The 55,799-nt window shown below is 48.6% G+C and carries 41 protein-coding genes and 1 pseudogene; 17 read left to right on the forward strand and 25 right to left on the reverse strand.

Annotated elements, in window-relative coordinates; all coding sequences use genetic code 11:
* A pseudogene (locus NDA01_RS23155) lies at positions 1 to 106 on the forward strand (IS1 family transposase); the annotation flags it as partial.
* 4 nt (positions 107 to 110) lie between these two features.
* Here the strand turns inward: NDA01_RS23155 and NDA01_RS23160 are convergent.
* Together NDA01_RS23160 and NDA01_RS23165 are read right to left on the reverse strand one after the other, a co-directional pair.
* Positions 111 to 626, reverse strand: coding sequence for an ATP-binding protein (locus NDA01_RS23160; protein ID WP_348229860.1), 516 nt, complete (start codon positions 624 to 626; stop codon positions 111 to 113).
* A 30-nt stretch (positions 627 to 656) separates the two neighbouring features.
* Entirely contained in the window at positions 657 to 1,520 is an 864-nt protein-coding gene (locus NDA01_RS23165) for an AlbA family DNA-binding domain-containing protein (protein WP_348229829.1), read from the reverse strand.
* Positions 1,521 to 2,076: 556 nt separating this feature from the next.
* Between NDA01_RS23165 and clpB the strand changes: the two genes are divergently transcribed.
* Complete coding sequence (clpB, locus tag NDA01_RS23170; RefSeq protein ID WP_348229830.1) at positions 2,077 to 4,704, forward strand: ATP-dependent chaperone ClpB; 2,628 nt, start codon at positions 2,077 to 2,079, stop codon at positions 4,702 to 4,704.
* A gap of 80 nt (positions 4,705 to 4,784) precedes the next feature.
* Here the strand turns inward: clpB and NDA01_RS23175 are convergent, their stop codons facing one another.
* The 3 genes from NDA01_RS23175 to NDA01_RS23185 all read right to left on the reverse strand — a co-directional run bounded on the left by NDA01_RS23175 (position 4,785) and on the right by NDA01_RS23185 (position 6,769).
* Positions 4,785 to 5,465 (reverse strand): Rcat domain-containing protein, encoded by a 681-nt coding sequence (locus tag NDA01_RS23175; RefSeq protein WP_348229831.1) that lies wholly within the window; start codon positions 5,463 to 5,465, stop codon positions 4,785 to 4,787.
* A gap of 30 nt (positions 5,466 to 5,495) precedes the next feature.
* A complete protein-coding gene (locus tag NDA01_RS23180) occupies positions 5,496 to 6,002 on the reverse strand; it encodes a hypothetical protein (RefSeq protein ID WP_348229832.1) in 507 nt (168 codons plus the stop codon).
* A gap of 179 nt (positions 6,003 to 6,181) precedes the next feature.
* Entirely contained in the window at positions 6,182 to 6,769 is a 588-nt protein-coding gene (locus NDA01_RS23185; protein ID WP_348229833.1) for a hypothetical protein, read from the reverse strand.
* Positions 6,770 to 7,500: 731 nt separating this feature from the next.
* Between NDA01_RS23185 and NDA01_RS23190 the strand changes: the two genes are divergently transcribed.
* From NDA01_RS23190 to NDA01_RS23200, 3 genes are all read left to right on the forward strand, one after another.
* On the forward strand, positions 7,501 to 8,046 hold the full coding sequence (locus NDA01_RS23190; RefSeq protein WP_190441062.1) for a pentapeptide repeat-containing protein: 546 nt from the start codon (positions 7,501 to 7,503) through the stop codon (positions 8,044 to 8,046).
* 81 nt (positions 8,047 to 8,127) lie between these two features.
* On the forward strand, positions 8,128 to 9,090 hold the full coding sequence (pip, locus tag NDA01_RS23195; protein WP_431193501.1) for a prolyl aminopeptidase: 963 nt from the start codon (positions 8,128 to 8,130) through the stop codon (positions 9,088 to 9,090).
* Between the two features lie 230 nt (positions 9,091 to 9,320).
* Positions 9,321 to 10,070, forward strand: coding sequence for a DUF928 domain-containing protein (locus tag NDA01_RS23200; RefSeq protein ID WP_348229834.1), 750 nt, complete (start codon positions 9,321 to 9,323; stop codon positions 10,068 to 10,070).
* A gap of 240 nt (positions 10,071 to 10,310) precedes the next feature.
* On the opposite strand, the gene NDA01_RS23205 is transcribed toward NDA01_RS23200, so the two are convergent.
* The 12 genes from NDA01_RS23205 to ndhL form a co-directional block, all read right to left on the reverse strand.
* Positions 10,311 to 11,078, reverse strand: a complete 768-nt coding sequence (locus NDA01_RS23205; protein ID WP_431193502.1) for a glutathione S-transferase family protein — start codon at positions 11,076 to 11,078, stop codon at positions 10,311 to 10,313.
* Entirely contained in the window at positions 11,066 to 11,275 is a 210-nt protein-coding gene (locus NDA01_RS31955) for a hypothetical protein (protein WP_431193503.1), read from the reverse strand. The genes NDA01_RS23205 and NDA01_RS31955 overlap by 13 nt, the downstream gene beginning before the upstream one ends.
* A gap of 94 nt (positions 11,276 to 11,369) precedes the next feature.
* Positions 11,370 to 15,647: a PAS domain S-box protein gene (locus NDA01_RS23210; protein WP_348229835.1), complete on the reverse strand. Its 4,278-nt coding sequence runs from the start codon at positions 15,645 to 15,647 to the stop codon at positions 11,370 to 11,372.
* A 234-nt stretch (positions 15,648 to 15,881) separates the two neighbouring features.
* On the reverse strand, positions 15,882 to 16,487 hold the full coding sequence (locus NDA01_RS23215; protein ID WP_348229836.1) for a pseudouridine synthase: 606 nt from the start codon (positions 16,485 to 16,487) through the stop codon (positions 15,882 to 15,884).
* A 76-nt stretch (positions 16,488 to 16,563) separates the two neighbouring features.
* Positions 16,564 to 19,602 (reverse strand): CHASE2 domain-containing protein, encoded by a 3,039-nt coding sequence (locus NDA01_RS23220; protein ID WP_348229837.1) that lies wholly within the window; start codon positions 19,600 to 19,602, stop codon positions 16,564 to 16,566.
* Entirely contained in the window at positions 19,583 to 20,422 is an 840-nt protein-coding gene (locus NDA01_RS23225; RefSeq protein WP_348229838.1) for a FecR family protein, read from the reverse strand. The genes NDA01_RS23220 and NDA01_RS23225 overlap by 20 nt, the downstream gene beginning before the upstream one ends.
* A 268-nt stretch (positions 20,423 to 20,690) precedes the next feature.
* The gene (locus tag NDA01_RS23230; RefSeq protein ID WP_348229839.1) at positions 20,691 to 23,507 is read right to left on the reverse strand and encodes a hypothetical protein; all 2,817 of its coding nucleotides are present in this window, start codon (positions 23,505 to 23,507) and stop codon (positions 20,691 to 20,693) included.
* A 40-nt stretch (positions 23,508 to 23,547) separates the two neighbouring features.
* Entirely contained in the window at positions 23,548 to 27,162 is a 3,615-nt protein-coding gene (locus tag NDA01_RS23235; protein WP_348229840.1) for a hypothetical protein, read from the reverse strand.
* A gap of 257 nt (positions 27,163 to 27,419) precedes the next feature.
* Positions 27,420 to 28,391 (reverse strand): hypothetical protein, encoded by a 972-nt coding sequence (locus NDA01_RS23240; protein WP_348229841.1) that lies wholly within the window; start codon positions 28,389 to 28,391, stop codon positions 27,420 to 27,422.
* 186 nt (positions 28,392 to 28,577) lie between these two features.
* Positions 28,578 to 29,378, reverse strand: a complete 801-nt coding sequence (gene trpA, locus NDA01_RS23245; RefSeq protein WP_348229842.1) for a tryptophan synthase subunit alpha — start codon at positions 29,376 to 29,378, stop codon at positions 28,578 to 28,580.
* 103 nt (positions 29,379 to 29,481) lie between these two features.
* A complete protein-coding gene (locus NDA01_RS23250; RefSeq protein ID WP_190441030.1) occupies positions 29,482 to 29,817 on the reverse strand; it encodes a DUF3007 family protein in 336 nt (111 codons plus the stop codon).
* 24 nt (positions 29,818 to 29,841) lie between these two features.
* On the reverse strand, positions 29,842 to 30,081 hold the full coding sequence (gene ndhL / locus NDA01_RS23255) for an NAD(P)H-quinone oxidoreductase subunit L (RefSeq protein ID WP_348229843.1): 240 nt from the start codon (positions 30,079 to 30,081) through the stop codon (positions 29,842 to 29,844).
* Positions 30,082 to 30,842: 761 nt separating this feature from the next.
* Here ndhL and NDA01_RS23260 point away from each other — a divergent pair.
* Positions 30,843 to 31,079 carry a hypothetical protein gene (locus NDA01_RS23260; protein WP_348229844.1) on the forward strand — a complete coding sequence of 79 codons (237 nt, stop codon included), beginning with the start codon at positions 30,843 to 30,845 and terminating at the stop codon, positions 31,077 to 31,079.
* Positions 31,080 to 31,441: 362 nt separating this feature from the next.
* A complete protein-coding gene (locus NDA01_RS23265; protein WP_348229845.1) occupies positions 31,442 to 32,842 on the forward strand; it encodes a hypothetical protein in 1,401 nt (466 codons plus the stop codon).
* A 43-nt stretch (positions 32,843 to 32,885) separates the two neighbouring features.
* Here NDA01_RS23265 and NDA01_RS23270 read toward each other — a convergent pair whose 3' ends face one another.
* The gene (locus NDA01_RS23270) at positions 32,886 to 33,845 is read right to left on the reverse strand and encodes a lysylphosphatidylglycerol synthase domain-containing protein (protein WP_431193504.1); all 960 of its coding nucleotides are present in this window, start codon (positions 33,843 to 33,845) and stop codon (positions 32,886 to 32,888) included.
* Between the two features lie 88 nt (positions 33,846 to 33,933).
* Positions 33,934 to 35,274, reverse strand: coding sequence for a glutathione-disulfide reductase (gene gorA, locus NDA01_RS23275; protein WP_348229846.1), 1,341 nt, complete (start codon positions 35,272 to 35,274; stop codon positions 33,934 to 33,936).
* A gap of 417 nt (positions 35,275 to 35,691) precedes the next feature.
* Here gorA and NDA01_RS23280 point away from each other — a divergent pair, with 417 nt between their 5' ends.
* Both NDA01_RS23280 and NDA01_RS23285 read left to right on the forward strand, forming a co-directional pair.
* Complete coding sequence (locus NDA01_RS23280) at positions 35,692 to 36,261, forward strand: DUF6658 family protein (RefSeq protein ID WP_348229847.1); 570 nt, start codon at positions 35,692 to 35,694, stop codon at positions 36,259 to 36,261.
* Between the two features lie 233 nt (positions 36,262 to 36,494).
* Positions 36,495 to 37,121: a DUF6658 family protein gene (locus NDA01_RS23285; protein ID WP_190441014.1), complete on the forward strand. Its 627-nt coding sequence runs from the start codon at positions 36,495 to 36,497 to the stop codon at positions 37,119 to 37,121.
* Positions 37,122 to 37,181: 60 nt separating this feature from the next.
* On the opposite strand, the gene larC is transcribed toward NDA01_RS23285, so the two are convergent.
* On the reverse strand, positions 37,182 to 38,798 hold the full coding sequence (larC, locus tag NDA01_RS23290; protein ID WP_348229848.1) for a nickel pincer cofactor biosynthesis protein LarC: 1,617 nt from the start codon (positions 38,796 to 38,798) through the stop codon (positions 37,182 to 37,184).
* 115 nt (positions 38,799 to 38,913) lie between these two features.
* Here larC and NDA01_RS23295 point away from each other — a divergent pair, with 115 nt between their 5' ends.
* The 3 genes from NDA01_RS23295 to NDA01_RS23305 all read left to right on the forward strand — a co-directional run bounded on the left by NDA01_RS23295 (position 38,914) and on the right by NDA01_RS23305 (position 43,947).
* A complete protein-coding gene (locus tag NDA01_RS23295) occupies positions 38,914 to 39,582 on the forward strand; it encodes an L-threonylcarbamoyladenylate synthase (protein WP_190440998.1) in 669 nt (222 codons plus the stop codon).
* A gap of 349 nt (positions 39,583 to 39,931) precedes the next feature.
* Positions 39,932 to 41,209, forward strand: a complete 1,278-nt coding sequence (locus NDA01_RS23300) for a HetZ-related protein (RefSeq protein ID WP_348229849.1) — start codon at positions 39,932 to 39,934, stop codon at positions 41,207 to 41,209.
* A gap of 419 nt (positions 41,210 to 41,628) precedes the next feature.
* Entirely contained in the window at positions 41,629 to 43,947 is a 2,319-nt protein-coding gene (locus tag NDA01_RS23305; protein WP_348229850.1) for a GAF domain-containing protein, read from the forward strand.
* A gap of 117 nt (positions 43,948 to 44,064) precedes the next feature.
* Here NDA01_RS23305 and NDA01_RS23310 read toward each other — a convergent pair whose 3' ends face one another.
* Positions 44,065 to 44,790: a response regulator transcription factor gene (locus NDA01_RS23310; RefSeq protein WP_242017072.1), complete on the reverse strand. Its 726-nt coding sequence runs from the start codon at positions 44,788 to 44,790 to the stop codon at positions 44,065 to 44,067.
* A gap of 500 nt (positions 44,791 to 45,290) precedes the next feature.
* Here NDA01_RS23310 and NDA01_RS23315 point away from each other — a divergent pair, with 500 nt between their 5' ends.
* Positions 45,291 to 45,902 (forward strand): CPP1-like family protein, encoded by a 612-nt coding sequence (locus NDA01_RS23315; RefSeq protein ID WP_348229851.1) that lies wholly within the window; start codon positions 45,291 to 45,293, stop codon positions 45,900 to 45,902.
* Here NDA01_RS23315 and NDA01_RS23320 read toward each other — a convergent pair.
* On the reverse strand, positions 45,899 to 46,612 hold the full coding sequence (locus tag NDA01_RS23320) for an HAD family hydrolase (RefSeq protein ID WP_348229852.1): 714 nt from the start codon (positions 46,610 to 46,612) through the stop codon (positions 45,899 to 45,901). The genes NDA01_RS23315 and NDA01_RS23320 overlap by 4 nt on opposite strands.
* 103 nt (positions 46,613 to 46,715) lie before the next feature.
* Positions 46,716 to 47,792, reverse strand: a complete 1,077-nt coding sequence (gene hppD, locus NDA01_RS23325; RefSeq protein WP_348229853.1) for a 4-hydroxyphenylpyruvate dioxygenase — start codon at positions 47,790 to 47,792, stop codon at positions 46,716 to 46,718.
* 260 nt (positions 47,793 to 48,052) lie between these two features.
* Between hppD and NDA01_RS23330 the strand changes: the two genes are divergently transcribed.
* The gene (locus NDA01_RS23330) at positions 48,053 to 48,907 is read left to right on the forward strand and encodes a helix-turn-helix domain-containing protein (RefSeq protein ID WP_348229854.1); all 855 of its coding nucleotides are present in this window, start codon (positions 48,053 to 48,055) and stop codon (positions 48,905 to 48,907) included.
* A gap of 7 nt (positions 48,908 to 48,914) precedes the next feature.
* Here NDA01_RS23330 and NDA01_RS23335 read toward each other — a convergent pair whose 3' ends face one another.
* Both NDA01_RS23335 and NDA01_RS23340 read right to left on the reverse strand, forming a co-directional pair.
* Positions 48,915 to 49,706, reverse strand: a complete 792-nt coding sequence (locus tag NDA01_RS23335; protein WP_348229855.1) for a hypothetical protein — start codon at positions 49,704 to 49,706, stop codon at positions 48,915 to 48,917.
* Between the two features lie 140 nt (positions 49,707 to 49,846).
* Positions 49,847 to 51,286 (reverse strand): NYN domain-containing protein, encoded by a 1,440-nt coding sequence (locus NDA01_RS23340; protein ID WP_348229856.1) that lies wholly within the window; start codon positions 51,284 to 51,286, stop codon positions 49,847 to 49,849.
* Positions 51,287 to 51,512: 226 nt separating this feature from the next.
* On the opposite strand from NDA01_RS23340, the gene NDA01_RS23345 reads away from it, so the two are divergent.
* Genes NDA01_RS23345 through NDA01_RS23355 form a run of 3 tightly spaced genes read left to right on the forward strand, consistent with a single transcriptional unit; the run spans position 51,513 to position 55,345 of the window.
* Positions 51,513 to 53,021, forward strand: coding sequence for a UbiD family decarboxylase (locus tag NDA01_RS23345; protein WP_348229857.1), 1,509 nt, complete (start codon positions 51,513 to 51,515; stop codon positions 53,019 to 53,021).
* 49 nt (positions 53,022 to 53,070) lie between these two features.
* Positions 53,071 to 54,219, forward strand: coding sequence for a hypothetical protein (locus NDA01_RS23350; RefSeq protein WP_348229858.1), 1,149 nt, complete (start codon positions 53,071 to 53,073; stop codon positions 54,217 to 54,219).
* A 40-nt stretch (positions 54,220 to 54,259) separates the two neighbouring features.
* Positions 54,260 to 55,345, forward strand: a complete 1,086-nt coding sequence (locus tag NDA01_RS23355) for a hypothetical protein (protein ID WP_348229859.1) — start codon at positions 54,260 to 54,262, stop codon at positions 55,343 to 55,345.
* Positions 55,346 to 55,799: the final 454 nt, after the last annotated feature.

The following is a 55,799-nucleotide window of genomic DNA, read 5'->3' on the forward strand; positions in this document are numbered from 1 at the left end:
GCACCGGAAAACCTTGTGCTACTCCAAATCAGTTGAGATGTTGAAGTGTTCACTTCGGTTGCTGCTGCATTATTTGAAGTATCGAACAATTCCTCTCTCAGCTTAAATCATTACCTATTCAGCAACGCCCATTTCTTTAGGCGATATGAATACTTGTAAACACTTACACTAGAGTCAACTACTTCTATCACACCGTCACGCCGCAACTTTTGCAAAGCCTTTTTAACCTTATTTTCAGAATCTTCACCAGTAAGCTGTCGAACTATTTTGTTTGTGACAGTATCATTATCCTCTAAATATTCTATGATGGCATCTTCAAGAGATGCTATTCGTCTATGCTCAACTATTACTAAAACAGCATTCTCTAGTTCCCTGATTTCAGGTTCTACAAGCCCTGCCTTACGCATTGCGTTGTAAGCTGTATTTAGCCCTTCACCAATATCATGATTTGGGGGGTTAGGTAGTTTGTGGAGCATCCGAACAATATTAGGATTGCGAGAGTATCTTTCATCAATGATGTTTTTTAAGGTCACATAGCCAGGTAACCGCCCAGGGCTTTGAATTTCAACCCTGTTGTCATAGATACGAACGTGTATATCGTCATTGACACTATAGTCTCTATGAATTACTGCATTGACTAAAGTTTCTTCTAAAGCCTAAGCAGGATAGTTGAGTTTTGTGCGTTTACCGCCAAGATTAATTGTGACATCCTCTAAGAGTTCACTTACTCGACTTTTAACTTTATTTATCTGTTCTTCTAAAGAACCCTCAATAGTAGAAGGCATTTCAACTAAATGCTCACGTTTATACTCTCGTTCAGTTGTTTGCAATCTATAAACCTTTATTGAGCAGCGTGTGTCAAGACTAGCTTGTGGTTCGTCATCAAAAAGGAGCACACAAGCTACAGTAGGTAAAAGTTTTCCTTCATGTTGGATAAGTAAGCGTTGTTTCTTCAAAAACTTTTCTGACTCTTGAAATGCCTCTATCTTTTCAAGATATTTACTTAGATATGAGCTTTCCAGAATTTCTTCTGCTGACACATGTGGAACAGGAACTCTTTCATAACTATAGCTACCCTTAGCATAGGACAAACGAGTGATTTGCTCTCCTCTAATACGCCGTGTACTGGCATTTAAGCGAACATAGCATTCGTCTGCTGCTGTATAATGAACGTGCTGACTCTTCGGTACAATCACACGCAGAACGAAACCGTTTTTATTAAAATTAAGAAATTCTACTTCTACTCCCTCAACAGCAGGTTTGGTTTGTGAAAGTAGCGTATTAATATGTTCATTAGCATCTTCCGGTGAAATAAAGCCTTTTATACGTTCTTCAAGGGAAGAAACATCTTCTATACCTACAATAAGCTCTCCTCCGTCAGTATTTGCAAATGCAACAAAGTGAGTTTGTAATTTTGACGGTGCTATCAGAGTGCTCTTTAAGTCTAAAAAATGATCTTCCTTAGCTTTAAGTAATGATTTCTTTAATTCAATGTTAGTAGTTTTTATTTCAAAAGCCATAGTGCCTTTTAATATTCTGGCTGTGTACAAAAGTCATAATGAGTATAGAACATCTAATAATTGAGCTGTGCAACCTTCTCCAACGCCCTGCAGTTAACCTTGATTTGCCAAGGCCACAGATAGCGCTGGGGTAATGTCTCAACAAGGGGCTTAAGACACCTAACTATTACTAGACGAAACTACTTCAGGCTGATTTCTTTGTAGGGCAGATAGGCCGAAACAATGGGCTAACTCCTTAATTAGATGATTAAGGCGCTGCTTGTTCTATATAACACTCTACTGGAGTCGATTATACGAAATCGTTCAGCACTGCTTCAGGCTAATTCCTCTTACTCTGCCGCCTAAAACGTTAAGAACAGGATTAGACCCTATCTGATCGGAGGTGTGATCGCCAACGTCATGTTGTGATTCAGGTTAACTTGTCGCCACCAATTTGGAACGGTAATACCCCTATATAAAGACGTAAACACCGATCCTGCTGGATACGCTGAGTTGCTTACAATGACTGTAACTAACTGAGTGTATATATTTACTGATTAGAGGGGGATCGTGCAGTATGCAACCAACCAATCCCAATCAATTTACCGAAAAAGCGTGGGAAGCGATCGCTCAGACCCCTGAAGTGGTCAAGCAAGCCCAGCAGCAGCAGATTGAGACGGAACACTTGTTCAAGTCCTTGGTAGAACAAGAAGGGCTTGCCAGTAGCGTCTTCAGTAAACTGGGCATCAGCGTGCAGAAGTTGCGCGATCGCACTGAAGAATTCATTAAGCGCCAACCCAAAGTTTCCAACAGCGGCTCTGTGTACTGGGGCCGTAGTGCCGATACCTTGCTCGATCGCTCTGAAGGCTATCGCAAAGAATTTGAAGACGACTTCATTTCGATCGAACACTTGCTCTTGGCCTACACCCAAGACGATCGCTTTGGTAAAGCATTATTTCAGGAATTTAAACTAGACACAGCCAAGCTACGCAGCACGATTGAGCAAATTCGAGGAAGCCAGAAAGTGACCGACCAAAACCCAGAAGGGAAATACGACTCGTTAACTAAATATGGCCGTGACCTGACAGAATTTGCTCGTCAAGGCAAACTCGACCCCGTGATCGGTCGGGACGACGAGATTCGCCGGACGATTCAGATTTTGTCTCGCCGTACCAAAAATAATCCCGTCCTAATTGGGGAGCCTGGTGTAGGTAAAACCGCGATCGCTGAAGGTTTAGCGCAGCGGATTGTGAAAGGTGATGTACCTGAGTCGTTGCGCGATCGCAAGCTGATTGCTCTGGATATGGGTGCTCTGATTGCGGGTGCCAAATACCGAGGTGAATTTGAAGAACGTCTCAAAGCGGTTCTCAAGGAAGTCACCGACTCCAACGGCACTATCATTCTCTTCATTGACGAAATCCACACTGTAGTGGGTGCAGGGGCGACCCAAGGCGCAATGGATGCGGGTAACTTGCTGAAGCCGATGTTGGCTCGTGGGGAACTGCGTTGTATCGGTGCCACCACCTTGGATGAGTACCGCAAGTACATCGAAAAGGATGCGGCACTAGAGCGACGGTTCCAACAGGTCTACATTGACCAACCTACTGTCGAAGATACCATCTCAATTCTGCGGGGCTTGAAAGACCGCTACGAAACACACCACAACGTCAAAATCTCTGACAGTTCTCTTGTAGCTGCGGCGACACTTTCCACGCGCTACATCAGCGATCGCTTCTTGCCCGACAAGGCGATTGACCTGGTAGACGAAGCCGCTGCCAAGCTGAAGATGGAGAGCACCTCCAAGCCAGAAGAACTGGACGAAATCGATCGCAAGATTCTGCAATTAGAGATGGAGCGGTTATCTCTGCAAAAGGAGAGCGATATTGCTTCTCGCGATCGCCTAGAGCGTCTAGAGAGAGAACTGGGCGACCTCAAAGAAAACCAAAGCCGCCTCAATGCGCAATGGCAAGGAGAAAAAGAGATCCTTGATCGGCGTAAAGCGCTGAAAGAAGAGATCGATCAAGTGAATGTGGAAGTTCAGCAAGCCGAGCGTGAGTACGACCTCAACCGAGCTGCGGAGCTGAAGTACGGCAAGTTGACCGAGCTGCAACGACAACTGGATGAGATTGAGGCAAAACTGGCGGACACTCAAACCAGTGGGCGATCGCTGCTGCGTGAGGAAGTGACTGAAGCCGACATTGCGGAGATCATTTCTAAGTGGACAGGTATCCCCCTGAATAAGCTGGTTGAGTCCGAGATGCAAAAGCTTCTCCAATTGGAAGAAGAACTGCATAAGCGAGTGGTAGGTCAACAGGAAGCAGTGACAGCCGTAGCTGATGCGATTCAGCGTTCTCGCGCGGGCTTAGCAGACCCGAATCGCCCCACGGCCAGCTTTATCTTCCTTGGCCCCACAGGTGTCGGTAAGACTGAACTCGGCAAAGCACTAGCTTCTTACCTCTTCGACACCGAAGACGCGATGGTGCGGATCGATATGTCGGAGTATATGGAGAAGCACTCTGTGTCTCGCTTGATCGGTGCGCCTCCGGGATATGTGGGATATGAAGAAGGTGGTCAACTCACAGAAGCGATTCGTCGTCGGCCTTATTCGGTGATTCTGTTTGATGAGATCGAGAAAGCGCATCCTGATGTGTTCAACGTGATGTTGCAAATCCTAGATGATGGGCGTGTCACCGACTCTCAAGGTCGCAAGGTAGACTTCAAAAACACCATCATCATCATGACCAGCAACATTGGCTCACAGTTCATCCTCGATGTGGCAGGTGATAACTCCCAGTACGAAGAGATGCGGAGCCGAGTTTTGGATGCGATGCGAAGCAACTTCCGTCCAGAGTTCCTCAATCGGATTGATGAGATCATCATCTTCCATCCACTCGATCGCAGCGAACTCCGCGAGATCGTCAAGCTGCAAGTTCAGCGGTTAGAGCAACGCCTGAGCGATCGCAAGATGTCTCTCAAGTTATCCGACAGCGCCCTCGACTTCTTAGCGGAAGTAGGATACGACCCTGTCTATGGTGCTCGTCCCCTCAAGCGGGCCATCCAACGGGAACTGGAAACCCAAATTGCTAAAGCAATTCTCCGCAGCGAGTTCACAACTGGCGACACCATCTTTGTCGATGTCGAAAACGAACGGTTAGCCTTCAAGCGCTTACCCGCCGAGTTACTAGCTGCTCAGCCTTCTAGCTAATGCTCTAGATAAGGCGATCGTTATTTAACTCTTACAGTCTTCTCCCTCGTTGTTCTCGAAGCGAGGGAGAGAATTTTTTATTACTTTGCAGACCACAACCAACCATGCTTACACTTTGGGCATGTCAAATTAAGCTGTCCTAGATTCTTAGGGGCACGCAACTTCTGAGAGCATTTTGGGCACGAAGTTATTACCTTTTCGGGTTCTGTCTCCTGACCACCTGATAGAATATCCTCTACAAGCTTATAAGCCTCACTAAGAGGAATTTGCCCATTCTCTACAGCTTGCATTAGTTCATACGCATCCTCAGAGCTAATCAAATTATGTTTGAGTAGCTCTTTTAGAAGTGAATAGAATTTTGTCTTGTCATCATCATTAAGGTTAGATTTTCTCTCTTTCGCTTCAACGTCTTTTAGCTTGTCCTTATATTCATTCAATAACTGCTTGCGTTTACCTTCATGAAAGCCTTCATCTTTAATTAATCGTGATACACCGTAAAGAGCGGCTCCACCTGCTACAGCAGCTCCTGCTACAAGTGCAGCGGGGGCTGCTACAACCATGCCAATACCCGTTACTGCTGTAATAATCGGTATGGAAGCAGTTGTAGTGCCGAAAAGGGCTGCGGCTGCTCCAGCTCCAGCAGCACCTAATGCAGTGGCCCCAAGGCCAGTAAAAACGCTGGTTCTATCACTTGGATTCCTCTCTATCTTTTCAATTGCTTTGATCAGTTGTTCTTTCGTTAGATTTTTCGGGTTAGACATTCTTAAGCCCTAGATATTGCAAGATAGAAACTAAGCAGTAACAACATTGCGAAACACAGTATTGAATACGTCAGCAAGAAGAGCGAAGAATTGCTGAGCAATCTCAACAATGTCTTCCCCCACATTCTGAAACTGCTTATCTAACCTATGTCCTACTACGGCACCAATTGCAGTAATAGTTATTCCTAATACTGCTGCCACTGGAGCTAAGAGCTGTCCTAAAAATGGTATTGAGGTTATTAAACCTGCAATGGCAGACCCAATAACAGCACCAACACCAGCACCCACAACCAGAAAGGGATGAGCTTTGACAAACTCAAGAATTTTGAATAGTACAATTTTTCCGACTGCAAATACTTTGCCTGCAACCTTTTTTGTAAAAGTGATTAGTTCGTGTAAACGACTAACAACTTCTTCTGGTAGTCCAAGCTCTTGAAGTTTTACATATACCTCGCTGCTTGTTACTGACTCGGCTTCTGCATTCCAAAGTGCTAACTTTAAGTTAGCCTGTGCTGAAGAGACCTTGCTATTGCTCATTCCGTACTCGTTGCTAATAGTTATAGAACTTGCACTATAGTCTGACAGAGGTATTTGGATTTAGCCTAGACAGGATTACGTAAACTTACATAATCTTTAAAGTTTAGTTTGCAAAAATTTTTACGCTACGATTGCTGCCCAACCTCACTCACCATCTACTCCGGGCGATCGCTCTACATTTATGCTCTTAAATACTTCTGAATAAACCAACCCTTCATTGCAGTTCCAGCAGAAACGAGCAGAAACAACGCAGGCATAAGACGAGTACCAGAGAAGGTGAATAAAATGCCTGCAAAACCAATTACCCACGATAAAAAACTAATGGCAAACCATTTAAGGTTCAAGTGCTTGGGGTTGAAACTGGCTCTATAGCGATTTCGAATTAAAAAGAATTGAGCTAATCCCAATGGTAGCCCACCTAAAAACGCCAACAACGGTAGGCTAAATATTAGAATAAGTGCTCCTTGGCCGCGCGTGTCAACACCAAGCAGGAGCAGGAATAGATCGTGCAATAGCATTATAAAGCAGCCAACTGCACTAGTTATAAAGAACCATCGATACGCAAATCGTCGCCCTTGGAACTTCCAGAATAAGATTGCTCCTTGTAGAGCTCCCAGTAAAAGCCAATAAGCCAGATAAACTGCAAGCGATCGCCAAATATCAAAATAGGCTGGATACCAGTCCAATTGATAAAATCGGAGTACACTTGCTACTAGGCCCAAGCATGCAGGGCTGGCTAAGCCCCAAAAAACTAAAAATCTATTCATTATTAATTTACATTCTGAATTTCAGGCTGGGAATTTGCACTTAGCATGGTCGCACAATAATCGGCATTAAATGAATAGGCAGAGTTTTTTTATATAAATTTAGGCTCAGTATACAAATCAAAAAATGATTCACGATCGCAACCTCTGTGCCAAAGTTTTTATAATGCGATCGCTGCTATCCAATCTCACTCAACACACACTCTAGGCGATCGCTCTTTAAAGTTCTCATCTCTTTCGTTGAGTATTCTTTAGTCTAGGGATAAGGATCTTTAAAGACCTACTAAATCAACTGAGTCCTTGAACTTTCAGGAGACCAGATCAGAATGGAGAGTCCTGCAAGTCTGCTGAAAACAGAAGTGACGATCGCCTCTAAATTCAATCGCGATCGCATACTTTTGGCCTCAGTGCGTTAGCTCAATGAAGCTGCCTTTTCAGTGTAGTTGCCTTGTAGATAAAGAGTTAATTTTCTAGCATCCGTCTAGAGAAGTACCTAACTGCTTCACATAATGACCCATTTAAGTGTTGGGCGCTACGCTCGCCTAGACCTAAAAACGATCAAGGTCATACAGACAAGGCTGTGTCTTGGGTCTGATTTTTCTGTTGCTCGCTTGTCATAGCGTGGAAGCAATGGCTCAAGCAGTGTGACATCCTGTGGATTAACCACTTGCGGTAGTGCGGATATCTTTTCTAGGATGCTGTTGCCTTTGCTAATGTAGCGAAAGGAGGGAGACATGAGTGCTGAAGAACTGATGCAGAGATATGCAGCGGGAGAAAGAGACTTTAGTGCGATCGCGCTCAGTGAGGCAATACTAGAAGGTGCAGACCTGAGCGGTGTGTTGTTATCTGGAGCATCTTTGGATGGAGCGAATTTACGCCGAGTTAACCTCAGCCATGCCGATCTCAGTGGCGCAGACCTCAACGGCGCAGATTTGACCCAAGCAGACCTGAGCGGTGCAGATTTGAGAGATGCCATTCTTGACGGAGCTACCTTAGAAGGAGCCATTCTAGATGGCGCGAATTTAAGTCAGGCTGATCTAAAAGTTGCCAATATTGTCCAAGCCGACCTCAGCCATGCGCGGCTTAGTCAGGCCAATTTAAGTGGCGCGAATTTAGAGGGAGCCGATTTGAGTGGTGCAGACTTAGCGATCGCCGATCTTCATCAAGCCAACTTGCATCAAGCTGCCTTAGAAGAGGCCAATCTCAGTGGTGCGAATCTGGCAGACACGAACCTAGAAGGCACGATTTTGGAAGGGGGCGACAGCAATTTAGCCACTTAATCAGATGCTCCAGTTGAGGTGGCTTGTTGTCAGAGGGCGATCGCTCGTACGCTAAGGAACGTCCCGCAAGAGCATAGTTTCATGGCCGCTCAAATTCGTGAACTCTATCCCGCGATCGCCCCCTATCGCACCGGAACTCTACAAGTTTCTGATCTCCATACCCTTTATTTCGAGGAATCTGGCAACCCAGAAGGCAAGCCTGTTGTGTTTCTGCATGGCGGGCCAGGAGGCGGCAGTATTGCCCGCTATCGGCAATATTTTGATGCCACCCAGTGGCGAATTGTCGTTTTTGATCAACGCGGATGTGGTCGCAGCACACCTCATGCAGACCTGAGAGAGAATACTACCTGGGAGCTGGTGGAGGATATCGAAAAACTGCGATCGCATTTAGGCATTGAGCAATGGGTTGTCTTTGGTGGCAGTTGGGGCAGTACGCTCTCCTTAGCTTATAGTCAAACCTATCCAGAACGCTGTCTGGGTCTGATTTTGCGTGGTATCTTTATGCTGCGCCAAAAAGAGTTGCAATGGTTTTACCAAGAGGGAGCCAGTTATATCTTTCCAGATGCTTGGGAAGCTTATCTGCAACTCATTCCCCCCGAAGAACGCCATGACTTGATTGCGGCTTATCATCGGCGCTTAACTAGCCCAAATCTACAGGTGCGTTTAGAGGCAGCTCGCGCCTGGTCGGTGTGGGAGGCAAGCACGAGTAAGCTATATCCCGATCCGGATTTGCAAGCGAGATTTGCGGAGTCTGACTTTGCGGATGCCTTTGCCCGGATTGAATGTCATTACTTTGTGAATCGTGGTTTTTTTGAGCCGGAAGACCAACTCCTACAAAATGTTGATCAGATTCGTCATATCCCGGCGGTGATTGTGCAAGGTCGTTATGATGTGGTTTGCCCGATGATCTCAGCTTGGGAATTGCATCAAGCTTGGCCAGAAGCGGAATTTATTGTCGTGTCGGACGCGGGACACTCGATGATGGAGCCCGGAATTCGTACAGCATTATTAGAAGCCACTGACAAATTTGCTGCTCAACCTTAATAAAGGGTGTCAATTCAAGCAGCAAAAAAGTGAATGATAGCTCCAAGCGAACTCAACAGCGATCGCTTAAATTTCTTCATCCGGAAAACTTTGTCTTTTTTTGGTAAAAAATCCGGATTCTTCAATTCTCTCTTGTAAAGATTTTGTGAAGCTTCGGAGAAGTGGAAGAGATTTTTTAGGTTGTCCGTCATTTAGATCGCTGCTGTCATGTAGTCATCCGGGAGAGCACTATGTATCGGACAAAATCGTACGCAGCCTATACAGCCCTCTGTGTAGCTCTAATCTCATCCTTCGCACCGTTGGCTCTGCCAATGTCAGCGATCGCCAATTCAGTTAGACCTCCGGTCAAAGATGGGCCAGGAGGTCGCACTTCCGGCGGTTCTCGGCCTGGAGATTGCTTGGGACGCAACTCTATTACGGCTTTGATTCCAGCTGCCCAGACTAAAAGTCTCACCACCGATCGATATCCCACGCTCTTCTTCCACGTTCCGCCGACGACTGCTAAAACGGCTGAATTTGTTTTGCAGAACGAGAACAAGCAACAGGTGTACAGAACTAAATTACGATTGGCTGCACAACCAGGCATTGCCAGCTTTAAGCTGCCAGCGGTTGTCACATCTGGACTCACAGCAGGTAAAAACTATCGTTGGTTTTTCTCAGTAGTTTGTAATGAAGCGGCACCTGATAAATCGGGCAATCCCTTTGTGATGGGATGGATTAAACATGTAAATCCTAGTCCTGCTTTTGTGCAGCAGTTGCGGCAAGCTAGCCCACGCGATCGCGTCGCTCTCTATAAACAATCGGGGTTCTGGTACGAAGCGTTGAGCACCTTGGCTCAGTTGCGTCGCTCCTATCCTCGGGATGCGGCTTTAGCTGCCGACTGGGCTAATTTATTGGGATCTGCGGGTCTCAATCGCGTGGCTCGCGAACCCTTAGTGCAGTTCTCTGCCCTCGAACCTATTGACATCGCTCAGAAGTAGCCGCAAGTTTAGGGGCTAGGTTCCTCGCTTCTAACAACACGTATGGGCATAGTATTCAGCCATCAAAGTACAACGTTAGTCCTAAATTTTGATCTGAATGCTATGCCTAGTGCAACGTTCATGCCACCAGCTAGCCACGCTCTACCTTGAAGGGTTTAGCATTTGGAGCAAACTTTTATGTTTTTGATATCTCCATTTATGTCTAAAAGCTAAACCCCTACGGATTTCTTAAACTTCTCCCTAGGAAAAACGGGTGCGATCGTGGGGGGCATCAAAATCAATAATGGGGCCTTTCGGAACGATGCCTGTAGGATTCACTTTGGGATGGCTTTTGTAGTAGTGCAGCTTGATGTGATCTAAGTAGCAAGTGGGTTTGACTTCTGGATGCTGATAAATATCTTTGAGGTAGTTCCACAGATTGGGATAGTCTACGATCCGACGCAGATTGCATTTGAAGTGGCTATAGTAAACAGCATCAAACCGCAGCAGTGTGGTGACCATACAAATATCCGCTTCCGTCAGGCGATCGCCACACAGATATCGTTGCTGGCTCAATACTTGCTCCCAATGATCGAGCGCGTCAAACAATTCGGTAACAGCTTCTTCGTAGGCTGACTGTTGAGTGGCAAACCCGGCTCGATACACTCCGTTGTTAATCGGTTGGTAAATAGCATCAATGGTTTGGTCAATTTGCGATCGCAGATCTTCTGGATAGAAGCTTGTCTCCTTTTGGGCGATCGCGCCAAACTCTGTATCCAACATGCGAATGATTTCGCGAGACTCGTTATTGACAATGGCGTTGGTCTGCTTATCCCACAACACAGGCACTGTAACTCGTCCGGTGTAATCGGGTTCTACCTTGAGATAAATCTCGCGCAAATATTTTGCCTGATTCACCGTGTCAGGGATAGAGCCAGGATAATCCGAAAAAAACCAACCTTCTTCTCCCATCACTGGATCAACAGCGGAGAGAGTGATTACAGACTCCAAGCCCTTCAGTTGGCGCATGATAGCGTGCGGTGCGCCCAAGGACAAGCCCAACAAATATAGAGATGATAGCGATCGGGTTCGGCCTTAAATCCACTCGAGCCATCGGCGGTAATTTGGTGGCGGAACGTTGTGGAGGGCCGTAAGAAGCGGCCTTGCGTATCTTCTTGCTCCCGCTCTGTCATCCATTGGCCTTTCACCAACATGCCCAAACCCATGCTGACCTCCTGCTACGTCAATTGCAGTGACTCTAGTTCAAGCCACCTCTGCTTCTCCTTCGATTATGAACCACGGCAAAATTTTTGTTGGGTCTTATCTTGAATTGATGTCGTTAGGAGTGAGAGGCAGTTCTACAGTGAAGCAGGTTTGCCTTGCCGCACTCTCTACCTCAATGCTGCCTCCCAAATATTCGGTAAGTTTTTGCACTAAAGCCAGCCCTAAGCCTGTTCCACCTTGTTTCCAGGGATCTGTGCTGGGCACTCGGTAGAACTTCTCAAAAATGTGAGGTAACTCCGCCGCAGGAATTTCGACCCCAAAGTTAGTCACCTTGAGCTGTATCCGCCCCGACGCTGGATGAGCAGAAACGACAATTTCTTCACCGGGTGGGGTGTACTTACAGGCATTGTTCAACAGTTCTGCCAGAATCCGGGTGAGGCTGGAGGAGTGAGAAAGAATGGGAGGTAGACGAGTGGGTAATTCTAGCCGTAAGCGTTGCTCTCGCCCTCTAGCTCGGTCATAAAAGGGTTGGGCGGCTCCCTGAATCCACTCTTGGAGCTGCACAATTTCTAAAGTTAAAGGTTGACTGCCCACCTCCAAGCGCTGCAAATCCAGCAGGTCATTAATTAAGCTAATCTCTCGATTGCACTCATCCTGCAAAACCTGCAAGTAACGAGCAGTTTTACTAGAGGCTGAGTTCAGACAGTTTTCACGATTCAGGCTCAGTTCCAACATCTGAATTGCCATTTTGATGTTGCAAACGGGAGTTCTCAACTCATGAGAAACAGTGCTGAGAAAGTCATCTTTGAGCCGATTTAGCTTTTCTAGCTCTCGCACTTGCGCCTGAGCTTCTTGATAGAGACGGGCTTGGCGGATGGCGATCGCGCATTGATTCGTCACTTGCTGCACCAAGCGAATCTCTAACTCGCTAAAGGCTTCCTCTCTATCTCGGAACAGCCACAGATCCCCGATCGCGCCTTGGTCATCAAAAATGGGGCAGGCCAACATCGATACCCGATCCCGGCAAGGATTCGGGACGATTTCGCAAAATTGAAAATGCTGTCCTTGCAGGAGTTGGCTGTATAGTTCGGGAAAATCTGCCATTTTTAACACTCGTCCCCAAGATGCAGGGAGCGAGGTGGTGTACTCATAGCAGATCGTGGAGGTTGTATAGTTAGCGTCGTAGAGGGCGGTATCGCAGCAGGCGACTTGCAACACTAGGGCTAGTTCTTGCACCGCAGTTTGCAAGATCTGGCTTTCGTCCAAGCTATCGCGCACCTTATCTGTAATCCGCTTCAGCATGGCCTCAAAGTTGAGCGCTTGCTGCAATTGGGCGGTACGCTCCATCACTTGAGACTCTAGAGCCGAGTTGAGCCGTTGCACTTGCTGGTAGAGTTCCGATTGCTGGATGGCGATCGCCACCTGAGTTGCTAACTCCTCTAGGAAATTTACTTCTTGAGGCAACCACTGCCGAGGCGCAATACAGTGATGAGCAACTAACAAGCCCCACAACTGGTCTCCCTGCATGATGGGCACGACCAAGCTGGCTTTTACTTGCAGAGCCGCCAACATCTGCACATAGCAAGGGTCAACCTCGGCAGCATCTAGATCGGCAATGGCTCTGATTCGAGGGTAGGGGGCAGGGCCGCTAGGCGGGGTAAAACAGCGATCGTGAATCACCCGACCGAGGATAGGTTGGCAACCCTCTGTTACGGATTCCACACTTACGCATCCACTACCATCCGGGTTAAACCGAAAAATAATGGCTCTGTCGGTCTGGAGAAATTGCCGCACTTCTGCCACGGTTGTATCGAGAATTTCTGCTAGATCCAGTGACTGGTGGATGCGTTGAGCAATGAAGCGCATGAGCCGTTCTCGCTCTGTTTGCTTCTGCAAAGCCCGCTCAGCTCGTTTCCGCTCAGTGATGTCCCGTGAGTTGGTAACAATTCCTAGCACTGAGGGGTCAGCGAGCAAATTGGTTCCTGTGGATTGGATAAAGCGCCAAGTTTCATCTTTGTGCTGAAAACGAAACTCAATCGAAAGCGAAGGCAATATGCCTGCAACTAAATCTTGAAAGGCTTGCGCTACGTGTTCCACATCTTCGGGATGAATCAGTTCTAGAGCATTCCTGCCCACTAATTCCTGAGGCGAGTGGCCCATAATTCGCTCCACCGCTGGGCTTTGATAGCGCACCGTGCCATCAGCTTCCAGGATGGCAATAATGTCAGAACTGTTTTGAATCAGCGATCGCCACTTAGCCTCACTCTGAGCTAAGGCTGCTTCTGCTTTTTGGCGCTGAGTAATGTCCCGGAAGCTCCAAACTCGACCGACAATCTGGTTGCCTAAGCGCTGTGGTTTAGAGTAGCGCTCAACCACTCTGCCATCCTGAAATTCAATCAGGTCGTTCACTTCCGCTTCAGGTTGCGTTTGTAAGGCTTGGATCTTTTTTAAGAAGACATTGGGGTCTTTCATTTGAGCGGCCAAGAATTGCAAGCGCTCCTCACCCCGCGAAGCAGCCATCAATTCATCTGAAATTCCCCACATTTCCACCAGTTTGCGGTTGGCACACAGCACTTGACAATCTGCGCCAATGGCCATGATCCCGTCGGCAGTAGACTCCAAGGTGGCACGGAGCAACGCCAAGGATTGCTCTAAGGCTGCCCCTGCTTGCTTATAAGCTGTAACATCATGAACCACCACACACAAAAATGACCAGTAGTGGTTGCTGACGACATGGGCGCTCACTTCCACTTCGATCAACGAGCCATCCTTGCGACGATATTGACGCTCCCCGATGAAATACCGCTTCTGAGTCAGAATGTGTTGGATATTTCGCTCAATGTCCGCGCGATCGTGAGCCACCACATCGTAGAGCGTCAAGGTTGACAGCTCCTCAGCGCTATAACCCAATAAGCTTTGGCAGGCAGCGTTGGTTTCTAACAACCGTTTGGTTTCTACATCGACTAAGAAAATTCCTTCTGCTGCTTGCTCAACTACGGCTCGATAGCGGGCTTCGCTCATTTGCAGCGCAATTTCTGCTTGACGCCGCTCAGTAATATCGAGCATGACGCCCCGCAATTGCACAGGCTGAGCATCTGGTACGACCGTGATCATGTCTCGAAACCAGATGACTCGGCCATCCTGAGCAATCATGCGGTATTCCATCGTGTGGTTGCGTCGAGCTTGAGTTTCTCGTTGGCAAGTTGCCATTACCCAAGCGCGATCGTCTGGATGGATGTGATGGAGCCAAAATTGCGAATCGCTCAGCCACTCAGCCAGCGGATAGCCCAAAATTCGCTCAGCTTTAGGGCTGACAAAGGAGAACTGAAGGCTCTCGGCCTCGCCTTCCCAGACAATCCCTTCGACTGAGTCTACGAGGTGTTGGTATTGCTGCTGCTGCGATCGCTGCAATGCCAATTCTGTCTGTCGCCGCTCTGTAATATCCAGGCCAGTGCCAACGACGTATTCGACTTTGCCTTCTTTACCCACAATGGCTGTGTTAGACCAAGCAATTAAGCGAGCGGAGCCTGCTTTTGTGATCCAATAGTTTTCATACTCGTTGGGAAATAATCCTGACCGTAATTGGCTAAATGCAGCTTTGACACCTGTAATCTCCTCTGGCAAAAGCAGAACATCCCAGAAAGGAATGCCTTTGACTTCTGCAAACGTGTATCCAGTCATTTGCTCACAGGCACGATTGAAGCGAACGATGCGTCCCTGAGGATCTAAAACCACAATTAAGTTAACGACAGTATCAAGCACAGCCGCCACGAAGTTGCGCTCTTGCTGGAGTCCTGCCTCTGCTTGTTTCCACTCAGTAATGTCTTCACACAATAGCCGCACTGTCGTTACGGGTGAATTGCTAGGGCAGCTATCGTTGAGGTTAGTGGTTGGTTCAAGGTTTGGTTGCATAAAAGCGTCTGGTTGCACAAAAGCTTTCACCCATATCACCCTTCCATCCTTACAAACCTGGCGCAATTCCCAGTATTGACACTGAGTCATTTCTGTCTTTGCCCCTGCTTGCAGAGGTATGACATTTTGTAAGTACTCATTTAACTTTATTCGGAGGAAATCTCGGTCATCCGGATGGAACAAAGTAAAAACTGAGTTGCCGATTAGCTCCTGCACGCTGTAACCCAGACATGCTGCTCCCAGCAGGTTCACTGTTGCAATTGTGCCTGTGGCATCTAAATCAAGCTGAATCGAGCTGCTTTGTTGGTAGAACGAGCGATATGGCTGCACTTCCCCGCGAGTCAGGTGTGAACTGGTTGAAAATACTTGATACTTATCACCTAAGTTTGGTGATGGCAACTCATCTGAAGCGGCGGATTTAGCCAAAAACTGGTACCAACGCGGTTGTTGATTAGAAGTCATTAGGTCAACTGACAGATGAGGTGCAGACTGAATGAGGATGCAAGATTAGGGCGACAAGAGCTCACACCAGCCACTCAGTCGGCTAATCAGGTTCACAAGTTGTGGTTGTCAGTCATATCAGTATGCCGAAATCCCGGAATAGCAAGTCCAAGACCTGAGTTTTTATAAAACAGTTTAACGATATTTTCACGGATACCCTATTGTATCTATTCAACTGCCGACCTTGGTTTGCAGTTAATTAAGTTTTGATCGGGGAAAGCAAAGCTGCTGTAAGCTTGCTTGCTCTGGTGGAGTCAGATCCCGCCATTGACCTGGCTCTAGACCGACTAATTGGAGATGGGCGATCGCGACTCGTACCAAGCGTAAAGTTGGGAATCCGACAGCAGCGGTCATGCGCCGCACTTGGCGATTTTTTCCCTCGGTTAAAGTGATCTCCAACCAAGCGGTTGGCACATTTTTACGAAACCGAATGGGTGGCTCGCGAGGCGGCAAGGTAGGTTCTGTGGGCAGCAATTGTACCTGAGCCGGGCGGGTACGATAGCCTTGAATCACGACACCCTGGCGCAACTGGGCCAAAGCCGCTGCATCGGGAACTCGCTCTACCTGTACCCAGTAAGTCCGGGGGTGCTGAAACTGTGGATCGCTTAAACGGTGCTGGAGTTGACCGTGGTTGGTGAGTAACAACAAGCCCTCGCTGTCTCGATCCAATCGGCCTACCGGATAAATCTCTGGCACCGGAATGTAATCTTTTAGCGTTGGCCGAGGTGCTACAGAGCTATTGTCCGTAAATTGCGTTAATACGTCGTACGGCTTGTAGAACAGAAGGTAGCGATAAGGCACGAAAATTAAGCCCAAAACCCAGACCAACTATTGTGCCTGATCATGTACCCGATTATGTGCCCAATCATTTGCCTGCTCAGGCTCGCACTTGTTGCCGTTCTGCTTGCAAAGCTACTTCTACTTTCTGGTATTCTGCCTCCAACTGCGCCAACCATTCATTCTGAATCGCGATCGCCACCTCTGGATTTAGAGATTCTATGGTTTGGCAAATCTGGCAGAGCGTGATGGCACCTAAAGTAGTGCTGGTGATTTTGAGGGTGTGGAGGGCATGCTTCAAGGCTGTGGTGTCTTGGATGGTCCAAGCGGCGGCGATCGCTTGCAAGAGTTTAGGAGTGTCTTCCAAGTAGGTGTCGATCACCTCTTGCAACAAGGCTTCTGCTTCTTCTCCGCCTAATTCGCGGAGTTCCTCTAGGGCTTTTGGATCGATCACGACTGTAGATTCTACGGTTGAGTGATGCGTTTTTAAGCCTGCTTGAGGTGGACAATGGAGTAACGCCTGAACTAATTCTTCGGTCCGAATCGGTTTAGTGATATAGTCGTCCATTCCTGCCCGGAGACAGGCTTCGCGATCGCCTTGCATAGCATTAGCGGTCATGGCGACTAGTCGCGGTCGCTGGCTCGGTGACCATAAGCGACAGATATGCCGAGTCGCCATCAAACCATCCATTTCGGGCATTTGCACATCCATCAGCACGACATCATAGGTTTGACGATGCAGCGCGTCTAGCACTTCCAAGCCATTGCCAGCGACATCGGCGCGATAACCCATTTTTTCGAGCAGACGTAAGGCTACTTTCTGATTCACTACATTGTCCTCAGCCAGTAGGAGGCGGAGGGGATGGCGATCGCCTAATCCGCGATCAAAAGTAGGAGCCGCCTGAGTACCGCTAAGCGGAATTGGTTGCGCTCCCATCACTTGCAAAAGCGCATTGTAAAGCTGCGTTTGTTTTACTGGCTTTGTTAAAAAGGCAGCAAACTTGGCGGCGATCGTCTGAGCGTTACCTTCTGGGCGACCCAAAGATGTAAGCATCACCAACGGTAGGTATTGGCATCCGGGTAGCTTGCGGATTTCTCCTGCCAACGTGACACCATCCATCTCTGGCATCTGCATATCTAAAATGACCAGATCAAATACTTCTTGCCGTAGGCGATCGAGCGTGGCCGCTCCAGACTCAACTGTTTCAGGCAACATCTCCCAAGACTGCGCTTGCAAGGACAAAATCTGGCGATTGGTCGCGTTGTCATCCACAATCAGCAATCGCTTGCCAGCCAACTGATCTGGAGCGGATGCCACTTGGCTGGGAACTAGCTCTGGTACTGCTTGGGCTAAAAAGGTGAAATAGAATGTTGAACCTTGGTTTAACTGAGTTTCTACCCACATGCGCCCCCCCATCATCTGGGTGAGCCGTTGACTGATCACGAGACCTAGCCCAGTGCCACCATATTGGCGCGTGGTAGAAGAGTCTGCTTGGCTGAAGGACTTGAATAAGCGATCGAGGCGATCAGGTGGAATACCAATGCCTGTATCTTTGACCGCAAAGCAGATCTCATATTTTTTGCTGCTGTCTTTTGGTGTCTGTCGCCGATCAATCCGCTGCAATCGTGAATGGGTGGCTACCCCCGCCTTAACCGAAACTACGACTTCTCCAGCGTGAGTAAACTTGACTGCGTTACTCAGCAAATTAACCAAGATCTGCCGAATACGGGTGATGTCGCCGACCAAGTACTGAGGCACTTCTGGATCAATCCAGTACGCTAGCTCTAAATTTTTCTCCGAAGCTCTGGCAGCAAGCAGATCCAGGCACTCTTCAATGCAGGTGCGTAGTTGGAATGGTTGCTCCTCTAGCTCTAACTTGCCTGACTCAATCTTAGAGAAGTCCAGAATGTCGTTAATAATGGTCAGGAGGGCGTCGCCACTGCTACGGATCGTTTCCACAAAGTCCCGCTGCTGCTCGGTCAATGGTGTATCCAGCAACAACCCTGTCATCCCAATCACGGCATTCATTGGTGTCCGAATTTCGTGGCTCATCGTTGCCAGAAACTCACTTCTTGCTTTTAGCAAGGAGTTAACCCTGAGGCGATCGTGCAGGACGACCGCTCCTGTGGTTACCGTAGCTAGGACCAAAGGAGCCGCTACTGGCACCCAGTAACCTGCTTCAAACAGTAGCAGGCTGACCATACCCCAGCTCAAACAAGCACCGATCCAGATGCCAATTTGCTGACTGGTATTCCCACGACTCAGGATCCAACTGAGGCCAGGTCCAGCAACTAGTAACAACCAACTCCAGTCTTGAGTTGGACGGTGTAGCCAATTTTGCTGCAAAAGATTACTGATCACAGCAGCGTGGAGATGGACACCACTAGCAGAGGGATTGCGATTGAAGGGCGTAGGCAGGGGATCAAAGCCGATCGCAGTCATGCCGACTAAGACAATTTTGCCCTGGAAAGCCGTGTCAGGCACTTGTCCCGCTAAGACGGCTGCATAGGAGTAGTGTTTGAGGCCACGCACTGAACCAGGCCAATTGACCCAAAGTGGTTGGTCTAAAGGTGGGAGGCGGACAGGTTCCTGAACTAAGGAATATACTTGCACCGTCGCTAAACTCAGAGCTAGCACTCCTCTGACTTGGGGTTTAATACTGCGAGTGACACCGTCGGCATCTTCTTGTTTGAGTACATGGCCGACATCAAGTGCAGCAGTCTTTAAAGGGGGACTAATGTGCAAGAGAGCGCCAAGATAGTCCCATCCTTGGGCTAACAAAACTTGGCCTTGTTCCTGCATTGCGGCTGCTAATTGGACATCTTGTGGGCTGGGTTCTGACAAAACTACGTCAAAGGCGATCGCGCTGGGTTCGGCTTTCGTTAATCGCTGCAATAACTGCGTGTGGTACTGGCGAGGCCAAGGAAAGAGACCAAATTTTTTGATGCTAGGTTCATCGATCGCGACGATGACCACGCGCTCATCCCAGGCTTGGTCCCCCCGCAAGCGAAATAACAACCGATAGGATAATTGCTCTAAAGGCTGCCAAGCTCCTACTTCTAGTAGACCAACCACAATGAGAGCAGTGATGCCACCAGGTAACAGTCGCAACCCCCATTCACGGAACTGCCAATTCATAAATTTGCTGTTTCCCCAAGGGAGTTCTGACTACGGCCCGAATCCGGCGCTCTCGCGGCAGTGCAACTCTGACATCAAACTGACCTTCGCGATCGAGGCTCAGGGGTTGATCATTCACTAATACCAGATTAACAACATCCACCTGACCAGCAATTTGAGCTTGGTTGTTGCCAACGGCCTCTAGAACTTGGAGTTGCAACCGCGTGTCTTCCCGTAAGGGCGTTGGGGGTAAGGGGGCTTCTCCAGGGATGACTAAACTTTGAAACCCAGCTTGGATCGGCACGCTGGCTCCTTGAGCGATCGCTGCGACTTTACCTTCTAAGGTGGCAACCCCAGTTTTACCATCTGGCTGCACACTCACCCCGAATTCCGTGCCACGAACTGCGCTTAAACCAGCGGGAGAAAGGATTTCTAGGCGGGACGCTGGATTGGTAAACTTTCTCACTTGGAGGCGGGCTTGTCCTCCAGTCACTTGCAGCTTGGTGACTTGTCCGCCAGTCGCTAGCCGATCTAGCTGTAGTACGCGGATGTTTGTATTTTCTGCAACTTTAATGAAACCAATGCCAGTATCTACGGCTAAAACTGCACTAGACTTCGCGCCCGTTTGAATACCCTCTCCTACCGCTTGAATGCGACTGCCATTGCGAGCGGGTTGAGATTTTTGGCCTTGGTAGAGGCTGACTGTCCCTTGAATCTGCCGCACCTCCAACCAACGATTCACCCGCACCTTTAAGGATTGGGCGATCGCCAAGTCAGCAATGGTCAGCAGGCTAATTCCTAATACGAATAGGAGAAGTAATTGCACCCAAGTCCGTTTCAAAGCCAGTTCCTCAGTGTTCAGCTTATTGACGTGATTGACGACGTAGACACAAGCAATGGTCCCACAGGCTGTCTAGGTTAGTAATACGCTCAGGCTGGTATAGCTCAATTTCGCGAGTGCAGAAGTGAGGACTAACCATCTTTTAATCATGCCCAGTCGTTACCGTACGGCTACATTTAAGCTGTTATATTCTTTACCTAATCTGTAAAGAAATACATACATCAAGCGTTTGGATGGAATGTTTTGGTTGGGCGATCGCTACCGATGCTTAATCAATCCTGACCCGGAAGCGCACAAAGCCAAAGTTCTGGCCAGGGGTATTAGAGATTTCTCCTAAGTTGACAATGACAGAGCCGTTGGTATTGCCCTGCGCATTAGCCGGGCAAGCATTGCCATTGGGTAAAGGCGCTAAAGGCGTAAAGAAATTTCCCTCATCGGTGTCAGCACTATTCGTCAGCGATTTCTCGGCGCTGGCTCGGTTCAGCTGTAACCCACTACCTGTACCAAAGCGATCGCGGGCAAAGGTGGTTCTGGCAGGAATGGGATCGCAGAGGCTGGCAGCGGTTGCAGGAGCTGTGCCATCAGACAGGAAGTAAAGCGTATATTCAACTGAATCTCCACTGCGTAAAGACAGCGAAGTTGGTAGATTGACCTCGCCAACCGGAGACAGTTGAGTCCAGCCAGGAGCCGTATCGGTGGTATCAGCAGGATCATCCACAAAGCGATCGAATGTTTGAGTTCTGCCTCCTTGTTCTACGGCTGTAATTCGTTTGAGTAAGCGCAGTTGGGGCTCTCCTACAGGAAGTGGTTCTGGCTGAACGGGGGTTGGTTGGTCTTCATCAGGATTAGTATCACCGTTGGGGTCAGGGTTGGTGCCATTGGTAGATTGATCCGTAATTATCGTTCCTCCTGGGCTAGTACCCCTACCTGTGACCGTATTGCTAAAGGGGCCAGGCTGACCATTCGTTGTCACCTGAACGCTAAAGGTAACCGTGGCAGTTTGTCCCACCGCTAAATTAGTAGTGCCCGCTAAAAGATTGGAGTCACTGTTGCCGTTAAAAGCAGAGTTAACCGCTAGAGTGGGGCTGGTGGGAGCCGCAGCAATGGTGAAGGTAGTGGGAGGCCCAAACGTGCTGGTGAGGTTTTCGACGAGTTGCAGATTATTGATGGGGACATTGCCCAGGTTGCTGACGGTGACGGTGTAAGGCACAGTAAACACGCCGTTACCGCTGTTAGCCACTGCGCCTGCTTGTTTCGCAACACCAAGCTTGGGAGTTTCGCCAAAGCTAACCACAGTTGGTTGTCTTTCCTCGGGGATGGTATCACCATTGGGGTCAGGATTTGTGCCATTGGTGGATTCATCTTGAGCTGGTATCCCTCCTGGCCCAGTACCGGTGCCTACAACTGTGTTGTTGAAAGGACCTAGCTGACCATTCGCTGTAACCTGAACACTAAAAGTCACGGTAGCACTCTGCCCAACTGCCAAAGTTTGATTGGCAGCTAAGAGATTGGAGTCACTGTTGCCGTTAAAAGCAGGGTTGACTGCCAAGGTAGAACTCGTTGGGGCAGCGGCAACCGTGAAAGTGCTAGGAGGTCCAAATGTTTCCGTCAGGTTCTCGGCTAATAGCAGACTATTGATTGGTACATTGCCCAGGTTACTGACTGTGACGGTATAGGGAACGGTGAAAACCCCATTGCCATTGTCAACTACTGTCCCTGCTTGCTTAGCAACGCCAAGCTTTGGTGCGGCAATAAGAGTCACTGGAGTTGGGTCATTTTCTCCGGGCTCATTTGGGATACCATTGCCATTCGGGTCAGGGTTGGTGCCTGCATCAGACGTATCTTGCACAGTGGTGTTGCCTGCATTCCCAGTGGCGATCGCGCTGTTGTTGAAAGGACCCAATCCTTGGGGACCTGCTCCGGGCGTGATAGTGACATTAAATGTAATTGTGGCAGTGTCACCGGGTTGCCCAGTGGCGGCTAACGTATTGCCAGGCGCGAGAATGTTGCGATCGCTACTGCCATTAAAGTTGGGGTTGACGTTTAATGTTGGGCTTTGTGCTCCAGAAACGACAAAGCCAGCCGCGTTGGCAAAAGTTGTAGCTAGGTCGTCTGTAACTTGCAAATTGGTAATAGCATCGGTTCCATAGTTACGGACGGTGAGGCTGTAGGGCACGGTAAAAGTGCCATCGGGATTGCTAACCGCTGTGCCCGCTGCTTTGGCTATGCCGATGTTCGGGAGGCACTGTCGCAGCCCGATCGCGGTATGACCGAAATCATCCCCGTTCACGGTATTGGCGCGATCGACGATCGCCAGAGTGATGCTAGTATCCGTCGGCAGCGTCGTAAACGAGAATTGCACAGGCAGCCATTCACCCCCTAACCCATTAGGCACGCTGCGAGGCACAGAAATTTGCGGACCCAGGTCAGAGGCAGTGTTCCCCCGTTTAATCTGTAATTGAATTTGTGGATTAGCTGCTTCGGCGTTAGCGGTAGCGCTCAGTAGATTATCAAAGTAGGCAATAAAGTTATAGGTCGTGTTGGGAGTAACCGTTACTGTTTGCTGCCAAATAGTCGGATTTATGAATTGTCCCCGTCCCGGTGTACGTTCGATACGGTTTCCCTGTAAATCTTCGTTGGGATTGGAATAAAGAAATGTGTTGGATGGTGGTGCACCATTCTCAGGGTCGCCTGGAAAAACCGGAGTTGTTTGCCTACTGACTACAACGCCATTGGCATAGATAACTGGCCCAGTCTGAATGGAGATGCCGCCTAGTGGCCCCCTTGGTCCCAAAGGACCATTCACTCCTCGGTCGTCGGGATAAACCGCATCGCCTCGATAGGGCAAATCACTCGTAAAGCCTGCGGCGGGGTTAATGTTTGGCTCAGAGCCCCCGCCTAGGATGTTGTAGTTACCATTAAAAACTAAGTTGTCAGAACTCAGAATGGTACCGGCTGGACATTTGGATCCAAGGGAAGTTGCTTGGGCGGAAGCTTTTTCTGTAAAAGGTTCGAGACTAGTTACAACGAAAGGAATGACGAGGGCTACACGAGTTAGGCGACGCAGTGCGGGTACGGCAGACATAGCTAAATTAATTCACTCCTCTGACTGGTTGCTGGCGGTGCTATGGGTTGGTGTTTGGCATGGGCGCAACGGGAGCCAAGGCTGTCGGGTTCACTTGGGATTCCTGTTGCTGACGGGGAGTAGTTTTTTGCAGACCAAAGCCATCAAACAGTTCATTTAGTTTTAGGTTTAAGCCCAAGTACAGGCCACCGCGAGAGCGATCGCCGTTGAAGTCGCGATCGTCTACATCACCGAAACTATACCCAGCGGCCAGTCGTAGATTTGGGGTGAGATAGTAGCCTGCTTCCACCACCCAACCCAGTTCGCTGTAGTCGGTGGCAGGCTGAGTGAGCCAACGGACTTCTCCAACTACATCCATGCGGTAGCCCAAACGGTAAGTGGTGCGTAGTTGCGCCAAAGAAATGGTGTTGGTGTTGGATAAGTCTTGGGCGCGGTAGGAGGTGCTGTTTCGCAGTGCGTACTTGCCGTAAAACTCCCAGCGCCAATCAGGAGCGTAAATAGCTTCTGCGGCGAATAAGTGATCAGTGGCATCATCATCGCGTCGCCCAAACAAAAATGTTTCGGGCGAGGTAGCAGGGTTGAGGCGGTATTCGTAGCGCAGCAGGGCATTAAAGCGATCGCTACGAGGATCGCGGTAGGCCAAACCAAGCTTGAGATTGGCTGTATCTCCCAAAACTGCTAAAAGTTGATTGGAAGCACTCGCTTGCTGGTAACGAGCCAAGGCTGTAAGAGCAGGGGAAACTTTCCCGGCGGCAGCGGCGGAAATCACCGTATTGCTTCCGGCTGACGAGGTGCGATGCTCAAAGCGGGCGCTGGCTTTGAGATTGGGGTTGTCGGTGTATTCCAGTCCCACACCATAACTATCACCAGAGAGCAACCCTAATGCCGCCGCACCCTGACCTGTAGCAAAGGGTTGGGCAAAGCGTTCTCCGGCGGCAGTACGTCCAAACAAATTGCTAAAGATATGTTCATAGCTCAAGTTCAGACGCAAGCCAGGAGCGATCGCCCAGCGGTGATTCAAGCCAACTGCGCCTTGTCCGGTGAAGCCATTGAAGCCGTTTAGAACCGAATAGCGTCCAGTGATGCTGGTATTTTCGGAGAAGTAATGCTCCAAAATCGTATCGAGACTAGTAATGGAGGTATCTCCTAGCAAGCCACCGGAGGAGAATTGATGCGCTAAGCGAACTGTCACACCCGGATAAGCCGCCCAATCTAAGCCGAAGGTGGTGCGATCGGGATAAAGGGGGTCAATGTCGCCTAGATTCAGTTCATTTTGGGCCTTGAAAGTCAGGCTTTCCGTTAAGGGCAGACCGAAGCGAGAGACCAGTTGGCTAGCGTCACCCTCAAAAAGGTCGGGGGTAGCGCGGTCTTCGCGATCGCGGTTCAGCCATTCCAGACTTAAATCTGCTGAGCCGAGCTTTTGCTGAATACCTGCACTGAAAGTGGTTAAGGTATTGTTGACGGCGCTCCCTGGAATTGGCTCAGGCGCAGGGTTAAACAAATCTGGAATGGTCGTGCGTACCAGCGGCGCAATCCCGTAGTTAGTCTCGCGATCGAACAAGAAGCTGAGTTTTGTGGTCTCACTCAAGGCTGTGGCTAATGCCGCACCGTAGCGGGTTTGTCCCGGCGTGAAACTCACCGTGGCGTTGTTATTGAAGCCTTCATCTACCGAGCGGTAGTAAGCTTGACCTGCGATCGCGGAGGTAATCTTACCGGAGAGTTCTAGGCGATAGGCCGAACCTGTGAGGTTGCCGCGAAATAGCGAGTCATAACTAGAGCGCGCCACCTCACCCACCAGTTGCCCATCAGTGCCGAGGGGAAAGAAGAAATCCAGGCCGTACAGTTCAAAGTCCTGTGCCCCTTGGTCTTCACGTAGATAGCTAAACCCTGTCCAACTTTCGCGATCGAACTCACGGGAAAAGTTGTACTGGAGTCGTCCGGCGTAGAGATTGGTATCGCCGTCGCCAGCGGTTTCGTGCTGGTAGGTGACAACAATGCGACGAACTAAGCTTTGGCCTAGCGGGTTCAGCTCCACCGCCAAAATCGGACGACGGAATATCAAAGAGCCGCGATCGTAGTCAATTTCGTAATCAGGGCCGCGATTTAGAGATTTGCGCTCTAGGACGGTGCCCGGACGATTAATTTCTTCAGTTTCGAGAAAAACGTTTTCGCTACCAGGGATGACTAAGCGACGAGACAAGAAGTAGTAACCACTGGTCCCATCTGGCACCAAAGTATCTCGCTGAAACCCTTGAATGTTGTTGCCATACAACAGCGTGGCTTGCAGATTGCCCAGGTTGTAGTTGCCCTTAAAACCATGTAACTGCCGATTTGTCGCGGTGAACAACTGCGAAGTTCGAGCAAACTCTAGGGTGTTGTAGTCGCCCCACATGCCGTAGTCTGGCTCTGCTCCTGCCACGGGAGACGTACGCTCAAAGCGGAGATACACACTATCGGTAGAAGGTGTGAGATAAGTCGAGGTAGAACTGTCACCGTAAACTGGATAGTTCTGCTCACAAAACTGGATATCCCGGAAGAGCCGATTAGTGCCATCGCAAGTTTCGTTCAGCGATCGCTGGCTATTATAAGCTCCGGTAAACAACCACTCCCCGACTGCACCAATGCCAAACACCGCCGCATTCACATCAACGCGGGTGTCGTCATCAAGCAGTTCTGGATCTAAAAAGTCGCGAAAACTGTCATAAAAGTCGGTGCCCCCTGGCCCAATTCGCAGATTGACCGAACCCGTGACCAACGAGGGACGCAAGTTCGTAATGAACTCAACTTGGGTATAGGCTTCAACTGCTTCTGGTTGCCAAGTAGAAGTAACAAGCCCTCCAGTCGGTTGCAGTAAAGCTTCGTTTTCTGGCGATCGCTCCGACTCCTCTTCTAGGTCTACAGCCGCTCGAACTCTCACTTTCTGGGCTTCTAGCGTTGATTGCAGTTGAGCGGTAAACTGCCCTTGCTGCACCACAACCTGAAAACCAGGGCGATCGCGGTCTTGATCGGCTCCGACAAACTGACCTGCGCTAGCCGTGAGCGTGGCGATCGCGTTGATCGGAAGTAATTCGCCTTGCTCATTTAAGAGGCGACCTTGCAGCGTCACGATAGAACGACCATCAGCAATCACACGAGGGTCATCAACCGAAGCGATTTCTAGGCGAATCGCGCTGGTTTTGTCAGAGCTAACTGCTGGCAGAGTGGGGACTGTAGCGTCAGGGGAGCTGTTGGCTGGACTCGTTGGGCCGTTACTAGCTGGGTTTTCTGATGCCTCAGGACTTTGGGATTCTAAGGGATTTTGAGTCGTCTGCGCGGTGAGTGACGGTAACTCCCCGCTAGGTACAGGAGCAATCAAACCTGAGGGCTTAGCGTCACCGATGTTTGAGCTAGGTTCGCTTTGAAACTCTGCTAATTCAGAAGAATTCGCGATCGCAAAACCAGTTTTGTCCGGATCAAACTGGCTCGAGTCTGTAGAGATAAATGAAACTCCAGCAGGCTGCCCTAGAGGCTCTGGTAGCTGTAAGGATTGAGATTGTATTGAGGGCTGAAGCACCTCAGTGCCGTGCACAGGAGCCGTGATTCCCAGCGCCCCTACAGCAGTGGTCAATAAACTTAGACGAATGATCGCCTTGCTCGAAAGAGCTGTCCCTCTCATATATTTGGTCCGCCAATAGTAGAGCGAATCGCTAAAAATGCTGCTCCTAAAACCCAGAGCCGAGCATGAAATGAAGGAACACCCGATGGCAATCAGCAAAAACAGTTAAGCAGTCTAGCTAAGACAGCGCTCCTGTTCCAGTACATCTACTGAGAGATGCAGCAAGGGCAATAGACTATCAGTCTCTGTGTACTGCTGTCAAACCTTGTAAGGGTTTGCTCCGCAACTGGGCTGCGAAAGATTTAGGCAAAACTTGGCTACCGAGTGGATTGTTCGCCAAAGGCTGGAGTGACCGCAAAATTCATGCGAGCTAAGCCACCGGGTGACAAGCGAACCAGCCGAGATTGGCTATTGGCCTCAATTCGGTAAAGATTGGGCGCGAGCGTATAGCCTGGTAAGCTGCTCAAATCAATGGCTCCGGTGCGGTTGCCAGCGATCACATTAGCGACTGAAAATAAGCCGTTTGGGTCGGTGACAATGCGATTGCCATCATCCATAAAAACGACCGCATTGGGAACTCCTGGTTCTCCTGGTTGCTGTTCGCCGTCAAAGTTTTTATCCACAAAGACTCGTCCCAGAATCGTGCCGCAATCGGACAGGATACCAGGGCGAATCCTGACCAGGAAACTGGCAGTGTTGCTCCGGATCTCACGGGTACCCGTGTTGCCGCTCGCGGAAGCTAGGTTACGACCGCTGCCTCGAATCGCGTCAGGGGTCAAGACCACTGAGTAGGTGAGGTTAAGAGTTTGCTGGGGCGCGAGACCATTGGGAACGGCGATCGCGATGGTGCGATTGTTGGTGGTTGGTTCTGGCAGAGCGACTGGGGTCGAAGTTGTGCCGCTGCCCACTGTGCCTTGCAGAGACTTACCCACGAATTGCATACCCAGTGGCAACACGTCCTGCACAACTAAATTGTTAACAGCGGCTGTACCTGTATTGCGAACTAGCAAACGGTAGGTGACAGTGTCTCCGGGTTCGGCAGCAGAGCGATCGCCTGTTTTCACCACTTCTAGATCTGCGACATCCGTTACAGCGGTGAACGTCGTGGGATTGGACGGCACCGTTCTAGGCGTGTCGCTATTGGGCGCTCTGAAGATAACAGAACCTGTGTTAGAAATTTGTAGCGTTTCCTGAGTCACGCCTGGTAGAACCTGAAGTAGCGCTACTCCGGGTAGAAGCATGGTCAAAAGCCAATGCCTGTGTTGCCACAGCGGTATCAACCCTTTCATTCGATTTGTTCTAACTCGTAGATGTTGAAGTGATTTCCCTAGCAGAGTCCCTGATGGCGGGAAGGCGATCGCTACAAATCTCCTCAACCTACCGCAAGATCACAGTAGGTGCAAGCTAGCGCCTCTCTGAGGTCACACTTACCTCCGATCGCTCGCCAAATTAAGGGTTCTGAAGTTATTACTTCTCTAATCAGAACTAATGACTATCTTTAAGCTTCGACAAAATTCCTCAATGGCTCGCAAACCTTGAGCGGGAGTGCCATCGGCTAAACGCTTGACGAAGGCGCTACCGACAATTACTGCATCTGCGCCCCAATCCATGACTTGCCGCGCATGTTCTGGCTGGGAAATCCCAAATCCCACGCCAATCGGTTTGTCGGTAATGGTGCGCAAATCCATCAAGATGTCTTGGGCGCGAGACTCCAGTTCGGTGCGAATTCCGGTCACACCTGTGACGCTCACCAGATAAATAAAGCCTTGAGCTTGTCGCGCGATCGCCTCAATCCGCTCTCTAGGGCTAGTGGGAGCCACCAACAACACCACCTCAACTCTTAGATTGGCTGCTGTTTGAATCAGTGTCTCCGATTCTTCTAAGGGTAAATCTGGCACCACCAAGCCTTTGACCCCAGCATCCGCAATCTGCTTGAGGAAGTTCTCGATACCTTGGTTCAGGATCGGGTTGTAATAAGTAAACAAAACGATCGGCGATCGCAGTTCTGGGCTGACTTGCCGCACCATTTCCAAGACAGCCTCTAGCCGCGTGCCTCGCTGTAAGGCGCGAGTTGCAGCCGCTTGGATGACAGGCCCATCTGCCAGAGGGTCAGAATAGGGCACGCCCAACTCAATTAAGTCGGCACCGCTGCGGTCTAAGACCCGGAGCGCTTCCGCCGTTGTGGCTAAATCAGGGTCTCCGGCTGTGATGAAGGGGATCAGAGCACATTGACCGCGATCGCGGAGGGATTCAAAACACTGAGAAACCGAAGTCATCCGAATAAATCTGCTTACAGGTTAACCAACTATCAAAACTAGCTGATTTTAGGTAAGTTACCTAATTTGATCAGCCAGTAAGTTTCCCAGCGCCTGTGAGGGTTTAGATCTGCGTTTGGGCTGAATCCTGAGCTGAGGATTGCTGTTCTTGCTCAATCTCTGCCTGGATTTGCGCCAATTCTTCTGGAGTCAGTTCTTCCAAGCGCTTCTGCAAGACTGCTTCTCGATAGTCCTTGACCTGCTGATTGAACGTCATCTTGTGCGTCAGTGCTCTTGACAGATAAGTCAGCAACCAACCCACCAGTCCAGCCACCAGCACTGCTTGGCTCCAAATGCCTGCCTCTACACTATCTAGCCCGATGAACTGTAGTAACAAGTACACCAGGCCACCCGCCACAAAAATGGCTAAACCAATCCCAAGAACGTCAATGCGCCGCATCTATGCCTGCCAATAAAAACCCATTTATGCTTCAATCTGCCGCTTCTGGGGCCGAAAGTTGAGGAACGGCGCTAAAACCAAAAGGCCAGGAAAGAAGAAGAAAACTAGAAAGTACATAAAAGCCCGCTCAAAAGAGCTTGCGACATGCCAGCGTTTTTGCAGGTAAAAGAACAAAGCTAACGGGACAACAACCAAGTAAGCGCCGCCTAAAGCTGCGTACAAAGACAAAGTCAGGATGGAGTCCGGAGAAAGTGCACTCAACATAGAGGTTGGAAGCTACTAAACAATAGGGGTCTCGCTAGTCGTCTCAGCTAGTTACCTGACTGAGTGGTGTCAGCTCAACGAAAGCTGCTTGCAATCTTTTTCATTATCCTACGTGGATTTGACGTTTGCTGTCGATCTCGTGGCTGATCTGACTGTTGAGATGGTTTGGCGATCGCCTCATGGTTAGTCCGAGTTAGTCCGACGAGTTATGAGCGGTGCGATCGCTCTAACCACCCGTAATTGGAGAAACTTCTGCAATTTTGCTCGTAAATCTTGCATAAATTCCCCATTTGATGTCCAATGAACAAGGTGCCCTGCAAAAACAATTGCAAGTCTGCTGAGGTGGAACATGCTATCCACAAAACTTAGCAGTGCTTTACTGACTTTCAGTGAGCTAAAGGCGCATTAAACGGGGGTGTGGCGGAATGGCAGACGCTACGGACTTAAAAAATTGAGCCTTATCAGAGAAATTTGATAAGTGGATGCTCTCAAACTCAGGGAAACCTAAATCTAGCCGTGATTACGGTAGACATGGCAATCCTGAGCCAAGCCGATTAAATTGCAATGAGCGGCAACTTAACCTTGTTCTCATCTGTCAAATCTAATCGGAAGGTGCAGAGGCCCGACGGGAGCTACCCTAACGTTAAGTCGAGGGTAAAGGGAGGGTCCAATTCTCAAAGCCAATCTCTGTAGAAACTTAGTTTTTATAGAAGGTAGTAGTGAAAACTACAGGAGAATGAAAATCCGTTGACCGCAAGGTCGTGAGGGTTCAAGTCCCTCCACCCCCATCAAAACAAACCCCATCAAAACAAGTTGTTATTCGTGGCCAAGCAGCTACGGCTGCTAGAGCGAACTTAGCAGTTTCACCGAACTACGAATTTAAGTGTTCCACTTTTTTGCAGGTGAATTGTAAAGTCGCGATCGCCCTGGAAGAATGGGCTGACCTGCCCGTAATTCTGGCGGCTTACAGGCATTCGTTGGTATCCTTTAAGCCCTAGAAGCTACACCTAAAGTCAGTTAGGCTGAACGTACTGCACTTAGTCCGAAGGGGTGAACTACTTTCAGCAGGCTCTCCTTTATCATGGCTAATGAATTAAATAACTTTACCTCTACTGACAACTGGCTGTTCTAAAAAACACATCATCCAGAGTGAAGCGGGTAGACTGGATTGATAGGGGCTTCACTGCTGACAACTCAAGAGCCACTTTTTTAGGCTCAAACTTACAGGTTGCACTACTTTGGCGGAAATAATGGGCAAACAAAAGACTTTAGAGTAAGCTGATATCTTCTTATACAAGGTGCCAATAGTGCACTCTTAGCAACTATCCTTCACCTCGAATCGTATTTGAGTTCTGTAATAATGACTGGGGACGTTTTGACAAGCGATCGCCACAATGACTCTTCTGCCAAGCTTCATAAATCCAAGCGCAGCACGCAACAAGCTCAGGAAGTTTTGTTCAGCTTTTTGCTGGAAATTGTCAATGCGCGGTCCCCGGAAGATGTTCTTCTAGAATTTCAGCGTCTCTTTATTCATCACGCCGATTCTAGTAGCTCTGCGGTGGTTCCGGCTTTATACGAAATTGTTTTTGCCAATAACGAAGAAGAGTTTAGGAATACTCTAAAGCGCTCTTGCTACATTCTGGTTAATAACTGGGGTACGAAGCGACAGCACAAAGCAATTCAAGATTTAATTCAACTTTTTTCTGATCCGTCCATTACTCGACACACAGTTTCTCCAACTTTAAAACGGTTGAGAACCTGGACTTTAAACTTTGTTAATAGCCAAGATTTTGAAGAGCTTAAGTTATTTGTCTCTCGGTATGATGAGCAGAACAGCCACTGGACGCAAAGATATACTGCGTTTCTGCTAGTACCTCAATTTGTTGACCTAAAAAATCCTATTGAGCAACGAGAAGCAGCCAGAGCGCTTTCTAGGCAGTTAAAGGACCGCTTTAAGTTTGACTTGGCGATGTATATCGCTAGATCGCAGTCATCTACTTTAGGCAGTAAAGCTCCCAAAAATCCCACCGCTTTAGGGGATGAAGTAATCCGCTTGACGAAAGCGATTGTTGCTAGGCGAGGCCCTTTTAATTATGCCAATGTGGCTAACATCTTTCTCAAGCAAACTCAACAATCAACTTATAAAGAATTTAAGGCTAGCTTACAAGAGTATTTAGCTTTTGCAGTTGAGAATCAAGACTTTGTGGATACGCTACGAAAAAGGCTATCTGAGAAGTTTGATTCTCTTTATGAAAACTATCACGATGAAGTTTTAAGCAGCGCGCTCTTGCTCAGAACTTGTAATCGAGTCATTGAATATTTAACAATTGAACAAAAAGGAGAACCCTCTCCCCTATTTGCCTTGTTACTATCTCAGGGGAATCCTCTCACATTAGTCATTGTCTTACTGAAGTTAATTTTGATTTGTAGTCATGCTCGGACTCACTTAGAAGCTTGTATTGCTGAGTTGGTGCGTTACTACGAAGGTTTCTCGGAAGAAGAGTGCCAGTGGGTGATTACTTTCATGGAAGTATTTAATATCACTTTTGCTATTTATGCCGAGAATGTTGAGTACAACCTGATTAAAATGAACCATAAAAAGCAAGATACCTATGAAATATCTCACACCGATTTAGACACTTACAAAATTTTTTCCCAGCTCAAGAGTGACAACTCTTTAGAACTAGCTGCTGAGCTTGAGTTCCTGCCCGAAGCATCGGAAATTGAAAGCAATAAACTCGACTTGCAAGACGGAAAGTAGAGCGCAGCCTTGAATTGACTTTAGTTCAGACTATTAATTGTTTCTATTTCTGAGGAGTGCTTAACCAAGCAAGCCCAGCGCCAATAGACTCAGCCAGAATGCTAATCAGGCGATACAAGGCAACTACGCTCAAAAGCAAACCTGGAGAAAATTGCCGCCCTAATAAAGCGATCGCCGTGGCTTCAAAAACCCCAATTCCTCCAGGGGCTCCGGGCACGACCAACCCTAATAGCCAAGCTAGAGCAAAGGCGCTGAAGAGGGGAGGAATTTGGCTGGTATTCAAAGGACTAATGGCGAGGAAAGTCAGAAGGAAACCAGCGCCTCGGATGCCCACAAAGCCCATCTCTCCTAGTAAAGGTCGGATGGGGTAGCGAGCGATGCGAAGGCTGGAGGAATTGTCAGGAGCATCAGTCGCCTTACCCTTCAAGCGGCTGAGTAATTGAATGCCAAAATTGAGAATTTTAGGATGAACACTCGCCAGCACTACTAATAAGCTGACAATCTGCCAACCCCAACTAGCGCTGCGATTCCCGACCAGAGCAATTAGTAAGGCTGCCGCTGCCATTAATAGAGGTTCTAGTAAAACGCTTAAAGTGGCTGCACCCAGCGAAATACCTACAGCGGTAGCGGCTTGAGTGCGTCCATAAAAGTGCCAGATGTTGCCTGGAAGATATTTGGCAATGTTGGTTCTGAGGTAGACCGCTACTGCCCAGAAGCCGCTGACGGGTTGGTTGAGTTCCTGCAAAATCCAACCCCAAACCCAACCTGACCAAACATGGGCAATCAACGTCACGCCCAGCGCGATCGCCAAATAAAGCCAACCTGTTGCTTCTAGGCGAATGGCAACCACGTCCTCCCAATGATCTTTTAGCGCTTTTGCTAAAAAAATCAGGGTGCCACCCAGGACAACCCATCGTAGATAAGGCTTGAGGCGGGCACCAATTTGCTTCATGATGTATGACTTGGGTGGAGAGGGGCGATCGCCAGATACTGCTAAATGCAATCAGCCATATCTTAATCGTTGCTCCCCTGCCTAGTCACCTTCATCTCTTGCATTTCTTCCCTCATCCTTCTCTTGGATTTCCGATAAATCATAAATTAATCAGTTCTTCAGCGATCGAGGGATGTAGACCCATCGTTTGATTGAGTTGGGGTTTCGTGACACCCAGTCGCATGGCGATCGCTAGGCATTGAATAATTTCGGTCGCATGTTCACCGATTAGATGCGCTCCCACCACCCGTTGGGATTGAGCTTCAACCACTAATTTCAATAACCCTGGTTCATGGCGGGGAGTCAACTTTTGCGAGAGAGGCCGAATCTCGCTTCGGTAGCACTGCACCGCTTCACCGAATTGCACACGTGCCTCAGCCTCGCTGAGACCTACCGTTGCCGCTTCAGGCTGAAAACCTACTGAAACCGGAATTAAGTTGTAATCGACTGCGTGGGGTTGGGGGCCAAATTCCGTATCTGCCATGGCTCGACCAGAGGCGATCGCCACGGGTGTGAGGCTAGTGCGAGAGGTACAATCTCCGATCGCGAAAATATTGGGTTGGGTCGTGCGGCTATATTCATCCGCCGCGACCGTGCCTTGAGCTGTAAGCTGAACTCCAGCTTTTTCTAGCCTCAAACCTTGAGTTTTGGGGTGGCGCTGAGTGGCTGCAACTACAACATCAACGCTTAGAGTCTCATCGCGATCGGAGAGTGTTAGCTCCAAACCTGCCGAACTGCGCTCTACTTTTAATAACTGGCTGTGACAGCGAAAGCTGACCCCGCGTCGAGCTAGACCTGCCTGCACAGCACTGGCTAGCTCATGGTCACAGTCAGCCAAGATAGAGTCGGATGAAATTACTTGAAAAACTTGGGAACCCAAGCTGTTCAAGCTGCTAGCCGATTTCACCCCAATATAATTGTCTCCAATGATCGCAAGGCGTTGAGGCAACTCAGGTAAGTTAAACAGCTCCCGGGAAGTTATCAAATGTTCTGCGCCTGGGATGGGCAGTTGATCCCACTCAGCTCCCACGGAGATCAAAATTTTGGCTGCTGTCACTGATTGCTCTCCCACCTGCAAGGTATGAGCATCTACAAAGACCGCTTGACCTGAAATGACAGCTATTTTGCCAGAGTCGAGATGCCGCTGATGGATTTGGTGCAGCTTTTCAATTTGCTGGTTTTTGGCTTGCACAAACTTGGTCCAACTAAATGAACCGGGTGCAGTGTTCCAGCCATATCCTGCTGCATCCGAGCAAACATCGGCAAAACTAGCGGCGTAGTTTAGTAATCTTTCTGGAACACAGCCATGATTGACGCAAGTGCCTCCGACTGCGGCTAATTCTGCGATCGCCACTCGCGCTCCGTAAGTCGTTGCCCGCTCAGCCGCTGCCAAGCCACCAGAACCCGCCCCAATAACGAGTAGATCGTAGTCAAAGGCCATGATCCAGAATTGCTCCGATCCGTTTGCACAATGCTTATTACTGTGACCAGCTCGTGACTGGGACCAGTCACAACAGCATAAAAACCTTCTGTGGCCGAGTCTTCATCCCAGCGAGTCAGGTCTCGAATGTGTCAATCAATACGTTGATTTGCGATCGCGTTCTAATCGCTCTCTCTAGGGTTAGAGAAAAATAGCTGAGATCGGATGTGGAGAATGTGACCTCGGCTAGAGGATGCGATCGAACCCTCTGCGTAAGCTGAACAGGTATCAGTGAAAAAGTTTCTAGCTCAACTCCTACTGCCCCTGTGATGATCCTACAGCAATAGCCGTAGGAATTTTGAGCTGTCATTTCTCTGTAAGAGGGCCACTTTTAATTAAGCATGAGCCCTTATGCACTGAGCTAATAAGGAGTCTTCTGTGAAGAATTTAATCGCTTTTCTCGAAAAAGTACGAATACGTCAAATTTTAACTGTCTTTATAGCAGGCGTGCTACTGGTAATCAGTACTGCTTGTAACAGTGGAGATGTGAATGGCGCTCGTCCCCAAAATCCTCCTGTGCAAATGGGTGGTAACAACAACCCGCATAAGGGTGGTGGAGACGGTTATACCAACTACAAAGCCTCTACTGATGCTAAAGCGGTTCGCGGTGATCGGGCGGATCTACAACTCGTTGCTCCTCAATTGATCGCTGCTAGCAATATCGGTGATATCCAGAGCAATTCGGACGATGTGCTTTACCCTAGCGCTAATGCTGGCAGTACTAACAATCCCGCGATCGGAACTAGAGCACAAAAAGAACTGCAAGCGCAAGTCAAACAGTTTCCTAAAGAGCGCCAACCTGTGATCGATCGCAGTGATCCGGGCGAAAAGATTATGGAAAGAATTGGCGAGCAGTTCAAAGACGCTTCTGCTTTCGTGAAAGAAACGGGTGATTCTGCTCTAGAGAAGCCAGAATTGGCCCCCGACCCCGCCAAGCGACGCTATTAATTCTTCTTTTAGGACTTCAACTTCAACGCGATAGCAGTGCAGAACTAATTGTAGGAAGCATAATTTTTCCTTAAAAAAAGACAATGCTTTCATATCAATAAAGTTGCCCCAGTTGTACTGAAACGTGACTTTAAGTGCACCTAAAAGCGCATCTAAGAAATCGTTGAGTTGCTAGTTGGAGTCCTTGAAATTTAGTGTCAATTCACTCAAGAAAATACAACGGAGTACTTCATATGAAAAGATTGGTTTCTGCACTTAAAAAGATTCGCTTGAGCCAAGTTCTTGCGGTATTTTTGGCAGGCGTTCTGATGATTTCTACTGCCGCTTGCTCAGGTGGTGCCCAAGCTAGAGAGAGCAGCGGTACTCAAGGCCGAGATAGCAACAGCCCTGCTCAAGGCATCCCTGGACATCGCCAGCAAAACTACCAAGGTGGCATGAACGGCTACAGTGATACGGATGCTCGCTACAACAAGGGTGTGCAATCCAGAACTTCTACTCAAGCCAAAGGTTTGGTTGATAACGCTGAGCGCAATGTGATTGACCAAACGGATGATATTGGCACCAATAGCAAGCGGATCCTTGACAAAAAAGGCGAGAACTTAGAACAGCTAGGTGACAACCTCAAGCGAGACAGCAAATCTTTTGACAAGAAAGCTGACCGGGTCACCAGCAATGTGAAAGACCAAGCAGATAATATCCGCGATGATGCCAAGAGTGCTAGCAAAGGCCTGAGCAAAGTCGCAGATCAGGATCTAGTTGGTAACGCGAAGCAAGCGGTAAACAAGACTTCTAGCTACGTCCAAGACAAAGCTAGCGAAGCGGCTCGTAACACCCAACGAGCGATCGACAAGGCTAGCTAGTGCTGCTAGTAACCACAATAGGATTTAAATTCCTCTAACTACTTTTCATTCTTCAATAATTCAGCGATAAGGTCGGTCAGGTGAGGTATGGATTGTGCCACCTGATGCGGCCTTCTTTTGTTGCAGATACCAAGCTTGCAGCGCGACTCGGTGAACTTCTCGCCAGGGCAGATTCTGCTGTTGAGCAATCTGGGCGCAGTCTTCGTATTCAGGTTGGATATTGGCGATCGCCCCTTCCTTCCCTGGTCCTGCCCACGCAACTTTAATCCGCACTGGCCCGTAATCCGTTTCAATTTGCTGAATTTCGCGAGTCAAAATCCGGCGTTGTTGAGTCGAGCGGCGAATGCCCAAGGTGCTGGTTTCTCGAAACATTATTGCTTCACAATCAGCCACTTGCTCTGGGTGGCAAATTGCGGTTAATAGCACTCCGGGCCGTGATTTCTTCATCGCGATCGCCTGAGTAAACACATCCAAGGCACCCGTGGCTAATAAAGCATTAAAGACATAGCCGATCGCCTGGGGATTCAGGTCATCAATCTGAGTTTCTAGGACTTCCACGGTTTCTAGCGGAGGCCCTGACCTCTCCCCGCCTGCGGCACCCCTCTCCCTAGGGAGAGGGGCTGGGGGTGAGGTGTTACTTTTGTTGAGTTCGGGTTCCTTATGTGGATAGCTGGGGCGATCGCCAGAATGCCAGTGCTGCTGTGCTTCTGTAGAACTTGCTTCCCCTTCTCCTAGCCACAGACGCACCATATTTGGAATAGAGAGATCACGAGAACCAGCGCCTAAGCCCACCCGTTGAAGTGTCATCGTCGGCGGTGGTCCAAACTTTGTAGCCAGAGTCACGGCGATCGCGGCTCCCGTGGGAGTGACCAGTTCGCGATCGATGCCATTGCTGTAAATCGGCACTTGGCGCATTTCCCATAGCTTCAATACGGCTGGAGTGGGGACAGGCAATCGACCATGAGCCGCGCGAATAATGCCCCCACCCGTCGGCATGGGTGAGCAGTAAAGGTGGTCAATGTTGAGCCAATCTAGGCCCAGACAAGTGCCAACAATGTCCACAATGGCATCGGTCGCACCCACTTCGTGAAAATGCACTTGCTCGGGAGCAATTCCATGTACCGCCCCCTCCGCTGCGGCCAAGCACTGAAACACGGCTAAACTCCAAGCTTCGGCCCTCGTAGGCAACTGAGCGGCTTTAATTAGGTGTTCGATTTCTGGTAAGTGGCGAGCATGCCTGTGGTGGTTTTTTGTTTGAGGTTCGTCACCGTCAGGCTGGCTGGGTTGTGAGTTGGGGTGAGGATGAGGATGCTCAGAGTGAGCATGATGAGTGTGAACCTGGTCAGCGGGAGCATAGCCAGAATCAGCGTGATGATGCGTGGCAGCTTGAGCAGGTTCTGTAGCAGAATGGGAATGGACGAACGTAGTGTACGGTTGGTCAACTGGTTCAGAAACAAACTCTGAACTGGAGTTGGGCCTCAAATCGACATGAACTTTGGTTGCTTGCTGTCCATTTCGTTGCACTAACTCTGCCCGCAACCGATATTCATCTGAAATTCCTAAACGGTTAAGTTGCTCGATCAAGTACTCCAAGGGCACGCCTGCGTGGATCAGCGCTCCTAAGCACATATCCCCCGCAATTCCGGTCGGGCATTCCAGGTAAGCCAGCTTACTCATACACCAATCCAATTTCCATCGGTTAAGTCAAGCCAAATTAGCAAAATTATTAAAACTCAGTCTTGATTCAGCATCAAGCTGTCTTGAGTGTGGGGTTTGAGGGAGAAAAATTTTTATGGCCACAATCTACAACGTCCATCCGGATACACCTCAAGTGAGGCGAATAGAAGAAATTAGGGAGGCGTTACAACGAGGGGCAGTAGTGCTGTACCCTACCGACACAGTCTATGCAATTGGCTGTGATTTGAACGCAAAATCGGCAGTGGAACGAGTGAGACGCATCAAGCAGTTATCGAACGATAAGCCTTTGACCTTTTTGTGTTCTTCTCTCTCCAATATTGCTGACTATGCGTATGTGAGTGATCCGGCTTACCGCATCATGCGGCATTTGATTCCTGGGCCTTACACCTTCTTGCTTCCGGCGACCAAGTTGGTGCCCCGACTAGTCATGAATCCTAAGCGCAAGACTACAGGAATTCGAGTGCCCGACCATCCGGTTTGTTCTGCGATGCTCAAGGCGCTGGGCAACCCGATTATTTCCACCTCTGCTCACTTGGTTGATGAGGAAACGGACGGTCAGCCTAAAACCAAGACTAACCCAGGGATTTCGCGGTTTGAGCTATTTGATCAACTCGACAAGTTGGTCGATGTCATTGTCGATGATGGGTCGGAACCAGGGTACCAGGTTTCCAGCATTTTGGATTTGACATCAGAGGAACCAATCCTAGTGCGTAAAGGTCTGGGATGGGAAGCGGTAACTGCTTGGGCAGCGGAAGTTAGTTAGAGTTTTCCTTCAGCTTCGGCGAACCAGTTAACGGATTGTCCACTGGATGTAGTAGATAACACTCTTCAGCATCCAACGCGATCGCCACAGCTCAAAATCCCTCTATTGCTGATGGAGTCAGGGCTCGCACGCATGGACTAGATAACCGCTGCTATATCAGGGTGCAAGACAGCAAGCAGTTACTTGAAAGAGTGACACATTCATCTATCTACGGCTCACTGTGACTTCTTAAAGTCAAGGTGTAGACAACGTTGAGACGCGATTGGGACACAAGCTACCTAGAAGCTATCCCCCGTTGCTCTTGGAGTTGGGCTACATTTCGCTGCTGTGCATCACCAGGGTCAAATCCATGAACGCCGAATCTACAAATTCCTTCAGCCCCTTCAGTCAACCTGCCTCCAGAACTTATTACGCTTCAGAGAAATTTACTAACTCTCATCTCCATGCCAACTCTAACGGCTTACAGGCCGAGTCTGATGCTTCGGGTGAGATGGATACTCAAAGCTTGTCTCACTTACTGCTGAAAGAACTGCGGCCCGAAATTAAGACAGCTAGTACTACAGCCCAAGCGGTAGTGGATCGGATTGTGCGCGAGGCAGAACGCATTTGCCAAAAGAGCGATCGCATCCAAACGTCGGGTCGAGTGCAGTCCTGGCAGGTGGCGCTGGCTCAACATCGTCTGCGTAAGTGCCTTTCTTACTACCGTTTAGGCTCTCGGCAGGGTCGGGTGGAGCTACATGGAACACTGAGCGCGATGGTATATCGCCATGTGGCGGCAGCTAGAACTCAGCTAGGCTTTCAAGCCCGCTACAACTTGATTGAAGATTTTCTCCAACAGTTTTATATCGAATCGCTCAAAGCGTTTCGGCGGGAAAACGAGTTGCCAGCAGACTACACTCCCCGCACCCAGCTGGAACTAGCCGAATATATGGCGTTTAGTGAGCAGTATGCCAAGCGGCGGATCACGCTTCCCGGTCGGCGGAATCAGCAATTGATTGTGCTGCGGGCTCAAGGCTTTGCGAAGCGACAACCCCCTGAAACGGCTCTGGACATTGAGATGGCGGTGGAGTCAGCCAAGGGTGAAGAAGCAGAAGCCTACAGCCGTTCGGCAGCGATGCAGCAGGTGCGCGAGCAAATGGTGGCGGATACCGTAGACCCCTCAGAAGCGGTATTGCGCGATCGCGTGATTGCTGAGCTGGTGGAGTATTTGGATGCTCAAGGTCAATCGGATTGTGTGGATTACCTAGTACTGAAACTGCAAGATATGTCAGTGCCCGAAATTGATGAGGTGCTAGGCCTGACTCCGCGTCAACGTGATTATCTGCAACAGCGCTTCAAGTATCACCTAGAAAAGTTCTCTCGCTCCAACAACTGGCAACTGGTGCATCAGTGGTTAGGTGCTGACCTGGATGCCAACTTGGGTTTGTCCTCGCAACAGTGGGAAGCGTTTACGGCGCAACTCTCAGCTGAGCAACAGCAAATTCTGCAACTCAAGCGCAACCAAGCCAACGACCAAGCGATCGCCCAATCGCTCAAGTGCACGCTCAAGCAAGTGCAAAAGCGCTGGTACCAAATGCTAGAGCTAGCGTGGCAGATGCGGAATCGCAATCCAGAGGGCCAAGCTTAAGCCGCGATCGCGATAGGTCGCCCAAGCTGAGGCTTGTTAAGATATGACTCAAATCCCAATTATTTGCTGCATGAGTTCCGAAACTCATTTCTGCCGCAGCCAGTCTCTATGGCAACTCACTATGACGTAGGAGGCACATGCACCTGTGCCTTTCTACTTAAACTAAATTTTTATTGCTAACTGCAACAGTTTCAATGAAGCGCTGATGGGCCTTAGTTAGAACTGGACATAGAAAAACAACTAAGCATCAATAGTACAAGTATCCTAACTCAAGTTGTGGCTACTTGCTGGGCGCACCTCCAACCGTAGACAATGCTTGCTACGATTTGGGAGAGTGCTTGAATGCCTCAGTGAGTCCAGCGCCTTGACTAAACTGATGGCAGTTTAACTTCGTTGCGATTTTACGTTTCTGCGGCTGTATGCTCGACTGTGCTCAAGCGATGCCTCAAACCGATTCACCTCAGCCCGATTCACCTCAGCCCTCTCCCCTGTGTTTGTTAATTATGGAGGATGAGAGGGCAGATCTGCAGCTGATCGTCCGTACTTTGAAATCGGCAGGAATTATCTTTACTTACGAGGCCGCTGACACTCTTGAGGTTTGTCAGCAGCTGCTGAATACTCAACCCTTTGACGCCCTGCTCTCCGACTATCGCATGCCCGGTTTCACGGCTTATCAGGTGTTGCCAATCTGGCAACAAGTTCAGCCAGAAATCCCGTTTATTTTGGTCACAGGCAGCTTGGGTGAAGAAGCTGCGGTGGCCTGCATTAAGTCAGGCATGACGGATTATGTGTTGAAGGAGCGTTTGTTTCGCTTGCCAACTGTGCTGATGCGATCGCTGCAAGAATTTGCCCTCCGGCGACAGCAGCAAGCCGCAATGGCCCAGATCCAGCAGCAAGCTCAGCAGGAAGCCATGATTAATCGCATTGTGCAGGCGATGCGGGGGACGCTCGTGCTAGAAGAGGTGCTGCAAACCACCGCAGATCAATTGCACACCGCTCTCAAGGCCGATCGTTGCGTAATTGTGCAACCCAAGGCCGACGGTGCCATGACCGCCCAATATGTCAGCGCTACTACTGTCCATCGAGAAGAAATCCTAGGCTATACCTGTCCTATCTCCACGTCTTATCGGGACTCTATCGACCAGGGACAAACGCTGCAAGTCGATTGTATAGGTCAAATCTCACGGCCTGAGCCTCGCACTTTAGCGCAACAGTTTGGGATTCAATCGCTGTTGATGATGCCACTGCTTTACCAAGAGGAATGTCTAGGGGCAATTTCTCTACACCAGTGCGATCGCGAACGATCTTGGACTGTCCATGAAGTGTCTTTGGTGCGAGCGGTTGCAGATCAATGTGCGATCGCCATTCATCAAGCGCAACTCTTCCAACAAATTCAGCAGCAAGCCCAGCGCGAACAGTTGTTGAATCAAATCAGCCGTGACCTCAACTCCAGCCGCGATCCAAACTACATTTTGCAGGAGATTGTGGAATGCACCGGGGAGTGCTTTGGGGTTGATCGCGTCACCATTTTTGCCTTAGATCCAAAGTATGTTCATGTGCTCAATGAATGGCGAGCGCATGAACAAATCGTTTCTATGCTAGATTTCAAGGCTCCTCTATCTACTTGGGCCGATCGCTTAGATCCAAACGCGGATGTGTTTTGGGGCAAAGTTTTACATGCGCCTCGCTTTGCCGATACCGTTGAACCGTCTACATATCGAGATCAAGTGAAGCCAAGCCAAACGCTTTCTGTTTTGCGAGTGCCAATCTTTATTCGCGACCAGTTATTTGGAGGCTTAGTCCTACAAACCACGACTTGCTACCGCACCTTTACAGACGACGAAATCCGCTTGGTTGAACGAATTGCGGATCAAGCCGCGATCGCCCTCTATAACGCCCAGAGCTATGAAAACTTGGAGCAACTGGTGCAAGTACGGACCCAAGAGCTAAAGGAAGAAAAAATAATTTCGGAGGCAGCCAACCATGCTAAAAGTGAGTTCCTCGCGACCATGAGCCATGAACTTCGCACGCCTTTAACCGGAATTTTAGGGTTCTCCAATCTCTTAATCAAACAAATTTTTGGCCCCTTAAACGAGAAGCAACAACAGTACGTTATGGGGATTACCTCCTGCGGCGAACATTTGTTAGAGCTGATTAACGATTTGCTAGATCTCTCTAAAATTGAAGCGGGCAAAGAAGAATTAGCCTTAGAAACCATGGTGGTTGAGGATGTTTGTCAGGCTTGTCTGTCGCTGATTCGAGAACGAGCGTACAATCGTCAACTCCAACTAATTTTGGCGATTGCGCCAGATGTCAGCACTTGTGTGGCTGACCATCGTCGCCTAAAGCAAATCTTATTTAATCTGCTCTCCAATGCCGTCAAGTTTACTGAGGCTGGCTCCATTACCTTGCAGGTCCAGAAGCAACTAATGCCAACGGAAGCAGGCGATCGCGCTATGCTTCAGTTTTCCGTAATCGATACCGGAATCGGTATTTCAGCCACAGACCAAGCTTTACTCTTTCAACCTTTCCAACAATTAGACGCAGGGTTAGATCGTAAATACGAAGGCACAGGTCTCGGTTTGGCCCTATCGAGAAAATTGGCGCAACTACACGATGGGGATCTGACGCTACAATCCGAAGTCGGCAAGGGCAGCTGCTTTACGCTTTGCCTACCAGAAAAACTGCCTCAAGCGCTAGCTTCCGGGCCAGAGATGGAGTCAGGCAATAAGAGTTAGGAGGAGTACACCCTGATCCCCGCCCTTTAAAGTGCAATGAGCCAAGGCTCAAAAGTTAGGTGAGTCGCAAGTTGGTGATGCGTGCTCCTCTGATACTCGGCTGATAGTGGGTGGCGCTTAAGCACTTCCAGCTTGCTTCTCGGCCAGCGGTGCTTCAAACTTGTAGCCCACGCCCCGCACTGTCTGAATCAAATTTGGCTGGCTCGTGTCCACCTCGATTTTTTTGCGGATTTGGCCAATGTGGACATCAACGACTCTCTGATCCCCCACATATTCGTAGTCCCAAACTTCTTGAATCAGTTCTGCTCGCCGCCAAACCCGACCGGGATGAGCGGCTAGAAAATGTAGCAAGTCAAACTCCAGAGCCGTGAGCGGCACAATATCACTGTTGAGGGTGACTTCGCGCCGTACGGGGTCAATCACCAGTTTGTCGAATACTAGACATTGTTGCTCTGCTGGGGTGCGCTCTCGAATTCGTCGTAAGAGTGCTTCAACTCGTACGCCTAGCTCACCCAAGCTAAAAGGCTTGGTGATGTAGTCATCGGCCCCTTGAGAAAAGCCTCTAATTTTATCGGCCTCATCTGTGCGACTTGTCAGCATCAAGACAAACACATTCGTGCGGCCCTGCATTTCCTGGCACAGGTTGTAGCCGTTTGCATCGGGCAGATTGACATCCAGAATCACTAAGTCAGGGTCGAACTGTTCAAAGAGAGTGAGGGCAGTCTTACCATCTTCTGCCGACTCCATTTGGTAGTTCTGTTTGGCTAAGAAGCGGTGAATCAAATTACGAACCGCAGGATCATCATCAACAACCAGAATTTTATTGGCGGGGGCCATGGCCATAACTTTGCACTAAAACTGTAGATCTACAGAGAACAAATTACTGGAACAATTAGGATAAGAAGTGGGGCACTACTCAAGACTTTAGATTGACAATAAAGTCGCACTAGGACGATGCAACTAGCATTTTAGACAATTATCTACAGGGAAGGGCTGACTGCCAATCGTTTGAGCTAAATCAGCAGTCGTGGGACACCTCAAATTAACTGATCTTTTTGCCTTCTGGGGTTCATGTTTTAATTTGTGACATTTTTTGGAGATTTTTCTGCTAATTGATTAAGTCTGAGCGTTACTTTGGCCCGATTAATGCCCGATTAATGAAGTTAAAGTGATGAATTGTCAGTGGCCGCTGTGAGACTCTAGCCAGAGAATAGGGATTGGCGGTTACACTTGTTTCTAGAAGTTCCGACGGGGGCGATCGAGGCTTGCACTGGCTGCTCGCTAATTTTATTTTTCCTGTTGCCGATCATAATTGAGTATAGTGGGGGTCTCGGAGGTTTGAGATGAGTGATCACAATCCCTACGAAACGCTTGGGTTGAATGAGAGCGCTTCGTTTGATGAAATCCAAGATGCTCGCAATCGCTTAGTAGAAGAGCATGCTAGCGATCGCAAGCGAGTAGAAATGATTGAGGCATCCTATGATGCGATTTTGATGGATCGCCTACGGATGCGCCAAGAGGGTCGGATCAAGGTGCCCGATCGGATTCGGTTTCCTGAGAAGATTACGCCTGCTCCTCCTGCGGTAGCGCCTGCGCCTGCTTCCAAAGCGACAGCTTGGTTACAAAATCTTCTAGTTTTAGATACTCCTAGCCGCTCGGATGTGCTCTGGCCTGCCACTTTGTTTGCGGGTTTGGGTGCGTTGAGTTTGTACGCTCCTGGTTTGGCCTTAGCTCTAGGCGTTGGGGTAAGTTTGTACTTCCTGAACCGCAAGGAGCACAAGTTTTTTCGGGTCTTCTTGCTGACGTTGGTTGGTTCTACTTTAGGGATTGTTATAGGTCTACAGCTATTTCCTTTCCTGGCAGCGCCACTGGCTGCACTCAGCATTGATAGCAATGCTTTTGCGTCTTGGGTTACTTTGTTGCTGCTCTGGCTGATTAGTAGCTTTTTGCGTTAGGCAATGTTCATCTGCCCCGTTTGTTGCCAAAACTGATCAAGCATCGCTTCTACAGCTTCACTCAGGTTGTTGACAATCAAGGTGGGCTGATATAGGTCAAGCTGGGCGCGATCGCGGATACCACTCAGGACAGCAATTACCTTGACTCCATAGGTCTGAGCCGCCACAATATCTGCTTCAGTATCGCCGACCATCCAGGTTTCGCTAGCGGGGGGTAACTCCTGGATCGCTTGGGCCATGAGTAGTGGCTTTTCTTTGACATCGCTGTTCTTGATGTAGTTGTCGCTGAGGCAGTAGCAGCGATCAGCAGGAAAGAATCGCTCTAAGTCGTAGCGCTGAAAGACATACTGCAGCTCCCAAGTGCGGCGCATAGTCATGATGGCGATATCAGCACCTGCTTGTTGAATGCGCTCCAAGGCAGCAACGGAACCGGGGATCAAGCTGTCATAAGCCAAGTAGGGCAAAGTGTGAATGATGGTACGACGCAACCTAGCAAACTCGACGGCTTGGACTGCGTCTAACCCGGAGCGTAAACCAATTTGTGGTTCGGGGACGCGCGATCGCTTGAGCCGCCAAAATTCTGCTTTGGAAAGTGTCTGAACTGTTTGCCCAGAGCGTTTTGCCTGATTTAAGCAATGTTGATAAACGAGGTAGTACCGATCAGAAACATCCATGATCGGACCGTCGAAGTCGGTAATGAGCCTTAGCATTGGCAGCGCGAAAAGATTCTATTAACTTTTTGTACCCAGTACTGCAAATCTCATCACCTGCCTACGGCTGCCTAAGGATGTCTCCCCAAGGAACGATTTAAGGCTAAGACAGGCGTTTCAGCTGTTCTCGCTCTACGGCTTCAAATAAGGCACGAAAATTGCCTTCACCAAACCCCTGAGCTTGTTGCACTTGGCCGTTGCGGCTGTAAATCTGTCGCTCAATTAGCTCAAAAAAGAAAGTGGGTTGCCTAAAAATCGGTTGGGTAAAAGTTTGTAGCAGTAGAGCCGGAGAGACTTCCGATTGCCAATCCACCAGAATTTGCTGCTTAGTAATCGCTTGCCAATCCGTGGCAGCTAGATCAAATCCAGGACGCTGCTGAAGCTGGGTATAGTAAGTTTTGGGCACTGACAGCAGGGATAGCTCCCTTTGTCGCAGTTGGGCGATCGCCGCCACAATATCATCGGTTTGCAAGGCAATGTGTTGGATGCCAGGGCCACGATTCAAGTCGAGAAACTCTTGAATTTGTGAACTGGCAGAGGTGGGTTCATTAATCGGCAGCTGGGCTCCCCCCTCTGGATGCACCAATACTTGGCTGCGTAACCCGGAATACTCGGTTTGGATGGCGAATTGCTGTTGGGGCTGGAATCCTAAAACTTTTTCATACCAGGCGATCGCGGGTTCTAGCTCACCCATGCCAACGTTCAAAACAGCGTGATCAATTTGGGTGAAAGTTAAAGCGACTGGCTCACAGTTTCCCAATTCGTTTCCTAGCGGCAATAGCGAAGTTAAACCGGATCGCTGCAACAAGGTGTGTCTCAGACTGCCCCAAGCCGCAATTTGGCTCCACTGAAGACAACCTTGTGTTTGCTGCTGCTGTTGCATAGGTTCTAGCACTTGAGCACCCTGGGCGATCGCTCGTGACATGACCTCCGCCAAATCCTGAACCAGAAAGGCGACATCCACGACACCAGGAGGATGCTGCTGTAAAAATTGAGCTACAGGGCTAGTGTCACTCAGGGGAGAAGACAGCACAAAGTAAATCGAACCATGCTGTACAACTTCGGTTAGGGTGTCTGACTGAGCGATCGCAGCTACAGCTTGAAATCCTAAAGTTTGTTCAAACCAGTCCCGTGAGGCTGTAGCATCTTCCACGTAAAAATGGACATGATCGATTTTCATAAACCCTGAAATCCCAGTGCCCAAGCTTGCCTGTAAATTCTCCCCTTGTTTACAGAAATCAGCGTTCTCTCTCAAGAAATAATTCTGTTTGTTGTTTCGGCTAAATACTGGTTTGAGCCAAACACAGTCAAATCCAGTAAGGCCTTGATAGTTGTGTTTCCTTTAATCCCTCAGACTGGTATCCTGCTGGAGAAAGGTCAGTGATGAGTCGCTAGAATTCTCGATTACCAGCTGTGTGTAGTCCTGGGTAGGAAAATCCGGTGAATCCTTTAGATCCAAATCAGGTTGAAAAGCTGCAAGCCATCAGCACCCAGTTGCGCCAAGCGCGTGAAGCCCAGGGGATTACCCTAGAACAAGTGGCGGCTAAAACTTATATCCCTTTGCGGCTGCTACGGGCATTAGATGCAGGTGAGACGGATCTGTTGCCCGAACCTGTGTTTATTCAAGGATTTATTCGTCGCTATGGCGATCTAGTCGGTTTAGATGGTACCGCTTTAGCTCAGACCTTCCCTTTAGAAGCCGCTCCCCCACCACCACCAGAAGTTTCGGAACCAGAGCCTCAGACAAAACTATCTGGACAGTCTGTGCTCTCTAGGTTGGAAAAGCTGCCCCGCTCCACAGTTTTGGCAGGAAGTGCGGGGTTAGCGATCGCAGTGCTAGTCCTGGGTGCAATCTCGCTGTTGAACCGACCCAAACCCACGACACCCAATTTGCCAGCGCAGAAACCAGGACAAGTCCAAAGTCAAAAGCTAGGGCAAAAACCGGAGCAAAAGCCAGCAGCATCGCAGTCAGCCAAAAAAGCAATTCAGCCTGCAACAGCGGCTAAGTCACCCACAACTCCTCGCACTGCTGCACCCATTGAAGCGGCTGTGAACCTAACCCAGGAATCTTGGGTGGAAGTGACTGTGGATGGCAAAATAGCCTTCGAGGGCACTTTACCCCAAGGGACTCAGAAAACTTGGACTGCTCAAAAACAATTCACCTTGCTAGCGGGAAATGCTGGGGGAGTGGTCCTGACAATGAATCGCGGCCCCGCTCAGCCATTGGGCAAAGTGGGTGAAGTCAAGCAGGTAACGGTTACACCCAGTTCTCTAGCTGAACCGACGCGGCTTTAAGGTGAGCTCAAACCTTGATCGCTAAGGCTTGATTGGCACAGGTAGCTTTGTAGGTACCCGCTACGTATTGATCGAGATGTCGGAAGATAGCCACTGGAGGCACAACTCGACAGGTAAAGAACTCAACGGCGACCCGACCATCTGGGAAGCTTGCCACTTTAGGCGTTAGATCTTTGGGAGCTTCCTTACGCCACTGCCATTTGATCTGAGGCGGAATCGTATTGATCAGATGGTGATGGCTCCATTCACAGTATTTTCCCAGGACGCCAAACTCTTGGAGTTCTCGTCTGAGGATAGAAGCCACTAGATAAGACGAAGGCGAGCGATCGCCCTCCACGGCCTCCATAAAATCAACTAGAGCACCGCTAGGTTGAGGTGGCTGAGCGCGATCGCCACTAGCGGCCAAAGCTTGTTCTAGTTGGGCGGTAGTACTAAATTCTTCTGGCAAAGCCCAAATCGACCCAGCTCCCCCTTCTGGAACTCGATACAGATAGCCCGCTAAGCGAAAGTTTGGTTTTAGCTTTAATCCTGGCAGCTTTAGCAAGGTTGAGCCTGGATTGACGGCGCTCACAAACCAATGCCCTTCTGTATTGGGTGAAGGGGTTTCTTCTTCGGGAAGACTGGCAAACTTAAACAAATCGCCCAGCGCGTCTAGAGACTCTGGCTCTGGCGGTTCCTCGCTGGTATCAAACAAAGTTTGAGGCTTGGGGTAGTTCTCTGATTCTGGAAGTGCCAGGTTGCTTTTGATGTACTGCCTGACTTTCTGTACGGCTTCGAGCGGAAGTTTTTGAATGGTCATAACGAACGTCGCACTTGCCAGAGGGGAACCTAAAGCGCTCAATCAGGCGCACGAATCTGGCACTATGCTACCCATCACGCAGTCTGGCACGGCATTAGAGAGACATAATTTATCATTTAAGCGCTGGAAACTAGAAATAGCTACTTTTGAGTTTTTGCAGCGATCGCCACCTGCCATCCTTTGTCACTCAGCTCTAGTTTGAAAGCATCTGAATTTTGTAAGAACTTAGTCAAGTTACCAGTTAACTTCAATTTCTCTTTAAGAACTGTGTTTACAGCTTGGCCATGTTGTTTTCTGAATCCATCACCAAGCAGGGTTAAAGGGATAGAAGGCTGTTTAGATTGAGCTGCCATTTCATGAAACAGATTAAGCAAAGCTTTTTCTAAATCAGAAGAGGAGCTGACCTTAAAAGTTGTTTGTTGATGAGTAGTCTCGACTTCTCTTGAATTTAAGCTTTCCTGCTTTCCTTTACCTAGCTCTTCAGACTGAAACAAAGCTACATATAGACCAGTTTGATTAGGTGGTTGGTGGATGACGAAGTGTTCTGGATGGCTAGAAAATAGTTCTCTCGCCTTCTTTCCAGGAAGATGTTTTGACGTTACTTGGCTAATAGTAAAACCATTTTCCTGCTGAAATTTTTTAGAAATCTTTACTAGTTCAACCCACTGGTTTCCAGTGTTTTGTTGCTCATCCTGCATGATTCGCTTCAGATGACCAATACAATCGTCTAGAGAGTGGATCTCTACAGATTTCTCAGGATTGAAGATTTGGGTTTTGCCTGTTCTGGGATTCCAAACCTGAATGAGTTTCTCCTGCTTGTGGACTAAATATACTGTCAGTCCGTGTGTTTTTAAGGTGGTACAGAGATGCGTCATTACTCTGTCGGAAGAACAAACTAGGACTTCCTTGGCAGTTGGATAATGTACAAAAATGGATGAGCCCACTGTTGCCATTTTGACATCAGCACTATCTTTGCCCGCTGGAACGTGAATTAATTCATAACCCCGCTTATGCAATTCCACATCCTGTTTTCCCATATTTCGCCAGTTGGCAAAAGCAATTTTAATCTGGATGGGATAAGCACAACTTTGGGATAGAAATTGTTCGGTTTTGACATCAATTTGTAGATTTTCAGCATCTAGCAGCAAGATGGCGATCGCAGGTGATGTATTTGAGCCTGAATCAACTTTTGCGGCATTTGCAGATTGAGATTTAGTACCATTACTGCTTTGCCACTCAAATTCCTGAGGTAGCTCTACTAGAGGTAAAAGTTGTGAAATCTCTAATTTTAGTTGGATAAAGCTAGAGCTTTCTAAGAGATTCGCACCCAAGAAAAACTGCAAGATCTGTTGAATTTTTGGCCAAACCTCAGCTATCTGATTCACTTTGGCTAGTTCTGTTTCTAATCGCGGAATTAGTGCTACTTGATGGCGATCGCTACGCCAAGGTAGAGAACGATATTTTTCTAGAAATAACTCAGGCTGCTGTTGGTGAATCCGAGCGAGATATTGATAGACCAAGCCACTAATCTCAGCTACCGGAATCACTCTTTCTCCAGAAGTCAACTTAGCGTGAGTCAATTTCGTCCTCCACGAAATACTGGTTTATCAATACTGCTACACTGGCCTGCTCGTCCAATACGCTGATCTAGCAGTGCGGATCTTACGACTCAGAATTCCTCAAGTTCTGACTTTCGTAACAGTCTGACCTTAACTTTGCCTATCGGAGAGCTTGAATCCTAATTACGGCTGAATAGTAGCCAGGTTTCGCCGCATAATGAGAAAGGACGGTTTACACATCTTAATCATGGCGCGAGACCTGCGGGGATTCTTAAAACAGTTAGAGCAGCGAGGGCAACTCAAACGCATTTCTGCTCTGGTTGACCCAGACCTAGAAATTGCTGAAATTTCTAACCGAATGTTGCAGCAAGGGGGGCCAACCCTACTGTTTGAAAACGTCAAAGGTTCTCCCTATTCGGTCGCTGTCAATACGATGGGGACGGTGGAGCGCATCTGCTGGGCCATGAACATGGAGCAACCCGAAGAACTAGAGGCTTTGGGTAAAAAGCTCAGTATGTTGCAACAACCCAAGCCACCTAAGAAGATTGCTCAAGCGGTGGAGTTTGGCAAAGTTCTGTTTGATGTGTTGCGGGCCAAACCAGGGCGAGACTTGTTTCCGCCTTGTCAGCAAGTGGTGCTCCACGAACATGAACTAGACCTCAACCAAATCCCCATGATTCGCCCCTATTGTGGGGATGCAGGCAAGATCATCACGCTGGGCTTGGTGATTACCAAAGACTGCGAAACTGGGACTCCCAATGTCGGCGTCTATCGGCTGCAACTGCAATCGAACAAAACGATGACGGTGCATTGGCTTTCTGTGCGGGGTGGGGCACGTCATTTACGCAAAGCCGCAGAGCGAGGCAAAAAGCTGGAAGTGGCGATCGCCCTAGGTGTAGACCCCTTAATCATCATGGCAGCAGCTACGCCAATCCCAGTAGACCTCTCTGAGTGGCTGTTTGCAGGGTTGTATGGTGGTTCCGGGGTGAATCTGGCGAAGTGTAAAACTGTTGACCTCGAAGTTCCAGCGGATTCTGAATTTGTCTTAGAAGGCACCATTACTCCCGGTGAAATGCTACCCGATGGGCCTTTTGGGGATCACATGGGCTATTACGGGGGCGTAGAAGACTCGCCTCTAGTTCGCTTCCACTGCGTCACCCAGCGAAAAGACCCAATCTACCTCACCACGTTTAGCGGTCGTCCCCCCAAAGAGGAAGCGATGATGGCGATCGCGCTTAACCGTATTTACACTCCAATTCTGCGGCAACAAGTTTCCGAGATTGTCGATTTCTTTTTGCCAATGGAAGCCCTCAGCTACAAAGCGGCGATCATTTCCATTGACAAAGCTTACCCAGGTCAGGCGCGGCGGGCAGCGTTGGCGTTTTGGAGTGCGCTCCCCCAGTTCACCTACACCAAATTTGTGATTGTGGTGGACAAGAGCATCAATATTCGTGATCCGCGCCAAGTGGTTTGGGCGATTACTTCTAAAGTTGATCCGGTGCGGGATGTGTTTATCTTGCCGGAAACGCCTTTCGATACGCTCGATTTTGCTAGCGAAAAGATTGGGCTAGGCGGTCGGATGGGCATTGATGCCACAACCAAGATCCCACCCGAAACCAACCATGAATGGGGCGCGGCTTTGGAGTCCGACCCAGATACCGCAGCCATGGTCGATCGCCGTTGGGCCGAATATGGTCTCGCAGATCTGCAATTGGGAGAGGTGAATCCGAACTTGTTCGGTTACGATATGCGCTAGCTACTCTCTAGTTTTCAGTCTAGATTTGCGATCGCTGAGACCCCTGAGCATGGATTGGAAAACATTGCTGAGATCCCAACAGGCTGACTTTATTAAGCGGTTCAAGTCTGGGACAGAAAATCTGCTATTTTGCGAGGTCGAAAATCAGTTTAGTGAATTAGCGTTTGTCAGTAGTCAAAAGCTTAAGCAACTCCGAGATGCCTCCTGGCTGTTGGCTGAGCGCTATAAAAACACCGCCCCGGTACATGATGTTTTTATTAAGCATTTAACAGGGAAGCTGGGTGAATCTGTCATTAAAAGACAGTTGAGTAATTTAGTTGCGAAAGGTAGCTATCGCGATATCACAGGTAATGATACGAGTGAATCTTTTGATGCTCGGCAATGGAAGCTATTTATTACTTATATTCGCAGTTATCAATATCTCAGCCGCTATTTGACGGGGGATTTATTCCCCATTGGGTATTTGCGTTTAGCCGCCAATCCAGCAATTAGTATTCAGGTCAAAGCTTGCCACACCAAAGCCAACAAAATTCAGTGGGTGGTTAGTAAAGCCGAAGTTGAAAAAAACTCTGTAGTAGTTTGTATTTGGATTCGAGAAGAAGTGAACGAAGCCCAACCCGAATACCATTTGTTTTTAGCGGGTTTCCTGCCCACGGGGATGATCCAATTACAAGATGGACAAGCAGTTCTGGGTTTAGAAGACCTGCTGTATGGTGGAGGACTACGCAGTTTTATCGAGTTTATTCAAGCCCAATCTTTACAGTTCAACTCTTCCAAAGCTCAATTGGATTACACCTCGGAATCCGCTAATTCTTCACTCTCCATCCAAATTGGTTCGTGGCAATGTCCTCTATCTTGGGAACAACTAACCAGTTTAGAAGCAGCGATTCAAGAGCTAAAAGCCCAACAACAGGAGCCTCAGATTCCTGTGTTGCCTCCCCACTCATCAGCAGAACTACCTTTAGATTTAAATCAACTATGGCAAAAAGTTCTAGGTCAGTTACGGCCTCCTAGCACTCAATCTTTGCTACGTCAGCAGAGCCGCCTCTTATCTTTTGATGGTCATCAAGCCAGAATTGGTATTAGCTCTAGTGCCTTATTTCGGGTAAATCAACGCTGGTTACCCAAGATTGAAGAAGCTTTTAATAAAACTTGTCAGCACCAAGTAAAAGTTACTTTAGAGGTGATTGCAGAATAGTTCTTAGACTAGACTGACAGTAGCCTTCGTGAAATATAGTATGGATTGGACTACTCCTTTAAGATGCCAGCAAGTTGACTTTATTAGAAGATTAAAGCTTGATGGAGCTGTTTTAAGCCATCTAAAAAATCATGAGGTTAGAGGCTATCACAGTGAATTAACTGTGATTTCAGGGGCAGAGCTTAAAGAAATTGATGAGTTCTGCTGGCACATGGTTGATCGTTACAAAAACCAGCGCCCTAGTTCTGAAATATACATAAATAATATTAAGGGTAAGCTAGGTGAGTTGGTTATAGAGAAGTATTTGGATCAACTTGTAACCCCAATAGACCTTAAGAAAAAAGCTAAGGGTGACGGAGGCATTGATTTTAGGCTTAATTCTGACCCTAACGTTTGCCTACAGGTAAAAGCTCGTCATGGCAGTGTTAATAGCGTTAGATGGTCAATCAGCAAGCAGGAAGTTGAGAAGAATAACGTTTTAGTTTGTGTTCTTATTCAAGAGGAAATCAATCAAAGGCAAGACCAGTATCATCTAATTTTAGCTGGGTTTTTGCCAACTGATTTAATCAAAGATTCAATCCAAAAAAGAGTCATTGAAATAAGGGCAGAGCAAGCCTTTGTATCAATCGATGATTTACTTTATGGTGGTGGATTGCAAGCTTATCTAGAGTTTTCGCAATTTATTCAATTCAAAGAACAGCAGACTAGCGATCAATCCCCATCGATACTGAATATTGCTAATCCTATGTCAGCCCTTACACTTGGTTCGTGGAAGCGCGAGCTTTCCTTAGAAGACTTATCAAGTTTAGAAACTGCCATTATACAGATTAAGGAAAATTACAAGTTTCTTAAACCCAAGGTTCAAAATTCCGATGCTTCAACAAATTCCTTAGAAGAACTTTGGCAATGTGTACTCGAAAATATTGAGTTAAGAGGCACGCAGACCCTTTTAGGGCAACAGTGTCATCTAATAACAATTGAGAAACAACAAGCTCGTATTGGCGTCCATCAAAAGGCTTTGATGAAAGTTGTTCAAAGAAGTCTGCCGATTGTCGAGGAAGCTTTTCTGAAGTGCTTAGGCATACCGATCAAGGTAGGCCTAGTAGTGGAACCTAAAACTGATTAATCTAGATCCTCACCTACTTCTTCGTCTGGGTAGGAAATCTTGAATCTTCTCAAAGAGTAGCGATCGCCACACTTCAAAGCAATAAGAAAACGATCGCTTTTTCTCAGCCCTTGAAAAAAGCGATCGCAGGGACTTTTAGTTGCTTGGAAGATCAATCTTGACCTTTCTTCTAGCTTACTGAGGGAAAAAACTATCGCCCTCCTGCGGCTAGCTCATCCAGTAAGGTGAGGCGATCGCCACCAGTAGGATATCTACTCAAATAAGCCCGCTACTTGGGCTGGGCAAAACATTAGACCTCCTGCATGAATCGGAAAACATGTGACAGTTAGTGACCGCAGAGGGGAAAAGCGGGCTAAATTTTGGGTGGGGACGCATTCCAGCAGCAGCTATGCAATACCAGGAGCTAGAGCATCTATCGAATCCGGAGTTCAAGCGCTTATGTGGTGTGAGTCGT

The sequence above is a fragment of the Trichocoleus desertorum AS-A10 genome (assembly GCF_039962155.1).
Lineage (GTDB): Bacteria > Cyanobacteriota > Cyanobacteriia > FACHB-46 > FACHB-46 > Trichocoleus.

What these genes read in the sequence shown, in the direction of transcription:
- clpB (WP_348229830.1), top strand. Translation starts at nt 2,077, where the DNA reads ATGCAACCAACCAATCCCAATCAATTTACCGAAAAAGCGTGGGAAGCG.
- NDA01_RS23175 (WP_348229831.1), bottom strand. Translation starts at nt 5,465, where the DNA reads ATGTCTAACCCGAAAAATCTAACGAAAGAACAACTGATCAAAGCAATT.
- NDA01_RS23240 (WP_348229841.1), bottom strand. Translation starts at nt 28,391, where the DNA reads ATGAAAGGGTTGATACCGCTGTGGCAACACAGGCATTGGCTTTTGACC.
- NDA01_RS23265 (WP_348229845.1), top strand. Translation starts at nt 31,442, where the DNA reads ATGACTGGGGACGTTTTGACAAGCGATCGCCACAATGACTCTTCTGCC.
- pip (WP_431193501.1), top strand. Translation starts at nt 8,128, where the DNA reads ATGGCCGCTCAAATTCGTGAACTCTATCCCGCGATCGCCCCCTATCGC.
- NDA01_RS23315 (WP_348229851.1), top strand. Translation starts at nt 45,291, where the DNA reads ATGAGTGATCACAATCCCTACGAAACGCTTGGGTTGAATGAGAGCGCT.
- NDA01_RS23300 (WP_348229849.1), top strand. Translation starts at nt 39,932, where the DNA reads ATGAACGCCGAATCTACAAATTCCTTCAGCCCCTTCAGTCAACCTGCC.
- trpA (WP_348229842.1), bottom strand. Translation starts at nt 29,378, where the DNA reads ATGACTTCGGTTTCTCAGTGTTTTGAATCCCTCCGCGATCGCGGTCAA.
- NDA01_RS23305 (WP_348229850.1), top strand. Translation starts at nt 41,629, where the DNA reads ATGCTCGACTGTGCTCAAGCGATGCCTCAAACCGATTCACCTCAGCCC.
- NDA01_RS23335 (WP_348229855.1), bottom strand. Translation starts at nt 49,706, where the DNA reads ATGACCATTCAAAAACTTCCGCTCGAAGCCGTACAGAAAGTCAGGCAG.
- NDA01_RS23350 (WP_348229858.1), top strand. Translation starts at nt 53,071, where the DNA reads ATGGATTGGAAAACATTGCTGAGATCCCAACAGGCTGACTTTATTAAG.
- NDA01_RS23185 (WP_348229833.1), bottom strand. Translation starts at nt 6,769, where the DNA reads ATGAATAGATTTTTAGTTTTTTGGGGCTTAGCCAGCCCTGCATGCTTG.
- NDA01_RS23180 (WP_348229832.1), bottom strand. Translation starts at nt 6,002, where the DNA reads ATGAGCAATAGCAAGGTCTCTTCAGCACAGGCTAACTTAAAGTTAGCA.
- NDA01_RS23285 (WP_190441014.1), top strand. Translation starts at nt 36,495, where the DNA reads ATGAAAAGATTGGTTTCTGCACTTAAAAAGATTCGCTTGAGCCAAGTT.
- NDA01_RS23220 (WP_348229837.1), bottom strand. Translation starts at nt 19,602, where the DNA reads ATGAATTGGCAGTTCCGTGAATGGGGGTTGCGACTGTTACCTGGTGGC.
- NDA01_RS23310 (WP_242017072.1), bottom strand. Translation starts at nt 44,790, where the DNA reads ATGGCCATGGCCCCCGCCAATAAAATTCTGGTTGTTGATGATGATCCT.
- NDA01_RS23205 (WP_431193502.1), bottom strand. Translation starts at nt 11,078, where the DNA reads ATGCGCCAACTGAAGGGCTTGGAGTCTGTAATCACTCTCTCCGCTGTT.
- ndhL (WP_348229843.1), bottom strand. Translation starts at nt 30,081, where the DNA reads ATGTTGAGTGCACTTTCTCCGGACTCCATCCTGACTTTGTCTTTGTAC.
- larC (WP_348229848.1), bottom strand. Translation starts at nt 38,798, where the DNA reads ATGAGTAAGCTGGCTTACCTGGAATGCCCGACCGGAATTGCGGGGGAT.
- gorA (WP_348229846.1), bottom strand. Translation starts at nt 35,274, where the DNA reads ATGGCCTTTGACTACGATCTACTCGTTATTGGGGCGGGTTCTGGTGGC.
- NDA01_RS23250 (WP_190441030.1), bottom strand. Translation starts at nt 29,817, where the DNA reads ATGCGGCGCATTGACGTTCTTGGGATTGGTTTAGCCATTTTTGTGGCG.
- NDA01_RS23190 (WP_190441062.1), top strand. Translation starts at nt 7,501, where the DNA reads ATGAGTGCTGAAGAACTGATGCAGAGATATGCAGCGGGAGAAAGAGAC.
- NDA01_RS23230 (WP_348229839.1), bottom strand. Translation starts at nt 23,507, where the DNA reads ATGTCTGCCGTACCCGCACTGCGTCGCCTAACTCGTGTAGCCCTCGTC.
- NDA01_RS23345 (WP_348229857.1), top strand. Translation starts at nt 51,513, where the DNA reads ATGGCGCGAGACCTGCGGGGATTCTTAAAACAGTTAGAGCAGCGAGGG.
- hppD (WP_348229853.1), bottom strand. Translation starts at nt 47,792, where the DNA reads ATGAAAATCGATCATGTCCATTTTTACGTGGAAGATGCTACAGCCTCA.
- NDA01_RS31955 (WP_431193503.1), bottom strand. Translation starts at nt 11,275, where the DNA reads ATGGGTTTGGGCATGTTGGTGAAAGGCCAATGGATGACAGAGCGGGAG.
- NDA01_RS23320 (WP_348229852.1), bottom strand. Translation starts at nt 46,612, where the DNA reads ATGCTAAGGCTCATTACCGACTTCGACGGTCCGATCATGGATGTTTCT.
- NDA01_RS23165 (WP_348229829.1), bottom strand. Translation starts at nt 1,520, where the DNA reads ATGGCTTTTGAAATAAAAACTACTAACATTGAATTAAAGAAATCATTA.
- NDA01_RS23200 (WP_348229834.1), top strand. Translation starts at nt 9,321, where the DNA reads ATGTATCGGACAAAATCGTACGCAGCCTATACAGCCCTCTGTGTAGCT.
- NDA01_RS23295 (WP_190440998.1), top strand. Translation starts at nt 38,914, where the DNA reads ATGGCCACAATCTACAACGTCCATCCGGATACACCTCAAGTGAGGCGA.
- NDA01_RS23210 (WP_348229835.1), bottom strand. Translation starts at nt 15,647, where the DNA reads ATGACTTCTAATCAACAACCGCGTTGGTACCAGTTTTTGGCTAAATCC.
- NDA01_RS23235 (WP_348229840.1), bottom strand. Translation starts at nt 27,162, where the DNA reads ATGAGAGGGACAGCTCTTTCGAGCAAGGCGATCATTCGTCTAAGTTTA.
- NDA01_RS23355 (WP_348229859.1), top strand. Translation starts at nt 54,260, where the DNA reads ATGGATTGGACTACTCCTTTAAGATGCCAGCAAGTTGACTTTATTAGA.